Below are 56,506 nucleotides of genomic sequence, written 5' to 3' on the forward strand. Positions count from 1 at the left end.
CGGCAGTTTCCACGGGGCCACGAATCCTGAGACCAATTCCTTTCGAGAGTTTCCGGATTATGCGGCTCAGCAGTTAGATCCGACCCAACATAAAAAGGTAGCGATGTTTTGTACAGGGGGAATTCGTTGTGAAAAGGCGTCTTCTTATTTGCTAGAGCAGGGCTTTGAGCAGGTTTATCACCTCAAGGGCGGCATCCTTAAGTATTTAGAAGAAGTTCCAGCTGAAGACAGTCTCTGGGAAGGAGAATGTTTTGTTTTTGACGAACGGGTAACCGTGCAACATGGCCTAGAGCCCGGTAACTATGCCATGTGTCACGGCTGTGGGTATCCGGTTTCAGACGAGGATATGCAGTCGTTCCACTATGAGCCGGGGATTGCCTGTCCACATTGTTATGACAAACTCAGTGAGACTCAACGTGCCCGCTTTGCCGAAAGAGTAAAGCAGCGACAGTTAGAGAGTCAGCGGCAGTCCCTCGAAAATAAAGCCTGAATCATTAATGTGTTATGGCATCAACGATGGGGGTAAGTGAGTTTTCTCACCTACTTGGTATCCTTGCTGCTTGATGAGACGTTCAAGGTTACGCACGCGCTTTTGCGATGGTGGGTGGGTGGCTAGAATGGCTAGTCCAGGGCGTTCTTCCTGACTCAGTCGATCAAAAAAGTCAGTGGCCCCGGCAGCATGGCCATAGGTCTGGTTAAGCAGGGTGAGGCCGATTCGATCGGCCTGTTGTTCTTGCTGTTGGGAAAACTGAGCGTTGGCCAGGGCAGAAATGCTGGTGGTTGCGATCGCTCCGATGGAACCAAAGTCACCTACAATCCCTGAGAGGGAGAGTTGTAATAAGACCTGTCGGCTAAGAGCCCGTAAGTGATCCCGATTGGCAAAGTGGCCGAGTTCATGGCCCAGGACCATCATTAACTCGTTTTCGGATACAACCTCAGCCAGTAATCCCTGGTGGATGATGATGCGATCTCCCGGTATCGCTAACGCATTGACCGTCGCGTCAGGCACATACAGCACCTGATAATCTCGTCCAGTACGCTGCTCAGTAGGTAAGTGGGCTTCTAATCGATCTAACAGCTGGTTAAGTGTATTCTGTGTGGCCGATGGTTGAGCCTGCGCCTCATAAATGGGAACCATTGCTCTGCCTAGCTGTTGTTCGACGCTGGTAGGAATAAACCAAACCAAAGCCCCGGCTAACCAAAAGGTAAGTGCGATCGCAATACCGATACCCATAACAAACAGAGCCAACAGCGTCAGCAACTGACGATTACTCGGCGGCGGTGTGTTTTCGCTATAGGCGGCTGTACCAGGTGGAAGCTCAATGGGCATTTTGCGATTGCTTGCTCTAATTGTTGCTTTTAGTTGGGCGGAAAGGATTTAGAAAGTTAACCAACGAATAGACATTACGGGATTGAACCCACAATCTGCCTGTGCCACTAAAGCGAGCCACCAAGCCCTCTCCACCAAAAATACCGGTCCTTAAGCCTCTAAACGATAGGCCACTAATCATTTCAATGTTATAGCTGAGAGTATCTTCAAAGGCGACGATATAGCCGGTATCTACTACATAGTCGCCTTCTACAGGAATCTCTAAAATTGCACCAAACGAACTAAACCAAAAGTCGCCCTGGCCAGTCACCTTTAAAAGAAAAAGTGACTCTCCACTAAAAAAGCCTTTAAATCCTTGAAATTTACTATCAATAGCAACCTCTGGTCCAGCGGCGACAAAACCTGATGATTGCACCATCAGGTTTTGTCTGCCATCCAAAACATAGTGTTGAATATCACCAGGTACACCTGGTGATATGTACAAGTCTCCAGATTGCCCCTGAGCTGTAAACTCGCTGATAAATAGGGATTCACCGCCCAGCATGCGACCCAGGCCTTTTTTCCATCCGCCTTTAACTTTAGACTTCATCTCAATACAGCTGTCCATCGCTGCCATAGCACCTGCTTCTGCAGACACTGTTTGGTTAGGTTTTAGACTGAGCTTGAGCGACGCATAAGCTGGGTTATGGTCGATGGTGTATGCAATTTCAGTACTCATATAGCTTAGTTCCTGTTTGCTGGCTGATTTATAGCGGTTGGGTATCGGCTTCGCTCACCCCTCAGTTGTTTTTAACCTTAGCTAGGTGAGCGGAATCGAACCTAACGAGGGGGAAGCTTACTGCCGACTAAGCGCCCGAATGAGCCAGGATTGTGGGTTTGGCAAAAGACTTTACCGTGGCCTCTAAACTGACAGACAAAACCTTCTCCACCAAAAACCGCGCCGAGCCAGCTTTTATTGGCTTTAGCAATGCTGTAGTCGAGGGTACGTTCAAAGGCAACAATATGACCTGTATCTACCACGTAATCTCCGTCTACCTCCACTTCATAAATGCCTCCAAAAGCACTGAGTAGGACCAAGCCGGAGCCACTGGCTGTAAGCCAAAAAAGAGACTCTCCCGAAAAAAGACTTTTGAAACCGGTGAACCCTAAGTCAATATCGACACCTGGGGTACTGGCCATATAGCCTGTGGATTGGACGACGAGTTCTGTTTCGTCGAGGGTATAGGGGAGAATGTCACCAATGAGTTTGGGGGCCAGGTATAATTCTGCAGAACTATTGCCTGAGCGAAAAACGCTCATGAACAGGGATTCCCCGGCCAACATTCGCTTTAAACCGCCAAAGACACCGCCACCTTTGCCTTTACGGAGCGTGGTGCTGACGTTGACAAAGCCGCTCATGGCAACCATGGCTCCGGCTTCGACAATCAGCTCCTCTTGGGGATCCATTAAGATTTTTGCGATCGCGCTATCCGGCTGATGTAAAAGCTCAAGTTTCATATGCTTGTAGATTTATATAAGTGTTGTTAGGGCGTCTCAGCTTCTCTAACGCAGCTTTGTTCTGAGAAATCGCACCAACCCATCCATACTGCGAGACTGCAGATATATTTTGCCGCGCCCTTGCAGACGATTGATAAACCCTTCTCCAGAGGTAACGGAACTCACCATTCCCCCTGAGAGCCCAACATTCATTTTTATACCGGGTTCATAGGCCACCAAATGACCGTTATCCACAATGAATTCATCTTTGACATAGACTTCCGAAAGACCGCCATAGGCCCCAAAGAAGACCAAACCTCGTCCGCTCAGCTTGAGCTTAAACAGACCTTCACCCGCAAACCAACTAGCAAACCCAGCCCACTGCATACTTACTTTGATGCCAGCACTATGGGCAATATAGGCCCCAGGCTGTAAGCACAGCTCATTGCCATTGAGTTCCATTCGGGTGATGTCACCTACCGTAGATTGGGTGAGCACCAACTCTTGAGGACTATCGGTGCGATTGGCAAATTGATTCAAAAACAGAGATTCGCCACCGAAAAACGACTTGAGCAGCCCTGGAATTAACCCGCCAAAAAAGCCTGTGTTCATGGACAATTGCCCGTCCATGCTAGCCATTGCCCCTGCTTCTGCAAAAATACGCTCCCCTGGCTGCAGGGTAATGAATAAGGTGGCAAACGCTGGCTTATAGCGAATTTTATACTTCATCGCTAACACTCCCGTAGATAGGTCGGATGGGTGTCATCCTTCTCAGACTACCTAGATCGGGCAGGAAAGTAACAGCGGGAGTTGATAAAGCTCAACATAAACATCTGCCTAGATATACAACCTGGGCTAATGCAAAATTGGATAAAGTTTATATGGGCTGAGGGGTTTGGTTATTTCGTTGATCACATTTCATACGTACCCACTGCCGAAAATCAATTTCTGCGGCTACTTCGTCAAGTAGGGCCGCTTCGAGAAATTGATATAAATCTCTCTTCTCAACGATGGTAAATATTGGTGAACGTTCCTGCTCAATATAGTTGCCACTATCGAGACACAAAATCTGCCAGATTTGGCCGTTGAATCGCCAAAACTCGGGTACACCCATGCTGGCATAGAGGGCATTCTTATTAATATCTGTGTGGGTAATATCAACTTCAACGACCAAGTCCGGTGGCGGGTCAGCGCTCAAATCAATTTCATGATCCGCGACTAAATTGTAGTTCTGAATATAATATCCGTTGTCCGGTTCTGCACTTTTAAGTAAGTCTTCTCTATCCAGGGTGGTAGATCCCATTGTTTTGATTTTCAGACCCAGCTCTACTACCAAAATGCGTATAAATAGCTCAATCAGTCGAGCCAGACGCTCATGGCTCTCTAAGGGCATTGTGATTTCAAGAACTCCGGCATCGTAGGTAAACCTAGTGCGAGTACGCTCGGTCAATAGCTGCTGAATTTGCTTAAAGCCACCCCAGTCTAAATCGCGAAACGCCATCCGCTTTTCACCAACGGGTTTTGCCGGGGATTTCAAATACATAGTAGTGTGTGCGCCACCTCTCAGGCAGTTCCCCTTGATCGTACCTCAATCGTGCAGATGAGAGGGGGCTGGGGCATCACTGGTTAACCCTTGTGCAGCTGCATCCGTTTTTGCGGCCATAATAAAATCATTGCGATGCAGTCCATTGAGCGCATGGGTCCACCAGGTAACAGTGACCTTGCCCCACTCAGTTAGTAAGGCTGGATGATGTTGTTCTGCTTCGGCAATTTCACCTACCTTGTTGGTAAACTCTAGGGCGGTCTTAAAATTACTAAAGTTATAAACCCGTTGCAGCTGTTGAACGCCATCCACAGGGATAATATCCCAGTCTGGAATCTGAGGTTTTAACTCTGCAACTTCAGCATCACTAGCTGGCGGAACTTTACCACTGCAGGGAATACAGATTTGACTGGTTAACAAATTACTCATTTATGTCTTTTCTCCTAAGTGCAATTGGCAAGGACTTTTAGTTCGTAAGCCCTTGCCTAAAACTCTCTTTAACTAGCTGAGATTGCTTCTTTTTCGATTTTCTCTTCTTCATCTTTAGAGACTACACGTCCCTCATCTTCAAACCCTTTAATTTGGTCAAAGTTAAGATAGCGATAGAGATCATCGGCAAAGGGATCAATCTTCTTGGCAACAATCTCCAAATACTCATCCATATTGGGAATTCGACCCAGCAACGCACAGGCAGCTGCTAGTTCTGCAGAACCCAGATAGACCTGAGCACCTTTACCCATACGGTTGTTAAAGTTACGGGTGGATGTGGAGAAGACGGTGGCTCCATCTTCTACACGGGCCTGGTTACCCATGCAAAGAGAACAGCCAGGCATCTCTGTCCGCGCTCCAGCGGCGGCAAAGGTGCCGTAGTAACCTTCCTCGCGCAGCTGGTGTTCATCCATCCGGGTAGGTGGACAAATCCAAAGCCGTCCTTTGACGGTGCCTGCCCCTTCAAGCACTTTGGCTGATGCTCGATAGTGACCAATATTGGTCATACAGGAACCAATAAATACCTCATCAACTCTGTCGTCAACAACTTCTGAGAGAGCTTTGATATTGTCGGGATCGTTGGGAGCAGCGACTAAAGGCTCTTTGATTTCGTTGAGGTCAATCTCAATCACTTCGGCATACTCAGCATCTGCATCTGCTGACATTAAGCTGGGTTTTGCCAACCAGTCTTCCATGGCTGCAATCCGTCGAGCCAGAGTGCGAGCATCTGAATAGCCACGGGCAATCATGTTTTTCATCAATGCCACGTTGGACCGCAGATATTCGGCAACAGTCTCTTCGTTTAGTTTAATGGTGCAGCCTGCGGCAGAACGCTCGGCTGTTGCGTCGGTTAGTTCAAACGCCTGCTCTAACTTCAGATCGGGTAGACCTTCCATTTCGATGATGCGGCCAGAGAAGACATTCTTCTTGTTTTTCTTTTCGACGGTTAACAAACCTTTTTGAATCGCCACATAGGGAATGGCGTTGACGATATCGCGCAGGGTGATGCCTGGCTGGAGTTCGCCTTTGAATTTGACTAACACCGACTCGGGCATATCTAACGGCATGGCACCGATAGCGGCGGCAAATGCGACCAGACCAGATCCAGCTGGGAAGGAAATTCCTAAGGGGAAACGGGTGTGGGAGTCACCGCCTGTACCGACTGTATCTGGCATTAACATACGGTTTAACCAGGAGTGAATGATGCCATCCCCTGGCTCTAGGGCAACTCCACCGCGCGAGGCAAAGAAGTCGGGGAGAGTGGCGTGGGTTTCTACATCTACTGGTTTGGGATAGGCGGCTGTGTGACAGAAGGTTTGCAGCACCAGTCCTGCACTAAAGCCAAGACAGGCCAGCTCCTTCATTTCATCACGGGTCATAGGGCCAGTGGTGTCCTGGGAACCTACCGTGGTCATTAAAGGTTCGCAGGACATGCAGGGACGGACACCGGGTAAACCGCAGGCTTTACCTACCATTTTCTGGGCCAGAGTATAGCCTTTACCGGTCTCAGCTGGAGGAGCAGGTCTTACAAAGACGTTGCTGGGTTGGAGTCCTAACGCGGCCCGAGTTTTATCGGTGAGCGCCCGACCAATCATTAGGGGAATACGACCGCCCGCTCTCACCTCATCTAAAATTGTCTCGGGGGTGAGGCTAAAGGTGGAAATAACTTTGCCGTCTTTAGTGATTTCGCCTTTGCTCACATGGATGGTGATGACATCACCGGTTTCCATTTGGGAGACGTCACATTCAATGGGCAGCGCCCCAGAGTCCTCGGCTGTGTTGAAGAAAATTGGGGCGATTTTGCTACCCAAAATGTAACCGCCTGTGCGCTTGTTGGGGACGTGGGGAATATCTTCGCCCAAATGCCAGATCACTGAGTTCATGGCCGACTTGCGGGAGGAACCGGTGCCGACGACGTCACCGACGTAGGCCACAGGATTGCCCTTGGTTTTTAGTTCGGCAATGGTTTCTAAGGCATCGGGCATCCTTGATTCCAGCATAACCAGGCCGTGAAGAGGGATGTCTGGGCGACTGGTGGCGTGGGGAGCCGGAGAGAGATCGTCTGTATTGGTTTCGCCAGGGACTTTAAAAACTGTGATGTCGATGGTGTCGGGTACCTTGGGCTTGTTCGTAAACCACTCGGCTGTTGCCCAAGCCTCAACTACTTGCTGAGCATAATCGCTGCCTTTGTCACTGCTTTTGGCCATGGCTAAGACGTCATTAAAGGTGTCGTATACCAGCAGCGTCTTTTTGAGGGAATCAGTGGCGGCTTGGGCCAGTTCTGCCTGGTTAGATTTGAGTAGATCCACGAGGGCCTGAACGTTATAGCCACCTAACATGGTGCCAAGTAGCTGAACGGCCTCAAGGGGAGGAATTAATGGACTAGTCGCTTCGCCTTTGGCAATGGCAGTCAGGAAGGATGCTTTGACATAGGATGCTTGGTCAACGCCGGGGGGGATGCGATCGCAAAGCAAATGCATCAAAAACTCAGTTTCACCCTCAGGCGGATTTTTCAAAAGCTCACACAGATCAGCAGTTTGCTCAGCATTCAGTGGCAGTGGTGGGATTCCTAACGCTGCCCGTTCGTCGACATGTGCTCTATACTGCTTTAACATCACTTATCCCTGAGAGTGTAATAAAAACTTAAGCTTTTTTGAACGACAATATTAAACCAAAATCGCCATCTATCCCAATTCTAGCGCACAAAAGTCAATGCTTGAATTGCCTGTGTGACAAGGCTTTGACTATTTATATTCCCTATGCATTTCATAAATGTAGCCATACTAGATCAGCATAGCTAAACAGGCCTAGCGAAGTTCTCGGCTAGACCTGTTGCTTGCTATGACATCAATAGAAGGACGCGATGTATTGTTGCTCAAGTAAGTTCAGTGCATTTAAGCGGCCCGCTGATGGACGGTAAAGTGCTGTGCAGGTGCTGGGAATCCAGCCTGACCAAAGCCCTGGCGAATCACTTTGTTGGTATCAAAATATACCTGCCAGTAGTCATTGTTATTGCAGTAAGGTCGCACTGCCAAAACCGGTCCCATAGGATTAAATTCCAAAATCTCTACATCAGGAGCAGGCTCTGTCATCACATTGGGGATCTCTGCTAGCTTCTCTTTGAGTAGAGCAATAGCCTGGCTGGGCTCCACAGTGTTGTCCAGCTGAGCGACTAAATCAACCCGACGATAAGGATTGGTAGTGAAATTCTGAATTGTATCGGAGAAAATTGTATTGTTACCGACAATCGTCATCACATTGTCCATGGTGTTGATTTTAGTGACAAACAAACCAACTTCTTCAACTGTTCCCGTGACGCCGCCTGCTGTGACAAAATCACCAACCTTGAAAGGGCGCAAAATCACTAAGAAAGCTCCGGCTGCAAAGTGAGCTAACAAACCGCTCCAGGCTGCACCAATGGCAATGCCAGCGGCGGCTAGAAGCGCTGCGAAAGAAGTGGTCTCAATACCAAAGAAGCCAAGGATGGCAACAACTAAAACAACGTTTAGTAAAACACCAACAGTGGACTTGAGATAGATAACTAATGTTGGATCAACTGTGGTTTTCTTCAGGCTACGGGTCAAAAGACCAATAGCAAATTTAATTAACCAGCGACCAACAATCCAAAAAATGAGAGCCCCAACAAGTTTGAGCCCCACTCCAATCAAAATGCTGGTGGCATTGCTAGCTATATTTGTAAAAAATGCTTCATTCATTGGGATCCTTTCAGCCAAAAATTGCATCTAAGAGCGAGCGTATAATATTAGAAGCAAAGATCAAATTCTTCCGCTAAAATACTTAAACTTTTTTGGGGCTCTATGGGCTATTTTGTCCGTTATTGAGCCATTTCTCCATGAACGGGCTGTTTTCTTAGGTAAGGGATGGCTGTTGGCAACTGTCTGGTTCAGTGCTGGAGTCCGCAGCGAATTTTCATAACTGGCCACACTCTAATTTTGGATTGTGAATAGCTTCGTCGGTAGCGGTTATTTTCCGACGAATGGATGGCTAATGCTGCGAGTATCCCAAGGAAAATATGCCAGGTTACCAGGTATCAGTCAGCTAAGTCGCCGATTGCCTGATTAGTGTTGCATTTCGAAAAGATACGTCTTTTGAGAAAAATGCTGCTACCATGCTGCTAAAAATCAGGCTGTTTATCCCTGAGGGGCAGCAGTGTAACGATTGCTTTTTATTGCTACGGCGGCTGGATTAGTTAGCCAATTGTGGCAAATAGTCGTTACACTAACGGCTACATTTCTGTTTGTATAACCCTATTCTTAATACCATCCAGGCTTGAGGTCATTCTGTGTCCATTCCACATCGCAAAAAACAACCAGCTAAGCAGCCAATAAAGAAGAAGGTGCCAGCACCTCAACAACGTCAGCGCCGTGGTTGGCTGGGAATTCCCAAGTGGGCATGGATAACCCTATCACTGGCCAGTGTAGCCACTATTTCAGCCGGTACAGGGGCGCTGCTAGCTGTTTCTATGCATAGTCAGCCGCTTTTGCAGAGTCAACTTTCCCCAGAGGAGTCGGCTGTATTTAGTGAAGATGAACCGATTTTAGCCTCCAGCAGCTTACGCTTACCTAGGCTGACTCGTCCTGTTAATATCCTGGTGCTTGGGGTTAAGGTTTTAACCTCTGATCTGGATACGCCTGCTGAAGGTGCGGAAGATCTGGGCTATCACGCCCTTGTGAACTCTTTTGAAGGGCTATCGGACACTATGCTCCTGCTGCGGTTTAATCCACGCACGGGGCAGCTAGTAGTGATGTCTATTCCGCGAGATACGCGAGCGCTAGTGAGTGGTGTGTTGACTAAAATCAACGAGGCCAATTTGAATGGGGGACCAGCCCTAACAGCAGAATCTATCAGTGATTTACTGGGTGGGGTGGCGATTGATCGCTATGTTCGCATCAATGTGCAAGGGGTAGAAAAGCTGATTGATGCCTTGGGTGGCGTCACGGTTAATGTGCCGCAGGACATGAAATATCAGGACGATAGTCAGCATTTGTACATTAACCTCAAGGCTGGACGCCAGCAATTAGACGGCAATCAGTCGCTGCAGTTTCTACGATTCCGCTATGACGAGAATGGTGACATTGGCCGGGTTCAGCGGCAGCAGATGATGATGCGGGCGGTGATTGAGCAAACGTTAAACCCTGCAACTATTGCGCGATTGCCTAAGATTTTGTCGGTCATTCAATCTCATGTAGATACAAATTTGTCGGTTGAGGAATTGGTTGCCTTGGTGGGTTACGGCTCTCAGACAAGCCGATCTGATGTGCAAATGCTCATGCTGCCCGGCAACTTTAGCAGCCCCTCAGATTACAGGCTGAGCTACTGGCTGCCCAACTATGCCAGCATCGACGAAATGGTAGAGCAGTACTTTGGGCTAGAAGCTGCCCAGGTGACGGAAGCTACCAGCCCTTCATACTTGCGGGTAGTGATCCAAGACAGCACCGGAGATGACTTGGCTATCCAGACGTTGATCGATAATTTGTACGACAGCGGCTACCGTAATGTGATTGTTGGCAATGGTTTAAACGAGCTGCTGCCGGAAACGCGCATTGTGGCTCAACGGGGCGATCGCGCTAGCGCATTAACGCTAAAACAATTTTTACGGATCGGAGAGGTCCGAGTTGAAAGTACAGGCAACCTCGACTCAGATATTACAATTCAGTTGGGTGAGGATTGGCTAGGCGAACATGGAGCCGCTCTTTGATGGCCAATGATCGAATCTACCAAGTAAAGTTGACTCTGACTGATAGTGAACCGTCCATATGGCGACGATTGTTGGTGAGTGCTAATACGAGTTTGGAAGAGCTGCATCGTATTGTACAGATCGCCATGGGTTGGCAAAATCTGTCGAGCTATCACTATCGCATTGGTAAACAGCGGTCTGATACTGAGCCCTGTCTGCTGCAAATGCCCCTCAATGAGATTATTCGGGATGATCTAGTGCGGTTCTGCTATGTATATGACCTGCGTGATGGCTGGTTTCATACCATAGAGGTAGAAATGATTTTGCCTGCCGATCCACAGGGAAATTATCCTCACTGTGTGACTGGGGAGTTGCGCTGTCCTCCAGAAGGCTGTGGGGGGATTTGGGGTTATAACGAGCTACTGGAAATTTTGGATGACCCAGACGATCCTCAACATCTGGTTCGCTGGGATGAAGTAGGTGGTGACTTTGACCCTGAGTATTTTGATTTGGGTTTGGTGAATATGCAGCTCCATTCAGGCTAAAGGCAACCTGGGCAATACTACGTTAGAGCAGATCGACTCTAGATCAACAGAGTCGCAGAACCAGGGTTGGACTTATTATTCACTGGGCGTCGACATCTGTTGGAATCCCTGAGCAGCCTGTTGCCAACCTCGGCGGATTTGGGGGCCTTGGTAGCATGTAAACCACTGGACACGGGTAGCAAAAAGAGCTAGCTCCATTGGTAATGTGAACTGGATAAGACCTTGGCGACGCAGCGTATGGATGTAAGTATCAAATTGTTGTTTTAATTCGTTGAGCTCAGCTAAATACCAGTCCAGACTGGCATGCCGTAGGGATGCGGATTTTTTGATGCGGTTCAACTCAGTCCTAAATGTTGTCAAAGAGGCCATAAATACTTGATCACGCATCTGACCCTGCAGCATGTACTGAGTGAAAAGATGGGCATTAATTAATGACTGGTGTTGCGCTTCGGCAATTCGTTGGGATTGGCTAGAAATATGGTGCCGCATGATCAGGTAACCGATTCTGTGGGTGGCCAAATCTTAGCAAATTCATTGTTAAGGCAGCGATGCAGAATGTCTTGATGGTTAAAAGCTAAATCCATCGTCAATGCTTTTTCTAGAGAAAACCAGCCCACATCCGTAACTTCACCTTGACTGACTTGAGGATTTAAAGACGGTAAGTCAACCCCCTCGTGCAGAAACAACATCAGGGGATAGTGCATGGTGATGTTTTGTGAGCGGCGGGGCTCGCTAAAGACCAGGCTGGGCTGATCAAGGGAACCCACCAGGTGATGGTTAGCCTGCAGCTCTTGGAGATCAAGGCCAAGTTCTTCCCAGACTTCACGCATAACGGCACCGCCGATGGTTTCGTCGTAGTCCAAGTAGCCGCCAGCTAAACACCACTTGCCGATCTCAGAAGGTAGGTCGGGACCGCGCTTATTTAAGGGAACATAGGCGTTACCGTTGCAAATGACTACTAAAATAGCCAGCACAGTAACACTACGACTAACCCAAATTTCCTCGCCATTCACGATGACACAGCGATTTGGAGTACTGGTGAACTTAGCCATTGATTAACCCAGTCCAGGGCTTTAGTTGGTTTGGTGGTCGTTAAGATAAGCTGCGATCGCAGCTTCTGTAATCTGAGCCATGCTCATGCCCTTGGTGGCAGAGGCTTCCTTCAGTTGCTGGTATACTTCGCCAGAAACACCGATACGGTGTTTGCGCCGACCAGATGCTTGCTTAGCAGGCACATAGGATGCGGCAAAGGTGCGAAGTGCCTCAAAACCGACGCGATCGCAAAAGTCACCAAAACTCTCCTCTGACTGGCGACTCTTTTTAAAGAAGGCAAACATTGGCTCTAGCGTAGTTTCTAGATCGTCAATGTTCATCTTCTGCATGTAGGGCTCAGCGAGCCGGGTCTGATTAGGAGAACCCCCCAGCCACAGCTGATAAGAATTTGGAGCACTGCCCACAAACCCTAATTCAGCCATATAAGGACGAGCACAGCCATTTGGGCAACCGGTCATCCGAATCACAAAATGCTCCTTCTTCAGCCCTAGCTTATTCAGCAATGCTTGAATCCGGTCTAGCACCGTTGGAATGACTCTTTCTGATTCGGTAACCGCCAAGCCGCAGGTAGGCAGCGCCGGACAAGCCATCGCGTAGCGGTGAAGCAAATTAATTTGGTCTTCCGCGTCAATGCCGTTACTTTGCAAAATATGGTCAATTTCTGCCTTATCGGCTGGATCAATCTCAGTCAGCAGCAGACTTTGGTTTCCAGTCAGACGTATGGGCAGGCGATAGCGTAGCTCAATTTCTTTGAGGGCTGACTTAATCTTGAATGCGCCATTGTCATAAATGCGACCGTTCTCAATGTGAATACCAAGGAAGAGTTTGCCATCTCCTTGCTCATGCCAGCCCAGGTAGTCATAGAACTTCCATTCAGGCAAAGGCTTAAAGGGCTGGAGAGGCTTACCAAAGTATTCTTCAACCTGGGAGCGGAATTTTTCAACACCCCAATCATTGATCAAATATTTCATCCGAGCATGACGACGCTGGACGCGGTCACCATAATCCCGCTGGGTGGCCACAATCGCCTTCATCAGGTCATAGACATCGTCTTTATCGACGTAGCCAATTTCGTCGGCAATACGAGCAAAGGTTTCCTCTTTATTATGGGTGCGTCCCATGCCGCCACCGGCCAATACGTTAAAGCCCAGCAGCTCTTTGTGGTCATCGACAATCACCACCAGGGTGACATCCTGGGTGTAAGCATCTACGGAGTTGTCACCTGGAACGGTAACCGAGCACTTAAACTTCCGAGGCATGTAGTGAGTGCCGTAGATGGGCTCTACATTGTCATGGACGATCGTGCCATTGCCGTTACGCTGACGAGCAGCGACCACATCGGGGTGTTCTTCACCCGTAACAGCCTTTTCACCATCCAACCAAATTTCGTAGTAGGCCGGGGTTTGAGGTGTCAGTAAATCAGCAATTCGATTAGCGTAGTCCCGTGCATATACGTACTCAGGCTTATCTTTGAAGGGAGCTGGCACGGCCATCACGTTGCGGTTAAGGTCACCGCAAGCTCCCAATGTGGACCCCATACTCTTAATAATCGAAGCCATGGTGGCCTTCAAATTTTTCTTTAAGATGCCGTGGAGTTGAAACGCCTGGCGGGTAGTTGCGCGGATGTTGCTATAGCCATACTTATCTGACAGTTCGTCCAGGGTTAGGTATAGCTCTGGTGATACAAGTCCACCAGGATTTCGGGTCCGCAACATCATGCGGTAGTCCTTCTCCTGGCCTTTGATCCGGTTATCCCGATTATCCTGCTGATAAGATCCGTGGAATTTGAGGATCTGGATGCCATCTTCACTGAAATGGGTTGTGTCTTGAGCCAACTCAGTGGCAACCGGTTCACGAAGAAACTGACTACGCTCCTTAATGCCTTCAAGCCTAGATACCTTTTTTGTAGAACTAGCTGTAGAAACCGATGCCTGAGCGACTTGCTTGTTAGGAGAAATCGGGGTTTGAACCATGATGTAGCGGTCGATAGCAGAACAAGAAATGATACATCCGAAAAGCAATGCAAGCGTTGGCAAGAATGCCCCGCCCTGGTACGAGTGCTTCGGTCAGTGGACTAGCAAATCTAAATTTTAGTCAGGCAGCTAGCCAAATATCAGGATTACCAGATAAATCGTTAGGTTTTAATTTCCCGGTAATCCGCTCGGGATACTGGTGTATACCCAATGGTATCATTGCGAACCATTTTGTGTATGGTTATCCTCTGGGTAAATGTTAGCTAACGCTGAAAATCCAAGTGGTTAGGTTCTAGATGGTGCCAATCTTGCCTAGCCCACCCTTTAGGATTGAGTTGATATCTAGATCTGGCTAACGGAGGCTAAATCCATGGCAGATGCCACGATGTATAGCGAAGAGATGTTTGTGTTGCTAGTGCCAGGTAACGATGAGATTTTTTTGGAGCCTGACGAGCTACTGGCTAAGCTCAAGACTATGTTAGAGGACTATGCTGGCTTACTTCCTAGGGACTTACAAAAATTTGACTCCGTGGACCAACGGGCAAAGCACCTGCGCGATACTGCTTGTGAATTTGAGGTGACCCCAGGCGTCTCTTGGCAGTGGTATGCCGTGCGATTGGAGAAATAGGTGCCGATCTCTAAACCCCGTTTTCCTTGAGAACTATGTAAAATGAAGAGCAAATTATGCTGTCTCAAAGCGATTGGCTGATCTGTGGATGAACTCAGGACGGGGTTAGAGTTAGCAACCCAAGAAGAACTGGCCACCCTGGCTGAAGTGCTATTTCGACCAAAGTTTAATCCCTTAGATTATTGGTACACCCCGTCGCCGCAGATGGTGCAAAGTTGCGATCGCACCCAGCGGATCGATCAAATAGAAGCCCGACTGCGCTATTTAGCAGCCGATGGTTTAACCGTCCTCCGCCAAGATACCCACCAGCTTAGCTATCGTCAGATTCTGCTACAGCTCAATCATCATCTCAAGCTTGAGCTATCTGCGCGCTTATCCACCCTTGATCTAGAAGCTGAAATCTTTTTACAGCTGCTCGAAAAAACCTGGCATCGGCTGACCCCGCGTCAGCAAAAACAGTTTCAAAAGCGGCTCACTAGTGAGTTGGCCCAGGTAGAGCAGTTCCGACAGCTGTCACCACAGCTACAGCAAAATCCAATGGCTCTGGTGCTAACTGGGGGGAGTGCCGTCGCCGTTAGTTCGGTGGTTCGTCCTTGGTTGCTGCAGCAAATTGCTAAACAGTTTGCCCTCCAGTTTGCCCGCTATCAAGTGGCTCAGCAAACCCTGCGGGGATCTGCTACGGTAGGGGCCAAAGTTCAGGGTAGGACAGCGATTCAACTGGCTTCCCGTGGCATGGCGATGAATGCTGCCCGCTATGGTGCTGTCCGAGGGGCGCTAGCTTGCCTGGGTCCAGCTTTGTGGACCTGGTTTATAGTCGATTTGGGCTGGCGGGCAATTGCCTCTAACTACACTCGGGTGGTGCCTGTCGTGTTTACCTTGGCTCAGATTCGGCTGGTCCGTGATCCGGGCAATGAGCTATTTCCTAAAACGACATTAGAAGCAGTAGCCTAGTCTGACAAGAAAACCTATGACCAAGAGCGTCTCTGACGACAGTCCCAAAAATCACTATGAACTGCTGGGTGTCAAGCCGACTGCCTCTGCCCAGGAGATTCGTCGAGCCTATCGAGAGCTGAGTAAGCTCTATCATCCAGATACCACGGAGCTGTCGGGTGTGATCGCAACTCGCAAATTTCAAGCCCTCAATGAAGCCTATGGCACCTTGAGCAATCCCGAGCTGCGTTTGAGCTACGACAGTAAAATTGGCTATTCTCGGTTTTATGTCAGCCAGTCTCCGCGGGATATGAGAACCGGTGATGGCCCAAACGCCCCCTTTGAATCTCGCTACACCTATCTCGATCCCACAGATCGACCGCTATCGGCGGGGGAAATTTTTGCCCTGTTTATCTTGGGACTAACCTTTGCCGCCTGCTTGGCTCTAGTATTTATCTTGGGCATCGCCGATAGCGATTTCACCCTTTATTCCTTTAAGCCTTAACGACTCCAATAATCCGCCATGGCCCTTCCCTCTGCAGATACCCCTTTGTACAATCACACGTTGCCCGATATTGAGCTATGGCTGACCCAGCAAGGCTGTAAACAAGACAGTTCTGAGCTGAACCGTTGGCAAATTGCTAAAGCCGCCTGGCAGGCAGATCTGATTCTAGAAACTGATTCGCTGGTTGTACGTTATTTAAATGTGGGTGATGCTAGCGAAGATATTCAGCGTGGCTTTAAATATTCCCTGAGTCGTCAAGACTTAGAAGATGCGATTTTTGCGGGGCCCTAGTTTTTGCACAGCTGCTTTTCCTATCCTCTAATCGCCTTAAAGTATTGATTAAAAATATTGATCACATCGGTCTGACTTACAGACGCGGTAGGTTGATTTATAGGTGGAAGCACGACGTCCAAATAAGCGGTAGCGATTATCGCGCACAAATATATAGAGTCGATCCCCGGCGCGTTTTAACCCTGGCAAGCTGCGATAAGCAGCGACAAACAAATCTCCTGCTGGTAATAATGCTCCGATTTCCTCGGCTGCATCGCTACCTTGCCAGCGTCGTGTGGGATTTGCCTCGTCAATTAGCAGCATGCCCAACTCACAATCGCTGGCCGTAACGTTGAATGACTGCAGTATTTCGGTGTCCTGCATAGAGACATAGCGAAATTGTTGACCTCGATCGAAGAACTCTAACCACTGCACCAGAGTGGTGCAAAGATTACAATCACCGTCATAAATCACGCAGTGCATAGGCTTGAAATTAGATAAGACGTTATAAAACTAGATAAGACGTTACACAGGGGATAACCGCAAGTTCTAGCGTCGATATCTACAAGTAGATTGGGATGCGATCGCAGTAAATTTTTCCCACAGGGGGCTATCGCTGTAGCCCACTCATAACCGATATTTACCCCTTAAACTATAGCCACTAAAAGTCATTCAAGCTTGGAATTTAGCTTGGTATCAGGGCACTTCGAATGTAGTCCGTTATACATTAAGAACGTTGCTAAAAGCACAAAAACACGGAGTGAAGCATGTTAGCTTAAACACATTTTCAGAATTTTCTTAACCTGGCCTTTACCTTGACTCGGTAGTTTTCACCAAGAATGTCTTTAGACATTGTTGGTGAGGAGTTTAAGTCAAAGCAATCATGGAATTCAAAGCACGGAAAATGCGCTACGCATACTCAGCGACTCTGCTTGCTCTATTAACTAGCCTAGCTGCTTGCGGCGGTGGCTCTACAACTGATACCGCTGATGCGCCTGCTGCTGGTGGTACTGAAGTTGCGTCCGGTGGTATATCTGGTGACGTCCTAATTGATGGTTCTAGTACTGTATTTCCCATTGCAGAAGCCATGAGTGAGGAATTCAGTAATGTTAACCCTGATGTCAACGTAACTGTTGGTGTTTCTGGCTCTGGTGGTGGCTTTAAAAAGTTCTGCGCCGGTGAAACAGACATTTCCAACGCTTCTCGTCCGATTAAGGATGAAGAGATTGCCACTTGTGAGGAGGCAGGCATTGCGTTTATCGAAGTGCCTATTGCCTTTGACGGTCTGACAATTGTGACCAATCAAGCTAACGATTGGGCTCAGTGTCTGACTGTAGAACAGCTCAATACTATGTGGTCTCCTGATTCTGAAGGGACAATTACCAACTGGAATCAGGTTGATCCATCTTTTCCCGATCAAGAGCTAGGGCTGTATGGTCCTGGTACTGACTCTGGTACGTTCGACTACTTCACTGATGAAGTCAATGGTGAAGAGGGTGCAAGCCGTGGTGATTACACTGCTAGTGAAGACGATAACATTATCGTTAACGGTGTCACTAGTGATGAGGGTGCTCTAGGTTACTTTGGTTACGCTTACTTTGAAGAGAACTCTGGCTCTCTGAAAGCGGTTGAGATCCAAAACGAAGCTGGTGACTGTGTGGCTCCTTCCACCGAAACCATTGCTGATGGTTCCTACAACCCTATGTCTCGTCCTCTGTTCTTCTATGTGAAGCAGGAATCCTATGACACTAAGCCTCAGGTTAAGGCTTATGTTGACTTCATGCTTGGCGATAAGAATGGCGAACTTGTGGGTGATGCTGGTTACGTAGCATTACCTGATGAGATTTTGGCGGGTGCTAAGGCTCGTGTTGACGAAGCTAAGCTAGGTAGTGATCCTACTAACCTGTAACGTTTTCCCACCGATCAGGATCTCCGTCTGATTGGGAATTACAGCTGGGAGGGGTTGAGCTTCTCCCAGCTCTCTTTCATAAAAGCGTCTTGGATATCAGACTTGTGATGTCAATTAGGGCGTTTTTTCAAAATTTTTGCAGAATTTTAAGATCACTTTTTCCTGCATCCAACGGTCTTCCTTCTCTGTAGATAGCCGTTTTTAAGCCGACTGAATCCCTGGGCACACCAGCCTTGTGCAAGGTTCAGAGTGGCTTCACTTGGATGTGGCCTATCCCAACCCGCGCTGAGGACTTTGTGCATGACAGCTGAGCTTCCCCTGAACGATGATATTGCCCCTGGTGCCTGGCGTCCGAACCGTAGTCGTTCTCAAATCATTGAGTTGATCGTTAAGATCATTTGTGGAGCATTTGCTGCGATTTCGATTTTCACCACCATTGGTATTATTGCAACGCTTATTTTCGAAACGTTTTCTTTCTTTGGAGATCTCCCAAGGGAGCTGTCGAAGGATGGCGAGAATGTCTCCTATGTTCAAGGTGTTATTCACTTCTTAACCGCTGGACGCTGGACGCCTCTGTTTGCTAGTAAGCAGTTTGGGATTTTTGTGCTGATCAGCGCCACGCTGATGATTACCTTTATTTCTATCTTAGTGGCATTACCCTTGGGGCTGCTGGCCGCTATCTGTCTCAGTGAATATGCCAGTCCTAAGCTTCGTAGAACTCTTAAGCCTGTTCTGGAGATTCTAGCAGGGGTGCCAACGGTGGTTTATGGTTATTTCGCTCTGTTGACTGTAACCCCGTTCCTGCAATCGTTTTTGCCTCCTGTAGAGGGGTTTAATTCACTGAGTGCAGGTGTTGTTCTGGGAATTATGATTACGCCCATGGTGGCTTCCCTGAGTGAGGATGCTATCTATTCTGTACCTCAGTCCCTGCGTGATGGGTCCTATGCTCTGGGAGCAACGAGACGTGAAACTGTTTGGTCTGTTGTCTTGCCTGCGGCACTATCTGGAATTGTTTCGTCGTTGATTTTGGCGATGTCACGAGCTGTGGGTGAGACCATGATTGTGACACTGGCCGCAGGTTCAAACCCAACCTTGGGCTTTAATCCCTTTGTGCCTGTCATGACTATGACGGCGTATATCGTACAGGTGACTAAGGGAGATGCACCCCATGGCACGATTGCCTATGAGACTCTGTACGCGGTAGGAATGACACTGTTCTTAATTACCCTTGCGCTGAATATCTTTAGTTTTTGGTTTGTCCGTCGTTTTCGTCAAAAGTACGACTAATGATGTTTGTGAGATTTCCGCAGACTTAGCGTGGGTCGTTTGGTCCGTGATAGAGAAATTGTGCAAGTAGGAATATTAAGGATATGACGGCTCAAGGTATTAAAGGTAAGAGTGGAACGCCTGGCAACTTCAAACAGGATTTGTCGGGTCGTTATAACTTGGATAAGGTATTTGCGATCGCGGCCTGGACTGCCACTATTGTTTCGGTTTTGGTATTGGCCTGGCTGCTGTTGACGATTTTGATAGATGGCTTAGGGACGCTGAATTTTAATTTCCTCAGCGCCTTTCCCTCCCGGAAACCTGAACAGGCCGGTATTAAAGCTGCTTTATTTGGCACGTTATGGGTCATGATGATTGTGGCAGCGGTATCGTTTCCTATCGGTGTGGGTGCCGCCATTTACCTGGAGGAATTTGCCTCTGACAACTGGTTTACCCGTTTTGTAGAAATCAACATTGGTAATCTGGCGGGAGTACCCTCTATTATTTACGGCTTGCTTGGTCTAGCTGTTTTTGTGCGCATTTTTGAGCCCATAACAGGTGGCCGTAGCGTATTGTCAGGTGGTCTAACGCTAGCGTTGCTGATTTTGCCGGTCATTATTGTGGCAACGCGCGAAGCCCTGAGAGCGGTGCCAAACAGCATTCGACTGGCAGGCTTTGCGTTGGGTGCTAATAAGTGGCAGGTTGTTTGGAATCATGTGTTGCCCAGTGCTACTCCTGGTATTTTGACCGGTGTGATTTTAGCCCTGTCTCGAGCCATTGGAGAAACAGCTCCTTTGCTTGCCATTGGTGCGGTTGCGTTTATTCGTTCTACACCTGACAGCTTACAAAGCCCGTTTACGGCTATGCCGATTCAAATCTATAACTGGGTTGGACGTCCCCAGGAAGAATTTCATCATATTGCAGCCTCCGGGATTATCGTGCTGATGATCATGCTGTTGCTTATGAACACGATCGCTATCTACTTACGCAATCGTTTCCAACAAACACGGTAATTATTGCAGCTATTTTTCTAGACACTGGGTACTAGCAGGAACCTAAACTATGCAAGATACACGTCCCAAAACTATGACCGATAACGCTCTGAAGGCTGAAAAGATTTCAGTTTACTACGGCTCTAATCTAGCCGTTAAAGACGTTTTTCTGGATATTCCCCGCAATCAAATTGTTGCCTTTATTGGCCCTTCTGGATGTGGTAAGAGTACGGTTCTACGATGCTTTAATCGGATGAACGACCTGATCCCCAGTGCTCGTGTGGATGGGAATATCCTGTTTGATGGGGAAAATATCAGTCGGCTTGACCCGGTGGAACTGCGTCGTCGTGTGGGAATGGTTTTTCAGAAGCCTAACCCATTTCCCAAGTCTATCTACGAAAACATTGCTTTTGGTGCCCGCATCAATGGTTACCAAGGCGATATGGATGAGCTAGTTGAGAGTTCTCTGAAAGGGGCAGCTCTTTGGGATGAGGTGAAGGATAAGCTTAAGGAAAGTGGTCTTGGTCTGTCGGGTGGACAGCAGCAGCGTTTGTGCATCGCCCGTGCGATCGCGATCGAACCTGAAGTCATCCTGATGGACGAGCCCTGTTCTGCCCTGGACCCCATCTCCACTCTGAAAGTGGAAGAACTGATGCATGATTTGAAGACACGCTACACCATTGTAATTGTGACCCATAACATGCAGCAGGCATCCCGCGTTTCCGATAAGACTGCCTTCTTTAATGCTCAGGCAACTGAGGCAGGTGGCAAGATGGGCTATCTAGTTGAGTATGACGAAACTCAGGTGATTTTTAGTAACCCTCGCGAAGAGTACACCCGTGACTATGTGTCTGGCCGGTTTGGTTAATTAAGCGGTCGTTGCTCAACAGTATTATCACGATATTTCAAGATATCTCCGTAAGGGCTCCCCTGGTGGGTGCCCTGTTTTTTGGGGTGCCAGGTAACAAGGGTGCTGTCCCTACTGAAATAACAACAAACCAGCTTGCATGAGGCCGATGGTGAAACCCAAAATACCACCCAGATTAACAATGGCTTGTAGCTCATTGCGAACAATACCTTGAATAGCCGTCTCTAGATTGCGAGGTGAGGTGGCATTGACTCGGTCCATAATCACCTGGTCAATATCTAAAATCGGAATTGCCTTAGCAACAATCGTTTCTAAGTCTTCTTCTAGATAGCGTTCTAAAATTAAGGCGAGTTCCTGGCTAGCTGTGTCTAGAGATTCAACCACCACAGAAGATGTCTGTAAGCGCTTCAATAGCCGCTGGGCCACCTCCTGCCAATCGATTGAATCACTCAGTCCCTTCAGTAGTGGCACGCCGTCAGTTTGTAGATATTTTCGAATGGTTTGGCGCAGGGTGATCCGCAGCTGTTGAACCGTAGAGATGGGGAAATCTTGTAACGAAAAATTTTGTAACCATTCTTGAAATCGATTCTCCACCCGAAGTTCAGTAATAAGTTCGGCAATCCGATTGTTGCATTTGGAAGGCTCATCCAGACAATAAGTACGCAGGCGGGTGAGGGCATTGCGGACGCCGAAAATGTTGGCCACTACCCAGTAGGTGCCACTCGTCTTTTCCCGTAGGGTTTCATCAATGACTTTGATATTGCGATCGGTAAGAAAATCAATAATCAACCGTCGCAGTCGATCGGGGGGTAAAATCCCCTGGCGTACCCAGGTGGATATTTGTTGGGCCTGGCCTTCACTCAGGCGAAATTCCAGGAGGATCTGATCAAAAATCTGGTCGATTTGATCGGCAAGAAAATTCTCATCTCTCGCCCACACCTTCAGCATTTTGGGTAACGATTGGCCCAACATATCCTGGAGAATATTGCCGAGAATATGGGCTGTTTTATCCTGGTTAGTGGTTTGGGTTTGAGTCAGTGCCAGCTTTAAAAGCCAGCGGATAGCTCCCTCCATCCGTTCGGTTTTAAGCAGTCGTTTAGCCAGTCGTTGCAGTTCTTCTGGGGTCAGGAGCGAGCCCATGATGGTGTCGGCAATGCGTTTGGCCAGGCGACTTTGATTGCTGGGGATAAGACCTGGGGTAAACGGCAACTGCCGCCCAAATAGATAAATAGGGCGATAGGGACGAAATAGCATTTTGATGGCTAAATCGTTGGTGAAATAGCCAATAATGCCACCGGCAATAGGTGGCACGATTAATACGATCGGAGAAAACTGGCTCATTTTTGTGCCACAAGGACACCCATCATTCCTCCAAGCAGAGGGTAATGAACAGCCTTACGAAAACCTACCTTTTTTGCGAGGGCAATTTGCTCACTGCCAATGGGGAATCGCTCTACGCTGGGGCCGATGTAAGCATATTCCTCGGTGAGACCGCAGCGCTTGGCTGTAGGGACGACAATGGTGTTGAGGTACCATTGTTGAAACTGTTGTGCTAAAGCGGAGCTGGGTTGGTGAAAGTCCAAGATAGCGGCTCTAGCACCGGGCTTTAAGACTCGCTGCAGTTCTTTAAGGCCTTGAGAGATATCAATCAGATTACGTAACCCGTAGCCCATGGTTAGGGCATCAAACTGCTCTGCATCAAAGGGCAAACTGAGGGCATCGGCCTCAATCCAGTTAGTGCAGTTGGTGTAGCCTTTCGCTGCAGCCCGCTGGCTGGCGATCGCCAGCTGCTCTACAGCAAAGTCTGCTCCTGTTACCTGGCCTTGAGGACCTACCTGACGGGCTAACAGCAACGCCAAATCCCCACTGCCGCAACACACGTCTAGCACATTCATCCCAGGCTGGGCCCCACTCCAATCCACAGCCATTTGTTTCCAAACCTTATGCAGACCAAAGCTCAGCGCTTGGTTGAAGTCATCATAGACCGGGGCAATCCGGTCAAATAAATCACGAATATAGTTGGCGTCGGGGATAGCCTGAGCCATCAGTATTTTCCTACGGACACGTTTACTCAGCCACCGTTACATATGGCAACTGAGCCCGCCTCCTATCATACTGCTGCCAGGGCCTATCGACAGCGGACTGCAATCAGAGCCTGGGCCATCTGATTGATGGCAATTGTGAGAATATCGCTGACGTCAGCTAAAGTGCGATAGCTATGGGACCAGTGTAAGGAAACGATAGCTAAGAGCCGATCTTGAAAAACGATGGGAGCCACTAAGTGGGCCTTTGTTGCGGTTGTTTGATAAAGAGGATCGCTGACATTACTGGCGCTAACATCGGGTAGCGTCTGCAGGGTACGGGTGGCGAGTACGGCCTGCACAAGAGGGTTTATGGTGAGGCTCTGACCGCCCAGATTACCAAAGATTGCAGTGGGTCCATTTTCCACGCACTGAATCACACATAGCTGGGCCGATAGCGTTTGGCCCCATCCGTCAGCAATAAGTTGCAGCGCCTCGCTTTCGGATAAATCCATTTGTGATAGCTGAGCTACTCGACTCATGAGTTGAGATTGTCGGTCAGCTACATAAAGGGCATGATGGCTTTCCTTGAGCAGTTCATAGGTGTCTGCGGCTTTTTGTACCAACTGCTTGAGCTGGGTGGGTTCCCAGGGTTTTGTAATGTAGCGATGGACTTGACCATTATTAATGGCTTGTACCAAATCCGTTACGTCGGTAAATCCTGTCAGAATGATCCGAACCGTGTCCGGAAAGTCAGGTACTGTCTTACTCAGAAATTCGGTCCCACTCATATCAGGCATACGCTGATCGGAGATGATAACGGCAACCTCGCCATCGTCTTCTAACACTTCTAGGGCTTTGCGTCCGCTTTCAGCTCTGAGCACCTGATATTCGCGACGAAACGTGCGGTAAAGCAAGTCTAGATTGTCTGGCTCATCATCGACTACTAAAAGACGAGGCTTTTGCCTAGTCAAAACGTGTGCTGCATTCAAGGGACTGACTGTATTCATTTAGATTTGCAGGAATCCACAGTAAGCAATGTTTATGGATGAGCGATATCCATGGATATCACATCAGACTGTGTTTGACTGATGCTATTAGTAAACCCAGGTGGACCAGAGTTTAACGCCGAACAGCAAGTCTCTGACTGGCGATGTAATATCCCTGAACGCATGTGTTTGATATAGATGCAATATACCTGAATTACTAAGGTTGGTTGAACCCAGGCCCGATACAATAAGATAGCTGAGTCAAAAAAATAAGGGATGTTACAGTCAGTACTTCACACTGCTATCAATGTTTCCAATTTGACGGCAGCAGAGCATTTTTATGGAGAAATCCTCGGACTGACCAAGGTCGATCGGACCTTGAAGTTTGCAGGGGCCTGGTATCAGCTGGGCTCGTTCCAAATTCACCTAATTGTAGCTGAGCGTGATTATGCTCAGCCAGAGTCCGATGAAAAATGGGGGCGTCTGACTCATTTAGCCTTTGCGATCGCAGATCTAGAAGCCGCCAAACAAAAACTGACAGTCGCTAACGTACCCATGCAAGCGAGTTCATCGGGGCGGGCCGCCATCTTCATCCAAGATCCAGACGGTCATGTGATTGAATTAAGCCAACTCTAGGAATGCTGGGAGCCAGTCGATCTATACATAAACTTGGCAGCGTGTTCATACGGGGCATGGTAGCGTAAGGTTTAACGTTGACTATTGATATATTCTTTCTCGCTGGGGGCTATCCGTGAAAGTTGTTATTTTAGGATTGCTTCTTTCTGTAACCGGATTTCTCTTAATAGAGCTAGCATTGAGGCTATTATTCGGGTTTGGTAATCCCCCCCTCTACATAGGGGATGATGATATTGGGTATCTGCTGGCACCTAATCAACGGGTCAGACGATTGGGGAATCTGATTACGATCAACCAGTACTCAATGCGCTCAGATGAGATTGAGAAAACTCGACCAGAAAATACTCTGCGGGTGTTTCTGATTGGCGACTCCATTGTCAATGGCAATTGGTGGACCGATCAGTCTGCAATCTTGTCGGCACTACTTAAGCAGTCCCTGGCCAGGTCCGAACAGCAGCAGGCCGTCGATGTCCTCAATGCTTCGGCGAATTCTTGGGGGCCTCGTAATGAGCTGGCTTATCTACAACGGTTTGGTACCTTTGAATCACAAATTGTCATGTTGGTCATCAATACCGATGATTTATTTGGGGTGCAGCCCAATCCACTGCAGGTCGGTAAAGATCGCAGCTATCCCGATAAAAAGCCACTGTTAGCTGTTTTAGAACTGGCTGGCCGGTTCAGAAAACAACCGCCCATTCCAGGACTCAAAGAGATTCAAAATGAAAAAGGCGATCGCATCGGTAAAAATCTCACCGCGATTGCTGAGATTAAGCAATATGTCGATCATCATAATGGCATTTTGTTGTTAGCGATGACTCCTCTCAAACGAGAAGTGCTCAACGGGCCGAGAGACTACGAAATTGTTGCACGTCAGCGAGTTGATGAATTTGTTACACAACAACACATTCCCTATGTGGATTTCTTAAGACATTTTCAAGATACTGCTAATCCTGTGGGCCTCTATCGCGATCACATTCACCTCAGCCCCAGTGGCAATGCGCTAGTTACACAATCCTTAACTGAGCTAATTCTGCAGGTGCTGCCTGACTCAGAGCGATAGCTATGTTCTCTCGCGTCCGCTCTTCGGTATGGCTGTGTTGCCCCCGCCTGCTAACGGCTCCTTCCTGTGGTAATATCAACAACAAAGCTAGGGGTGCCCGCCATGACGGGCTGAGATTATACCCTCGGAACCTGAGTCTGGGTAATGCCAGCGTAGGGAAGCAGCCGATTTAGTGGACTGTTACTGCCGAAAGCATCCGTGGGAAAGTCAGGGGAGAACGTCTGTAATTTGCAGACAGTGCTCATCGCTCCTAGTGATTTGCCCAACGAGATGAGGAAGGCCTGTGTCCATCGGAGCGATTGCGTTACTGGTAACCCTAGTAACAGCAGCGGCATTTACCTTATTTGGTGTGTTGTATGCCGGACGTCAACACATTGATTTAGAAGGCTATATGGTCAACCGCAACCAGGTGGGTGGGTGGTCAGCCTTAGCGACGGTAACAGCTTCAGCTTTAGGTGCCTGGATTTTATTTAGCCCCCAGGAGGCTGGGTCTGCATTTGGTGGAGTCTCAGCGATTCTAGGCTACTGTCTCGGCTCGGCAGGAGCCGTGGCCTTATTTTTTGTGGTGGGGCCACGATTGCGTCACCTGATGCCTCAGGGGCATTCACTTAATGAGTACGTCAAATATCGTTTTGGTGGCCCCATGTACTGGCTGGTCGAGGCGGTCATTGTCTTCTACATGTTTATTTACCTAAGTGCAGAGCTGACGGCTATTGCTAAGGCGCTTCAACTAGTGGCCGATGTGCCATTGGGGGTAACAGCTTTGGTGGTGATTACAGCGGTGTTTATTTACACCACAGTCGGTGGCTTGGGCACCACAATTTTGACTGACGTGGTGCAGTTTGTTGTGATTGTGCCTTTATTGTTGATCTGTGCAGGGGTGATTGTGGTTGCCCTGGGGGGGAGTGATGCCTTTGGCGCTGTTGTTGCTCAACAACCTGAGCTGTTGTCCCTGGGCAATATTAGCGGTATTCGATTTGGGGCCACACTGATGATTGCCATTGTGGCCGCAGAAGTGTTTAACCAGGGTAACTGGCAGCGGGTCTACGCCTGTCGTGATAGTCAAACGGTCCGTCGGGCATTTTTGGGCTCGGCAGTAATTATTCTGCCACTGATCTTTATTGCTGGTTTGCTGGGAGTGTTAGCTGTGCCTTTGGCTGAGGTGCAGCCTGACATTATTGGTGAGACAGCTTTGTTTGGGTTGTTGAATCAACTGGCTATGCCTGGCTGGGTTGTAGTGAGTGTGATTGTGCTGGCCTTAGCTCTGGTGATGAGTAGTCTTGACACCATGCTCAACGGGATTGCCAGTGTGTTTACGCTGGATCTCATACGAGTGTTGCCCGATCCGTCTGCTAATAATGTGCTGCGAGTGTCACGGATTTTGACGGTATTGGTCGGGGTGCCTGCGATCGCAATTGCAGCTCAAGGTTACAGTGTCCTCTATCTGTTTTTTGTGGCCGATTTGATCTGCGCAGCCGTACTCTTTCCTATGCTTTATGGACTTTATAGCCGTCACCTAACCGGTGTTAACGCCTTTGTTAGTTCTGTAGTTGGTATGGTGGTGGGATTGTTGTTTTTCCAGAAGCCAGATTTTGCACCCTTGTTTTCAGCAGTGCCAGGCAGTGCCGACTTACTGCACAGTTTTACTGCAGCACTGATCACTTCAACAGTAGTCACCCTGGTTTGGACCACATTGGCTAAACAACAAGGCACGGCTCAAGTCTTTAACTACGACGAGTTAAAGACTCAGGCGTATTCAAGCTCCACGGACGAGAGCCTGCCTGCCTAAGGTTGCCTGAGTAAATTGTCACGTTTTTGTTAACTTGCCCACTTCATTACTTTTGGATATGAGAACGAATTGGATTACTTCCCGCCGCGGACAAGCAAATGTTACCCAGATGCACTATGCGCGTCAGGGCATTATCACCGAGGAAATGGCGTATGTTGCCAAGCGAGAGAACCTAGCCGCAGACCTGGTTAAAGACGAAGTGGCTCGGGGACGGATGATTATTCCCGCTAATATTAACCATCCCAATTTAGAGCCCATGGCCATTGGCATTGCCAGTCAGTGTAAAGTCAATGCCAACATTGGAGCCTCGCCCAATTCTTCTGACATCAGCGAGGAACTGGAAAAACTCAATCTCGCTGTTAAATATGGGGCTGATACGGTCATGGATCTCTCTACGGGAGGAGGGAATTTAGACAAAATTCGCACGGCTATTATCAATGCCTCCCCAGTCCCCATTGGCACTGTTCCCATCTATCAAGCTCTGGAAAGTGTCCATGGCAGCATTGAAAATCTATCTGAAGATGATTTTCTTCACATTATTGAAAAGCATGCCCAGCAAGGGGTGGACTATATGACCATCCATGCCGGTCTGCTGATTGAATATTTGCCGTTGGTCAAAAATCGTATTACCGGTATTGTGTCTCGGGGTGGCGGTATCATTGCTCAATGGATGTTGCATCACCACAAGCAAAATCCCCTTTACAGCCGATTTGACGACATCATCGAAATTTTCAAGCAGTATGATGTTTCCTTTAGTCTAGGGGATTCTCTGCGTCCAGGTTGTCTTCATGACGCCTCTGACGAAGCGCAGCTGTCTGAGTTGAAAACTCTGGGGCAACTGACTCGCCGAGCCTGGGAGCATGATGTCCAAGTGATGGTGGAAGGCCCTGGCCATGTGCCGATGGATCAAATTGAGTTCAATGTACGTAAGCAAATGGAGGAGTGTTCAGAAGCGCCCTTCTATGTGCTGGGGCCATTAGTAACTGATATCGCTCCCGGCTATGATCACATTACTTCTGCGATTGGAGCGGCCATGGCTGGCTGGTATGGGACGTCTATGCTTTGCTATGTGACTCCCAAGGAACATCTAGGACTACCCAATGCGGAAGATGTGCGCAGTGGTCTGATTGCCTATAAGATTGCGGCCCATGCGGCTGATATTGCCCGTCATCGTTCGGGGGCCCGCGATCGCGATGATGAACTCTCCCATGCTCGCTACAACTTTGACTGGAATAAACAGTTTGATCTATCCCTAGATCCTGAGCGAGCCCGTGAGTATCATGACGAAACCTTGCCGGCTGATATTTATAAAACAGCCGAGTTTTGCTCGATGTGTGGGCCTAAGTTCTGTCCGATGCAGACCAAGGTGGATGCTGATAAGCTCACGGAATTGGAAAAGTTTCTAGCTCAGGAGACTCCTGTTAAGGTATAGACCTGTCTATCTAGTGCCAAACCGTTTCAATATCATCAGCCACACGTTCAACAGACCCATTGTGGTCGAACGTGTGGCTTTTATACGCTTCGTTGTTGAGTGTAGCCTCCGTGGAACACTGGACACCTGAGGATGCTAGATACTGCAAGAAACAGTGGTTAAGACTACAGCAGTTGATTTAACAGCAATAAACTACCGACAATCAGGGCGAGCACGATTAGCCATGGCCAAGACTGCTTCAAGGTTTGAATCAGGCTGATCAGGTACCGATAAACCCTCAACAAGTCGGCATAGCGGTTTTTTCTCTTGGGTGGAGGGCAAGGTGGCGTTACTGGAGGAGAGAGAGCAGGCGGTTCTGGGCAAGAAGAGGGAGCTGACTGATAGAGAGGAGACCCATAGGGCCTCTGGGGATATCGCACAGAGGCAATGGGAGCAAACTCTCCACGATAGTTTTTAGTGGCTGCCCGCCCCCGCAGGGGCGGCTTTACCCTCAATGGCTGACGGGGTAAACGAGTCATCGGTTACCAATCCTCACAACATCGCCATCAAACGTGGGTACAGAGAGTACAAACGGATCGGTGGAGTAGGTTAATGCCTGCTCTTCAAGAATGCCCAGGGCAATCTCTTCACCCATGCGGAGACTGTCATAGTAGTCACTAAAGTAATGGACACCTGCCATATCACGGCCGATGGAGATATTGGCTGCTAGCTTGTTTAATTCACCTTCTAAGGTGAGAAAATCACCACAAGTAGATTCAACTAAGGCACCTTCAGGAGCCCCTTCACCCGTCGATGGATGGGACAGTGTGGGAGCACGGAAGACAACAGGAGTATCACCATCTTCTACCCGCTTGAACGCGACTGTCCCCTCTTGAGTCTTCGCGAGTACGGTGCTGGTATCAAAGAATGCCTTGAGAATGGTCACACAGGCACCTGCCACTGTAGCATGGCCTGCACCGTAGGCTGGGTGCATGGGGGAACCTTCAGGGAATGCCATTGGCAGGAAGTGGGTGCCTTTACCGGGGCCAATTTCGATTGCACTCAGAGTACTGGCTAATGCTGCTTTGAGGGCACCGATATCAGAGGCCAGTCGGGCAGGCACATGAGCACCGCATCGCAGTAGCTCAAGCTTGGCCGCCAGGGCTTCAGGACGCAGGCGAATGTGGTTGTTGAACTTCTGAAAACGAACTGCTTTGAGTCCTCGGGTAGCTACTTCGGTAACCAGATTGAGAATGTGTGGTCCACCATAGAGTGCAAACCCACCGGCATTACGACGAGTTTTCTGATTACCAACAAATGTAGTTCCGCCGGACAGTTGGTCAAATCCTGGGTCAAAGGGAGTGCCCATTCCCAACAGGATGATACAGGCGTTTAGATATGCCTCATAGAGAGCGTCATAGTGAACATAGGTGGCCAGATCGCGGGGGGTGGAGATGAACCGACGGGGGGCGCGATCCGGTGCTGAAACCGGTTCTTCTTTCTTGGCACCATAAGTTTCTCTGGAGGGTCTGATGCCACGCTGTACGTTTACGTACTCGGGCATAGTCACCATGTAGTTTCGACAAGGTTCGGCGATGGGCACTTTCTGGTCAATGTGTAGTACACCATAGGTGATTTGACCGTCTGCGATGCTACCGCCGCCATTGACGTCTGTATTGCCAATTAGCAAAAACTGAGAAAGGTATGGCCCGACTTCAACGCCAGGAGAAGAACCGCGAAAAACTGTCTGAGGGTCAAATTCCCCTGTGGCATCGACCTTCCGAGGTCGACCGGTTTGATTACTGACGTAGCTCAGGGAGTTCAGACGTGCGATCGCACTATCAATTTCTCCAGTAGACTGACCATTCTCGAAGGCATTCAGCGGTTGATCCCTTAAAATAGCCAGCTCATAAACCTCAGCCATTTCCAACACCAGCTCCGGATTAACCTGGCCAGTGGCATCTAGTAACGGCGGTGCCGGAGGCATAGTGACGGCCTGTGCATCGGGCCCTTGCAATTCATAGACTACACCAGCTGTCGGCGCTTCCCACTGTCTTAAGCTCCCGATAATGTTCGGATCGGTTTCGGGTGCAACTGCACCGGTGCCGCCATCTACCTTGAACTTGGCCCCGTGACGCACTCGATCCGTAAAGGGATCGATAAACCCATCATCAATGGCCCGACGAAATTCTACAAAATCTTGAGGATCTTGCAGCAAACCTGTATTTGGGTTGTGGGGTAAGCCTTTGGTGAATGACATAAAGTACTGGTCGCCAGCATAGCGTTGCTCATCCCCATTGGCTTCATGGGTGGGATACTCCCGGCTTCTAGCTAGCTCCGCTGCTTCTAAGCGAACAGCGTAGGACTCTTGGCGACGATCTGACATAAGAATCTCCCTACAAAAAGAATTGGCAACCTCGTAACAGAAGTGCGTATTTCAACTGTAGGATCTGCAACTCGAATCGCCAGTACCCATTTGGGTGCTTTTCAGCGCATTTGAAAGACTGTTGCCTGACGTAAAAATGAACAGAGATGATTAAGAAGAGAGAGTTTGGAGTTCTTGCCAACGAGCTTGGATCGCGCTGATGGTATAGACTGCCTTAAAGTCAATATTCTCATGGGCATAGTGTTCAGCTCCTCCTTGTTGCCGGTCAACTAAGGAAATAACCTGATTTACGGCATAGCCAGCCTCCCGTAAGCGAATGATGGCTGTCATGGCAGACTGTCCAGTAGTAACAACATCTTCCAAAATCACTACATTGCTTTGGTCCGGCAAGCTGGGACCCTCGATATAAGCACGAGTTCCATGGCCTTTTGCTTCTTTGCGAACAATTAAAGGCGTGACCGATCTACCTTCGTAAGCAGCCACAACACTGACTGCCGTAACAATTGGATCAGCACCTAATGTCAGGCCACCTACGCCAACAACGCTGTTGTCTAAATAGTCAAGCATTACCCGTCCTACCATCTGACCACCCTGGGGGTGAAGCGTGACTAGCTTGCCGTTGATGTAATAGTTGCTGCGCTGTCCCGATGACAGGACGAAATCGCCTTCTTTATAGGCGTCGGTGCAGATTAAATCGAGGAGCTGTTGTTTAACGGAGGTCAAGTCAGTTGAGATAGGGGGCGTGGCAACCATAGTGGTCAATATGAATGAATCGGTGGGCACTTTGGAAGAGGCGTTAGCCATTGGCTTGAATTATGTAGCTGAGAGACGTTGCAAAAGTTAGTAAAACAGATAAGATAGAGGCCAACTTTTGTTAGTAGCTCGGCTTTTAATTTTTGGCAGCTTTATTATTGACTGCTGGATAACGCTTAGCTAGTTTATCGATTTTTATGGACCGGGGTACTATATGCCCCAAAATGTGAGGTAGAAATCCGTCATGAAACTTAAGGGACTAGTACTCGGCACAGCGGTTGCGATCGCAACCCTCTCTGCCTTAGCGACCCGTGCTCATGCTCAAAACGCGACGTTTACCGAGCCCACGGTACTCGAAACATTAGACGATATTGCTACTCGCCACAGCGGCACTTACTCCACGGACCGCAGCAATTTTCGTCAGTTAGCCCACTTTTTTGGTATAGGTCTCCCCGGCGGTAGTCCCTACCCTGAGCTAGAGTTGGACCGCAATAGCGATGGTCTGCTCGAAGCCTACAACGAGTTAATGTTTCTGCAGACTCGTAATACTCCCGCGATTCGAGTCCCTGATTTAACCAATCCCTACAATACATCGTTGCAAATGATGCCTGGGGCACAATCAGCTGGGCGAGCAGTGGGCACTGAACTCAATTTTGAGCCGTTGCCAAGACGTTAGTATTAAGTCCCCGGAGCCTCAAAGGCTCCGGGGACTTAAGGAATCCAGGGTGCAGGAATCGAACCTGCCTGAGGCGAATTATGAGTTCGCTGCCTAATCCGCTCGGCCAACCCTGGGTGTGAGCACCTGTATTAGGCCCTTTATATCACAGTCAACTACTCAAAGTAGAGACGTAATAGTTTTTGATATATTTAAGTTAGCCTTACCTTTCTAAAGGTACACTGCTTCTATTGATAGTTGTGGTAAGTCTTTGCCCGCTCATCCTGGTAGAGTGACACCCTGACCCTATGAGAGTTAATCCAGCAATTGCGTTTACACTGATACTGCTTGCGGCCATGTTTGGCTCCGGGATTGTTAGCGCCTCTTGGGGATATTCATTAGGTAGGCAGGCTCTCACCGGTATTCGTCAACCAGAAACTCGGCCCGCTAGCGCATCCACGGCTAGCCGAGGTACCACCCAAACAAGCGACTTTGTCTTACTCAAAGAGGACGATGTCCTCAAAAACGTCAAAGCCCGCATTGAAGGTGGTTTGGATACTGCTGAGTAGTCGAATAATGCACCAAGTACATAAACCTAACCCCTCAGGGGTCTGGCAATGGCTGTGCAGGATTTAGTCAGTGATAGTGAGTTACCTATCAGTGCAGCAGGTGTCATGGTTCGTCTGTTGACGATTGGCGCGTTGATTATCCTCAACGCTTTCTTTGTAGCAGCAGAGTTCTCGATTGTATCGGTCAGACGTTCTCGGATTAATCAGCTTGCCTCTGTTGGTGATATTCAGGCGCAAACTGTGCAAAGTCTGCAACGCAGCATTGACCGGCTGCTGCCTACGACTCAAATTGGCATCACATTAGCTAGCCTGGCCTTGGGCTGGATTGGGGAAGATACCCTGGCGTTACTGCTGCACGGTTGGTTACGTCAGCTGCCCATTCCTACCAGCGTTGTTTCTCACGGCATAGCGCTAATGATCGCTTTTTGGAGTTTAGCCTATCTGCAAATTGTCCTAGGAGAACTGGTACCAAAATCCCTGGCTCTAAGTTACTCAGAGCAAACATCTCGGCTATTGGGGCCTGTTAGTCTCACCGTAGCCCGCCTATTTTCGCCAGTTGTATGGGTTTTGAATTGTTCCACCCAAGGATTGCTCAAACTTGTAGGTTTACAAGAGCAACGTCAAGCAGATGGCCAGCTCACGTCAGACGAGCTGCAGATGATTATTAGTACACCAACAGCGGTGCTCGATCTTGATCAAGAAGAACGAGAAATTCTCAATAATGTCTTTGAGACAAGAGATTTCACCGTGGAAGACATTATGGTTCCACGGACGCAAATTGTGGCCTTAGACGACACTGCTACCTGGCAAGACCTGCTCAACATCGTAGTCGAGACGGGCTATTCTCAGTTCCCGTTGATTGGCGACTCTCTGGATAACATCAGTGGCATTCTCGACTTTAAATCGATGGCTCAGCCCATGGCCCAAGGTCAGCTGACGTTTACCACCCCAGTCAGTACATGGATGAAGGCGGCTCGAGTCGTGCCGACGGACTTACCGCTGAGTGATTTGCTGAGTCGGATGCAGCAGTTAAACCATTCCATGATGATTGTGGTCGATGACTATGGTGGCACGGCTGGGTTGGTGACTTGGGCGGATGTAACGGCGGAACTCATTGGTGATGAGGATGGCATTGCACCGGGGGACATCGTCTACTTAGACGACCAATCAGTGCTGCTACCTGCCCAGATGGAAATAGACATCGTCAACAAGCAGTTTGCCCTGTCGCTCCCCACTACTGAGGATTATCAGACTCTGGCAGGATTTGTCATTCACGCCCTACAAAAAATTCCTGAAGCCGGTGAGCAGCTGCACTATAGCGATGATCTGATGTTTACGGTCAAGACTGTCAAAGGGCCTAAACTGGAGCAGATTCAAATTACTCGCCACCATGGTCCTCTACGGCGTCGTATCCCTCGCAGACAGCCAGGAAATTGACACAGCGGTATGGTTAGTAGGGTTGAACACGGTCACAATGCTGACAGAAAAAGCTTGCAGAATTAACGCTATAAGTAGAGCATTACAGCGACATGTAACTAAAGAACTAAGGAGTGCTGTGGTAATATCTGGTTGACTTTGAGGAAAGTAAAGTCATTCTGAGAGCAATGAGCTCTCTGGTGTGAGGGACCCTGGCGTGCAACAACGAGATTCTAAACTTGTAAGTGACCATCACGAAGATTTGATCCGAATCGGTGTGATTGGTGTTGGCAACATGGGTCAACATCATACTCGTGTACTCAGTCGGATCAAAGAAGTCCAGCTCGTCGGTATAGCTGATACTAATGTTGAACGTGGCTTAGCGACAGCAGGTAAGTACGGTGTCCGGTTTTTTGAAGACTACGACGAGCTGCTAAAGCACGTGGATGCTGTTTGTATCGCAGTGCCCACTCGGTTTCATCACCAGGTGGGGATGGCCTGCTTGCAGGCAGGCGTACACATGCTGATCGAAAAACCGATTGCTGCCAGTATCACTGAGGCAGAATCGCTGGTTAATGCGGCTGCAGAGGCAAATTGTATTTTACAGGTCGGCCATATTGAGCGCTTTAACCCGGCTTTTCAAGAATTACATAAGGTGCTCAAAACAGAGAAGTTGTTGGCCCTTGAAGCCAGGCGTATGAGCCCTTATTCTCAGCGGGCGAATGATGTGTCGGTGGTATTGGATCTGATGATCCACGACATTGATCTTCTGCTGGAACTGGCAGAAGCTCCGGTAGTTAAGCTGACTGCTAGCGGTAGTCGGGCTGGGGATTCCCCCTATTTGGACTATGTGACAGCAACGCTGGGCTTTGCCAATGGTATTGTGGCTACGCTGACTGCCAGCAAGGTCACTCATCGTAAGATTCGTAGTATTGCTGCCCACTGTCGTAATTCGCTGACGGAGGCTGATTTTCTCAATAATGAAATTTTGATTCATCGTCAGACGACAGCTAACACCATGACCGACTATGGTCAGGTGCTATATCGACAGGATGGATTGATTGAAAAGGTCTACACTAGCAATATTGAGCCACTTCATGCTGAGCTAGAGCACTTTGTGAACTGTGCACGAGGTGGTGGCAAACCTTCTGTCGGCGGTGAGCAGGCGCTGAAAGCTCTGCGTCTGGCTAGTCTAATTGAGCAAATGGCTCTAGATGGTCAAGCCTGGAAGACGGATGATGAGATGGCAGGGGTGTTACAGGCGGTTACTGTATAGCTGTAATTACGGTGGGTTCAATGGCGATCGCAACCAGTCCGTTCTCCTGGGAGGCGACGCCAAAAATAACTTCGCCCGCATGGGCAGTAAAGAAACAGTGACGGATGCCATCAACAACTCGACACAGGGCAATGGTACCTGAGCGCACTTGCCAAGCCTGTTCAGGGACATTGAGTTCCAGGACTTCATCTTGTTGAATATGGCACGCCGTTTGAGATGTTTGCTGAGGCGGAGTGCGCAAGGTAGACATAGGAATATGGGAGGTAGACTAAAGCTAGTCTTCTAGCATAGACAAGCAAGCCTGCAGATTAGGGCATTTCCTTATGTATCTTAGGAATGTTGAAATAAACTTTATGGAAATCTAATAGATAAGGATGTGGTCCTTGAGGGGCTGGGATCGCGCTCACTGGCTTGCTCAACCAAATTAGCGACTATGGTCAACCGCATCTGGAAACAAGCACTGTACATACTCATTTGGTTGAGTGTGAGTTGTGCAGCGGCAGCAAGCCACATCTATGGTTTTATGGTGTCTTTTGACTGTGATGATGGCATGCGTACTGGTGCAATTTGCACCTATGCCTATGGGGCATTTCTTTTAGGCGGTGTTACCTTTATTGGGCTAATACTGTTTGGTAGTTTCCAGGTGCTGTCTTGGTTGAGACAGCGGCTGTAGATGAGAGATTTGAGGGTTTAATGCCGTTAGGGCAATGCCTGCTCGCTGGCTTGCGATCGCACCAACAGCCTCCAAATATGACTGCACTGTTACGACGGGCAAATTTAGGGCCATCGCATCAACGGCCAGAGCCGTAGTATTATCCTGCACCGCAATAATTTGAGTTTTAGTCCCACTCAAACTAAGGACGGCACTGCCACCCAGGGTACTGGCTGGCATAATTAGCGCATCAACATCACTGGCGCTGATGCTATGGGTAGTGGCCGTGGCGCTAAACTGAGGAGCTTTACTCAACCCTGCCAGGACACAGGGCAAAAATGTATAGCCAATTTCCTCAGCGGCAGACCGAGGCGAAATTGTTGGATCGAGGGGCAGCGGCTGCAGGGCTGGAGCATGGGCGCACGGCACTTGAAATTCCCGCACGACTAGATGGCTGATCACCGCTTCAGCTCCGGCTAGGGGATCGACTCCTGTGCCCTGGCGATAGTCAGTCAGAGCAGCACTTCCCAGGTCATCTGGAAAGCGAGCAATGACGGCAATGGCAGTGCATCCTGCCTGCAGCAACTTCGCCACCGCCCGCAGCAGACTATCAGGGCGTTCTAATGTACCCCAGGTGGCTGCTTGGGCTTGTTTAAGCCGGACTCCCAAGGGAGCATCTGTTGTGACATAGCCATGGATAGTTAGACCTAGTGTGGCTCGGGCCGCATCGGCTGCTTGTAGATGTCGCCAGCGCAGCTCGTCTTCAATGGCCTGATCGAGCACGAGACCAATGGTGTTTTGGTGAACTGGCTGCAGCTGCCAGTGACCGGCAGCAAACTGATCAAGGCCATAGCCTTCGACGTAGTAGGCATTCGGGAGAGGCCAATAGAGCTGGGCCCCATTGAGTACATTTGGATGGGTGATCAAACGGTCGGTGACGGCTGCGATCGCCCGAGCAACCGGTAAGGCATCTCCCGCATAGCCCCCAATAGCTGCCCCTACTCCCGTTGGGACAATCATCATGGTGGTATGCGGACGGGTATTTTGAAATCCACTCATAGCTGAGTCAGGTCACCTACTGTTACCACAGCTTCCACTTGGGCCATGGTGCCATCCACTGAGGTGATTGCCCATCGCAGCGGCTCACCATAGAAACGCAGCTGTGTTTCTATGTGGTTTCGTAGAGCAATACCATCTGCCTGCAGCTCAATGGTCATCAAGACAAATTCTGTTGTCAGCGATGTGCTGCGATCTAATGCGTTATTGTGCAATCCCGTCATGCGATTGTGGGGTGGGCAGCGCCCACCGTTGACATGTCTGCGTAGCCCTAATTTTGAAACTGACCGAATTGCGCTTGATAAACTTCGTCTTCTTTTTCAGTTTCCAACTTGATATCAGACGTGGGATAAGCCACACAAAGCAGAGCATAGCCCTTGTCTTGAAGCTCCTGGCTAACGCCCATGCCGTCTTCCTGGGAGACACTACCCTCGGTGATCAACGCAGCGCAGGTGGTACAGACTCCCGCACTACAGGAGGTGGGCAGATCCAACCCAGTTGCCTGGGCTGCCGCTAAGATTGTTTCCTGTTCATCTACGGTGATGGTGTGAACAGTACCTTGGTGTTTAATTTCGACAGAATATGTAGCCATTTGACTGATGATTAAACAAAAAAATAAAAACGGTATTGAATGATTAGCTGCAGGGAAAACCGATTCCGGTTGTCTAATTCGGCGTTCTAGCCTGACCTATCGGTAAGGCGCAACTTAGCCTTGAGATTTTTCCTTAAAGACGCGCTCAAATTCCTCTAACAAATCATCCATTTCTTCTAAGGCCTGATTGACATCAATGCGTAATGTGCCCAGGTTAGGTTGCTCTAGCAGTTGTACTAAAGAATTTCGCTTTTCCCTGATTTGTTCAATTTGAGCTTTAAGTGTCTCTAAAGGCATAGTGTTATTTGCTCTCACCGTCTACAGACTCCAGAATAAGCAACTTTGGGTGATTAATGCTACGGGTGTGCTGGGTTCCCACAAACTGATGGAAATATCCGTAAATCCAGAGTTTACGGTCAAATCCCTTTACTATGAGATTAGAGGCAGTGCTTAGTTTGAGCTAATTAGCGTCGATATGTAGCAAAGGACAGCAGAATGAGGCTGAAAAAACGAGAAAAATGCTTAAAGTAGCCTATTTCCAGAACTCTAAACTGCTCTAACCAGTCCTCTAGCTGCTATACCTGAGATTCACTGAGCTAACCACGTCATCCTAAACACCTCCCATCCCATAAGTATGTACGTTTTTACGTACTGCATCTTCACTATTCACCACTCGCTGTTTAAACTCACCCTCCTTTTTGATTTAACGTCTGCATATGCTACGCAAAATTCCCCTTGGTGGTGTCCTACTATCCGTCGGTTCTATTCTGACTATTATTGGTTTTGTGGCCTATTTCAGAGATATGGCCACCTTAAACCTGGCAGGATTTTTCTATGGAATTCCAATTTTATTGGGGGGAGCCGCGCTGCGAGCTGCTGAACTAGAGCCTGTTCCCTACACCCAGCCTTCGAGCGATACTGTCATTGAGCTCCGGGACAAAACGGCGACCCAAACCCAAAACCAGGTACGTAAGGATGTGACCCGCTATCGCTATGGTCAAGAAGCTCATCTGGACCTGGCACTAGAGCGTTTGGGGCTGAGTCCGAACGACAAGCAGCGCCCTATTCTCAGTGGCCTACGAGAAGAGCTGAGGGATGGTGCCTATGCGCTAGTTTTAGAGTTTGACTCGCCCTATATGCCGTTGGAAACCTGGCAGGAAAAACATGCCAAGATTGAAACCTTTTTTGGGCCTAATATTCGGGCTGAAATCGACGCCCTCCCTGATGATCAGCTGGAGCTAGCGTTGATTACCGCTTCAGCAGCTTAGTGTTGCTAGAAACTTGTTTCTAGTTTCTCTAGGTACTGACAATGCCAGACCATTGCACCTGTTTGAGTTTGGTGCGTCGATATGAGAAAAATCGATCGGGCTCCTGGTAGGTGCAATGGGGGGCTGTGGCTACTTGTTCAGGGGCTAGGCCCATTTGCTCCAGCTGTATTTCATTGATGCGGCGCACATCTAGACGGACATGGCCTGGTTTACTATCTGGCAGCAGCGGCGGCTTCTCTAGATTGAGCAAGTGAGTAATGATATCTGCCTCCCTGGCAAATTGCTTGGTATCGACCACACTCAGGCCAATTTGAGTGGCCACATCAATGCCAACTTGGTAAACTTCACCTGCGATCGCAGGTCCTAATAGCACTCGCAGATCCTGCAGTCGAGAGCCTTGGCTTTGTAGCTTAGTAATCGCTATGGGTACAATCTGCTGAGCTGTACCACGCCAGCCAGCATGGGCAGCGGCGACTTGACCTGTGCGTTGATCGGCAATCAGAGCAGGGGTGCAGTCGGCTGTGCAAACCCAGGCGGCTTGACTAGAGTAGTTACTAAAGCAACCATCAGCGTGGGGACGCTCGATCTCCTCTGCTGTAGGCTGACTAGCCATGCTGGTGACCAATGATTTGGTCCCGGCTTTGATTTCTTCCGGGGCGAGGACAGCATTGCCGTGGACTTGTTGGGTTCTTAAAACCTCGGCTTCTACTCCCAAGGCTGATGTCAGGGTTTCAGGTGTTTGGGGGGCAAATGCCGATGTAAAAAAACCGTGGGGTTGAGAAATCAGATCGCAAGTTAAATAGGGTTTACCCTGCCAGGTTTGCCAGGTCCAATTATGCATGGTACAGAAGATCGATATAGGGTGAGTAGAGTCAAGACTGACACGCTACCAGCTTAGCTTCTACTTGCGATCGCAACTTCAGCAGACCGTATTCCAGACCTTCAACGACTGCCTGATAGGAGGCTTCTAAGATGTTGGGCGATAGCCCCACTGTCGTCCAACGGTGCTCTCCATCGCCAAATTCCACCAACACACGAGTTTTAGCCGCTGTGCCAGCCTTACTGTCAAGAATCCGTACCTTATAATCCGTCAAATAAAACCGCTCTAGTTCTGGATAAAACCGCTCTAACGCTTTACGTAGCGCATGATCGAGGGCCTCGACAGGTCCGTTACCCTCAGCAGCATGGAGCAAATTTTTACCATCCACCGACACTTTGACTGTCGCTAATGAAGAACTGCCAGCCTCAGGCGAACAAACCATGCTGCCGACATAGGGCATACGTTCACAATGAACTTGAAACCCCTGCACTTCAAACATAGTGGGTCGTTGTCCCAGAGCCTCGCGCATCAGCAGTTCAAAACTAGCCTCTGCCGCCTCAAACTGATAGCCCTCATCCTCCAGAGTTTTCAGTTGCTGCAGCAACTGGCGGGAAGTGGGGTTAGTGCGGTCTAGCTGGAGGCCAAAGCTACGGGCCTTAGCCATAATGTTGCTCAGCCCGGCTTGATCAGAAATTACGATTCGTCGGAGATTACCAATGGCTGTTGGATCAACATGCTCATAGGTCTTAGGATTACGCTCCACCGCGCTGACATGAATGCCACCCTTGTGGGCAAAAGCCGATAGGCCCACATAGGGAGCATGATCGTCTGGGGCTAGATTAACTACCTCGCTGATGTATCGACTAGTTTCAGCCAGGGTGGCTAGCTTGTCAGCAGGTAAGCAGTCATACCCAAGTTTGAGCTGTAAATTGGGAATTAGCGAACAAAGATTTGCATTGCCACAGCGCTCTCCGTAGCCATTGATAGTGCCTTGAATCATGGTGGCTCCTTCCAAAGCCGCCGTCAGCGCATTCGCCACTGCCAGCTCGCCATCATTATGGGTATGAATGCCTATCTGGGGAGGATTTCCTAAATTCAACGTTGTCAACCACTGGCTGACCGTGCGTACAATCTCAGTCACCTGATGGGGCAGCATACCACCGTTGGTATCGCAAAGGACTAGCCACTCAGCCTCAGCCTGGATAGCTGCTTCCAAAGTCTGCACCGCGTAGGATGGATTACTCAAGTAGCCATCAAACCAGTGTTCAGCATCATAAATGACTCGCCGTCCCTGCTGTCGCAGATAGGCGATGGAGTCATAGATCATCGACAGGTTTTCATCGAGATCCGTTTTGAGGCCCTCGGTAACGTGGAGATCCCAGGACTTGCCAAATAGTGTTACCCATTTAGTTCTAGCAGCTAGGGCAGCCGCCAAGGTCACATCTTCTGCCGCTGGAAGATGGGGGCGTCGAGTTGAACAAAAGGCGACTACTTCAGCCTGGCGAAGAGGCTGCATCTGTAGCTGGGTAAAAAACTGCCCATCCTTGGGATTTGCACCGGGCCAGCCCCCTTCAATAAAGGGAACTCCTAAATCGTCTAAACGACGAGCAATATTTAGTTTGTCTTCAACGGAAAGAGATAGCCCTTCACGTTGGGCACCGTCTCGCAGGGTCGTATCGTAAATCCAAAGCTGGGTGTGGGGAGACATAGCAACAGAAAACACAACGTAGGAAGTGAAGCTGGAAAATCTGGATAGATTGAGATGCTACCTGTGGTAATTGCCTAGTCGTAAATTTTGAACTTTATTTACTTTTTGTCTTTTGGATAGACGCAATTAATTTTTTAAAGACCCTGTGTACAGAGTTTAGACCTTTTATGAAGATTTCCACAAGCTAACATAGCAGATAAGTATGAATGAGGAAGCCCCTAACCACAGGTGTTTGGCAGCATTTTATACGCTGATTGCATCAGATGTTCGTGACTTAATTTGAGTGTTATTGTGGCCTATCCTCTGTTGAGGCCCAGAAAACTCTATGACATCTTTGGGATGTGGCTAGAATGCGACTGCATAAACTGAATTAACGATCCGATGTATTCGAAAAATGTCTGAAGCAAAATATTTAGGTGTTTTACGCATTGAGGTCATATTTGATCAAACTACTCAGTCAGCCTGTACAGGCTGGTATCCCAAAAAACTTGGCTTTAGTTTGAAGTTCTTAATAAAGATGACTACGTACCTAGCATTCACCTCAACTTTTGAGTTTGCTACATTGCAAGCTTGATTGATAGTTACAGTCATTAGCAAGTTTCAGGCTTGAACCCAGTCAGCTCATAAAATCTCGTGCGAGGGCATGATGTCAGGGATTGAGTGGGCTCAAATCTTCTCTTTGGCTAATCTTGGCTGTTGCGATCGCAACTCTTTCTAAGCCAGTCCAAAACCTCTATCTATTAGCGGTTAAGTATCCTCCGTAGAACCCTTGAGTGGTTCGTTTAAAATGCTGAGTCTGCTGTGCAGCTGATCGCTCAAATTGTTGTTTCCTTAAAATATGGGCGTTGCTGCTCCTTCGTTTGGTGTCATCTGAAAGCTCCTGCTCTGTAGCTTCTCTATACGGATCGGTTCATTCTCTTAAGTCAGCAGCGGTAAATTAGGAGTGCCCAACCAATTATTCATTTTCCATCAGGCCCATGAAATCATTTTCAGCAACTACAACCATTGCCCGTCCTCCAGATGCAATTTGGTCGGTGCTGACCGATGCGGCAGGCTATGCAGAATGGGCGGTTGGGATTCATCGACTAGAAGGACAGATTACAGAGGGTGGCACCTTAAAACTTTTTACGGCCTCTCAACCTAAACAGTCTATGACGCTTAAAGTTAGCGGCTTTGATGCCCCTAAAAGCTTGACCTTCAGTGGGGGCTTGCCGTTTGGATTATTTCGGGGCGATCGCACCTTTACTCTGGCATCCCAGTCAAATGGTAAGACGCAATTTACCGTTTGCGAAGTTTTTAGCGGTCCGCTGGAGCCCTGGTTAGGACGTATGATTCCTGACCTCACCTCATCTTTTGAAGCCTTTGCAGCTGGTCTTAAGGAAAGATGTGAACGTTAGGGTAAGCAATTGTCTGTTGGCTACGCATTAATTGTGGCCAGTGCTGCAATGGCTGGGCACAATTTTGGCTAACGGCTGATAGATTCTGTGCTCAGCCTTCTAACATTCATGGGGCAAAGATTTGTTAGTTGCCTGGTTTAATTAATTCAGGATTCTTAACCAAACACCTCCTATGCCAAAAGTTACTGCTCAAGGAAAAACCTTTGAATGTGAGCCGGGGGCCAACCTGAGGCGGGTGCTGTTAGGCAATGATGTTGCTTTGTATAACGGCAATGCCAAGTTGATTAATTGTCGTGGAATCGGCAGCTGTGGTACCTGTGCTGTGATGATTGAGGGTGAAGTGTCCGCTTTAAATTGGAAGGATCGAGGACGACGGTCATTGCCTCCCCATAACCCTGACCGTCCTTTAAGATTGGCCTGCCAAACCTGTGTGCTCGGGGATATCAAAGTCACCAAATACAATCAATTTTGGGGGCAGGGACAAGCATTAGTGTGGTAAAGCATTAACGGTTGGGGTCAAAGTTTTCAGATTTACTGTCTCTACAGTCCGAAAACGATGTCCCATTTTTCAAGAACTGGGTGATGATAAAGGGCAGTGTTAGTGAGGAGGGGATAGGGTCATGAATAAGTTTATCTTGGGCAGCATCTTGGCGGCTATTTCACTGATGGCAATCTACGGTACCAGTGCTGCTAATCGGGTGGCTTCCTGGGTTGATGGCACCACGGGGCGCACCTCTAGCCAGGACAACTTTGGGACAGCTGAGAATGGGGATAGTGACATGTTAGTCGCTGTCAATGGCACCAATGATTCCATCGGTAGTATTGGGAATCGCACGCCTTTAGAAAGGGCAGGTGAGATTCCCCAGCGCCAAACTGTTTCTCCTCAGAGTGCACCGGCGTTTGGCACCAATGTGCAGACGACGGATGATACCGATGGTGAGGTGATTGAGCCAAGTCCCCCGGCGCAGCAGACCCCCGCTGCATCAGAACCGGGAACAACCGCAGGCACAAACCAAGCAAACCAGAACGAAACGCAGCAGCCGATTAGAGCACTTTGGTAGGATACGCTATCATCAAGTGCCTGATATGCAGGCGTGTCTATTATTAAAGAGGTGATTGATAAAACCCATGGGTCAGGCAGATGTACTGGTGGTTGGCGGTGGCATTATCGGACTTGCGATCGCAACCGAACTTCGTCAACAAGGCGCGACAGTAACCGTACTCAGCCGTGATTTTAACGCCGCTGCGGGACATGCCGCTGCTGGGATGTTAGCTCCTAGTGCTGAAGGACTTACCGGTTCATTGTGGGAATTGAGCCAGCGTAGCCTCGCTCTCTATCCAGACTGGAGCCGTAAGCTAGAAGAGCTGACAGGTGAAGATGCGGGCTTTTGGCCCTGTGGCATTCTGACTCCGCTTTTTACATTGCCAGCCGTTCCTGCGGCCAACAATCTACTCAGTCGAGAGGCGATTCATAGCTATCAGCCTGATCTCAATCCTCAGGTTGTGGGTGGTTACTGGTATCCCGACGAAGGCCAGACCGATAGCCGGGCGCTGCTCAAAACCCTACGCGTCGCTGCCCAGGAGCTGGGGGTGGAGATTCAGGAGGGGGTGAGTGCTGAGGCCTTTTTACAGCACAATCACCGTATCACTGGTCTATTGACTACTAACGGGCAGCAGCAGGCGGGGCATTACGTATTAGCCGCTGGTGCCTGGTCCAGTGAGCTGTTACCGCTCCCAGTGAAACCCCGCAAGGGGCAAATGGCTGCTTTACTGACGCCACCGGGCTCTCCCTACCAACTCAATCGTGTTTTGTATGGTGAGCATACTTACATTGTGCCGCGTCGAGATGGACGGATTGTGTTGGGGGCGACCAGTGAAGACGTGGGGTTTACGCCCCATAACACGGCAGCTGGTGTCGCCCAGTTGTTAAATGAAGCGATGCGGCTATACGCCCCTTTAGCAAACTTTCCACTACAAGAATGTTGGTGGGGATATCGTCCCAAAACCACCGATGAGGCTCCCATCCTAGGACCCAGTCAGTGTGACAATCTCACGCTAGCAACCGGTCATCATCGTAATGGTGTGCTACTGGCACCGATTACGGCCAAACTGATTGCTGAATCGATTCAGGGGAAACCTGAGCCGCTGCTAGAGGCATTTCATTGGGATCGGTTTATGGGAGCATCGGCTGCGGCCTCTTCTACTTCCTCCTCCTCTATTGCGTCGGGTTTCGATGACTCAACCCGACCTACGTCTTTTCAACTTGCTACACCAATGCACACTCTTTCTGCTCCTCCGGTTACGACTGCTGAAGATTCCCTGGTTATTGCTGGACGGACTTTCTCGTCTCGGTTGATGACGGGGACGGGTAAATTTGACAACTTTGATACGATGCGGGCTAGTCTGGCCGCTAGCGGTAGCCAAATTGTGACGGTAGCTGTGCGTCGGGTGCAGACCAATGCTCCTGGACATGAAGGGCTGGCCCAGGCAATTGACTGGAACAAAATTTGGATGTTGCCCAATACGGCTGGATGTACCAGTGCCGATGAAGCAATTCGGGTAGCCCGTTTAGGCAGAGAGATGGCAAAGCTGTTGGGGCAAGAAGACAACAACTTTGTGAAATTAGAGGTGATTCCAGATTCAAAATATTTGTTGCCTGATCCCATTGGCACACTACAGGCGGCAGAACAACTTGTAAAAGAAGGGTTTGCTGTACTTCCCTATATCAATGCCGATCCGATTTTGGCCAAGCATCTTGAGGAAGCCGGGTGTGCGACAGTGATGCCGTTGGGCTCTCCCATCGGGTCAGGTCAGGGGGTGCGCAACGCGGCTAACATTGGCATTATTGTTGAGCAAGCTAAGATACCGGTGGTGGTAGATGCAGGGATTGGGAGTCCCAGTGAAGCGGCGGAGTCTATGGAACTGGGGGCAGATGCGTTGTTGATTAATACTGCGATCGCAAAAGCTCAAGACCCTGTGAAAATGGGTCGAGCCATGGGATTGGCGACTGAGGCAGGACGCTTAGCCTATTTAGCCGGTCGTATTCCAGTGAAAGCCTATGCCAGTGCTAGTTCTCCGATCACAGGTACGATTACGGGCTAGGCAACTATGTTCATAGAATCAGACAAGTCTGGAATGGTTCACTCTCAGCTCTTCAGAATGCAATCTGCTGAAAGCAGCGTTTTCCCATGATCACTGACTACGGTACAGGTCGGTGTGAGTTGCTGTAAGGCAGAGGGTTGTTGCTGTAGTTGTTCTATGGCTGATGATAGTTCTGATTCAAACTGTTTTAGCCACTGGTGTGGCATATTATCGGGATTGAAAGAGTTCTCATCGATCAGCCAAAAGTCAATATCATAGTCAGTAATAACTGATTGGAGTTTGGATATGTCTGGGCTGTATTGGGCGGCCATCAAATCTAAAATTCGAGGTCGAATTTGGCTGTAATAGCCTTGGTGGTAGGCCAAACTATGACCTGGGCTGACAAGCACTGAACGACCTGTAAAGGCTGGAATATTCTCAGCTTCCTTTGTTAAAGAAGCGATCCGAATATCGCGGGGCTGTTGTTGTAAATACTCATAGAGTGCAGTGCGATTCGAGTTCACATACACCACATTTAGAAAACTATTGAGTAATCCCGGATAGCCTACGGTAATTACAGTAAAGCCAACCACCAAGCTGAGGGCTACTCCCTGCCGCCATAGATGAGACTGATGCAAACGTCGGAGAGCTGCGTCTAATAGCGCTACTAATACTATGGCGGCGGCTATAGAGAAAATGATTTTAATGCTGTGGCGGCTGTAGCGGCTAGGTAAGTGCAGACGAAATAAGAGAGCGTGGGAAACAAAAAACATGATGACTGCCGCAAGCCACAGCTGATGAAGGATAGCACCGTTGCGGGTGATTGTTTTTAGCAGGGGTAGCCGCAGTCGATAGAGCAGCGGCAATAATAATGCAGCGCAAATGGTGGTCGGAATAACGGGCGGTAGCAGACCGCTGCGGGCGGCAAATAACCAGTATTTCAGCGGGTTGTTATAGAAAAAAGCGTTACGACCACCGGGGTAAAACTCTGCCATGCCCCTGGCTTGTTCTAGGGTGACCACAGGGCCATAGGTCGACGTGCCAATGGCGTAGGGGAACAGCACAATACTAGCCACTCCCAGACCCACAACCAAAAACTTCCAAGCATCCGGTTTTCGTGGCGGCCAGATCACCTGTATCCCTAACAGCGTCAGTGAGACAAACATAGTCTGAGGGTAAAACAACCCCTGGAGACCTAGCACTATCACACAAGGGATGAGTTGTCGCCGCACTACATAAAGTAAAAAGGCCACAATCAATAAAATGTTGAAGGCCTTAGGGGTGGCGGAGGCTAGTTCATCCCACATCCACAGGGATTGATTGAGAATAATGGTGCTGGTAAATGCGACTAGTGGCGTAGGGATAATGGCGATGGTCAGGTAAAAGGCATAGGCTGTGCCGATGACGCCCAAAACGGGAGGCAGTAGTTTACTCAATAGAAACGGATGCAGGCCTACTTTGGCACCCACCCAATAGAGAGCCTTGTAACCACCGGGAGCGACTGATTGAAAATAGTCGGCGATAATATCGTCTGGGAATAGGCCAGGATCAACATAACGCAGCATCCAAAATAGGTGCTGCCGACCGTCGTCTGGAATGGTGTATGGCCCCGCAAACGCAATACGCCAGAACAAAAGGCCATAAATTATGGCAATAATCAGGCTTGCTGCTAGCCAGATGCGCTGATTTTTTGGGGTGGAACGTAGGCCGTATTGGTCAATCCAGGCCGTAAGAGTTTTCAAGGCATCACCAGAAAATCCATCAGGCCTATCTTACTAGTGTTGCGCCCAGCTTAGGTGGCTTTCACCAAGACCAAATCGCCATCGATAATCGCCTCATAGGAGGCTAAGGGGTCGGTAGCAGGACCAGTAGCAACGCTGCCGTCAGTGTTGAACTTTGAGCCATGACAGGGACAGGCAAACGCGTCATCTTTCCACTCGACGCTACAGCCCTGGTGAGTGCACATGGAGTTAAGAGCGATGACGCTATCGGCAGCGGCTGGATCGCGAATGACAATCACAGGGCCAGCAATAAAGCCTTTTTTGGCTAGATAACCATCGCTGTCTAAATCGGTGACGGTACCGAGAGCGGCAAATCCATCTTCTCTCGGTGTTTCATCGATCGTGGCAGCTGGAGCATCATCAGGTTCTGGGGCTTCAGAGGTAGTTTCTGTGGGATTGCAGGCTGCGATCGCAACTGGCAAAGATGTTGCCAATAGTCCCAACCCAAACAGGTTGCCAAACTCACGACGATTCATATGAAAGTCCTCTCTCTTTTGTTTTTTGAAGTCTGACCTTGTACCTATGGATACCTTGAGAGATACCTTTATTAGGTACTGGTCTCAGCCGCATGCAAGCCACCCAGCCAACCTTGGTGCCGAATGACAGTAATTAATACAAACAGTAAATCTAAACCGACTACCCCAGCAATCATCAACTCGGAACCACCAGTGCCAAAACCATAGCTGTGTAGCCCAGTCCCCAAAACAAAGTTAACGCCATACCAAGCCATCAATACTGCATTAAAGGCGACTACGCTGGCGACGCTGATGCCAAAGTTGCCAATCCAACCGACCAGGCGACCATGGAGTGGAACCAGGTAGCAGAGCAAAGCAATCAACGCCCAAGTTTCTTTCGGGTCCCAGCCCCAGAAGCGACCCCAGGAGAAGTGCGCCCAGATGCCGCCCAGGATAATCCCTGCAGTTAACAACAGTACGCCCACCTGCAGCACTCGATAGTTCAGCTGGGAGAGCAGCTTAATCCGCGATTTAGCATCGGGGGTAAACAGATAGCTACCCAAGGCCACATGGCCCAGCCCTAAGGCCAGGGCAAAACTGGCATAGCTCAGGGCAATGGTAGGTACGTGAATACTTAGCCAAAAGTTGTCCCTCAGCACTGGCACCAGCGGCGAAATGCTAGGGTCTAGCACCGCTGGCAGGCTGTCTGCCAGAATCAAACACACTACAGACAAGGGAGCTGCGGCTAGCAAATAGTATTTAGAGCGATGCAAAAGCTCGAACATTAGAGCGATGGCCGCAATGCCAAAGCCAACCCAAACCACTGATTCATACATATTGGTCACAGGAGGGCGACCGGCAATTTGCATCCGAAGCCAAAAGCCGAAGCTTTGCACAGCTACACCGGCCACAAAGGTGCCAATGGCGGTCCAGTACAGATTAAAGGGCTGTACCCACAGGGCTACAAGCATTAAGACAAAAGCAATGCCGTAGAGTTGCCAGGCCTTGGCAAAGGGATGGAAGTGGTTGAAAAATACCTCGCGTCGCATCACACCATCTGCGGGATAAACGTCAGGGCTAAGAGCGGCTAGGCCATCTTTGAGAGACTGGGTCATGGGAGCAAGCATAGGCAGATGATCGGTGCCCGACAGAATTGTCTGCTTAACAATTGCAAAGTTGGCTAGCAGTGGCGCGATTGATTCGGCGTCATACAGGCTCTGGGCTGCGGTAATACCTACCCACTTGCCTTTGATGTCGCTGGGATGGGGGACAATTGCGATCGCATCATCATCTACCGTATTGAGCATCAACTGCAGCCGTTCCTCAATGGTCAGAGCCTCGCGTTCGTCACGAGTCAAATCCTCTTCATCCATCTGCTTCTGATGAGCGGATCTGACCACATCCCCCAATGGCTGATTTCTCATCAGTGTTTCAAACGAGAAATGTTTTTGTTCTACATCCAAACCCGCTAGCTCTTTTAACGGACGATAGCTGACTAACACAAATGGTTCTGTATTCCAGTTGCGATTGTTTAGCCATAGAGACATAAACGTCTCCATTGCACTTTCCTGAATGCCATCGTGTTTATAAGTCGTTGCTCCATAAATCTTGGCAACAGTTTCCTGAGCCACAGTGTCCAGAGGCTTTTTACGCCCTCCCTGCTGCACAGTCATGGTCTCTAAACTGTCTAAAGCAGAGGGTTGAAACTGGCTGAAGGGCATCGCGATTAGCAATAGCCCAAGACATAAACCAATCGCAAATTTGAGAAGTTTCATGGGTGTACTTTGGCTGCAGTGAATAGCAATTAGCGGAAAAGGGCAACTAAATCGATTATCTCAAAGATTCAAAACTGCCTCAGCGGCTAGAAAAAAAACTAAAGATGGGAATTGGGGTAACCGTCTCTTCTTCGGTAGGTTCAGCGTCAGACGAACCCAAGATGTCGCCGATGAATTTAAGCTTTTTAGCCACGGAACGACCATAAAACATGACGGCTACACCTATTGTTACCATCATCGATCCTAACCAGGTCAATCCTGTCACCCACCAGGGCTCGCGCTTAACCTGCAAAGTCGACTGGGCCAAATCACCTGGATTCCAAGAAGCCTGAGCAATTTTCCAACCTTGAAACCAAGTTGGATGATTCATCCATACCCGTCGTTCAGCCAGTTCTCCGGTTTGGGGTTCCATCAGGGTGACTAAACTGGTCCACATTGCCACAGACTCACTCCCCTCGTTGCGCTCCACAATAAAATCATTGAGCTTAAGGGCAAAGGGCAACTTCATCAGCTTGGGACTAAAGGCGACATACCAGTCTCCCGTTGTTGTTGCTAGGGTTGTGGGCTCAACCCAGGGAATCCATTGGGCGTGACCATCCTTTGTCGCCACATTAAGGGCAGGCTCTCCACCGGAGCTCCCTTCAGGTAAGGGCACAACAGCTCGTTCAATCCGTGCTTTTGGCACATATTTTTCCAACGTGATTTCAAAGTCTGCCCAACCTGGTGTTACTGGCTGGCCCACGGTTAGAGGCCCAGACTTAAATCCCTGGGAGGACTTAGCGGCATAGTGCAGTTCACCAGCAGTATCGACAACAACCTTAAAGAATGCTGCTGGCTGCGTATCAGTCGAGATCTCATAGCTAATATTGACTGACAGGGGAGTCTCCCCATTTAGCTGGGAGCGGACAGGAGCAAAGTCTGGATTACTGAAAACAAACCAGCGCTCAACCGTATCTCCCTGCGATAACTCTAGTTCCACAGCTGGATTGAGCAACTGCTGAGTGACAGTCTCTGGTTGTCCATCGCCATTGAGACGAAAATCTGGCCAGAAGTCTTTGATAGTGAGCTGAATATTTTCGAGAACAATCGGCTGATTCAAACTGGATTTCACATCTACAGTCTGGGCTTTTCCGGTGGTTTCAAGCTGTAACGTTCCCCAAACGGCAGTATTTGCTTGAACGACCTCTGTTAACACCTGCCTGAGCTCCTGTTCAGAATTCACCGTTGCAATTTGGAGTTCGGCAGGACCAATATCCATCCGATCGTAAGCGGCTGGTGCCACTGCTAACCAGCGTTCTAATGCCTGGCCCATTCGGGCACTGTGCAGAGAAAGTTTGACGGCGGGGTTGTTAACAGCCCCGCCATCTTCGAAGTGAACTGTCTTGATGGCATGGTTGGTGTAGCCGAGTAAGGACAAGTCACCTAGATGGTCAGGAACAACGCTACCATCATCCTTAATAAATAGAGATGTTTGTTGCGTCTCCTGCCCAGGCGCAGCTATCTCTAAAAGATCACCCTGCACACGGAGTGTACTCACAGGACCACTGTCAGTCCTCGCTAATAGCATGCCTTCAACACTCAGGTGAATAACCGCAGCTGAACCTGCAATGATCACCACTAAACCCCAGTGAGCGATCGCAAATCCTACCTTACGGGCACCTTTCCAGGGATAACGCAGCAGTGTAGACAGGCTCAGATTAACTGCCAATAAAAACATTAAAGCGCCAAACCAAGGGCTTTTATAAATCTCCTGTTGGACAACAGAGCTGCCCACTTCTGATTCGTAAAAAGTTGCACCGATGAGGATAGAGCCGATAACCACCAGCAGAGGGACGGCCAGTCTAATGGAACCTACAAATTGAATTACTGCAGAGGTCATAGGCGAAAAATCAAAGCACTCGCTGAATGGTTGAAGCTATCAGCTAAGCAACAACATTTGACAATCTTTACCGTGATCTGAGGTCTTTTTTGTATACATAGACACAGAAGACATCTGTATCTTAATCGTTTTGCTTGGGATTATTCAAAAAATGAATTGATCTGTATCGATATGTGCAAGTGATTGCTAATTTATTAATTATTTAGGGTTCTGAAAATATATTGATTATCTAAATAATTCCGTGCCTGAAGTCCTTTTCAATTAGGCATTCTAGTTCTATTTTGTTGCATTCAAAAATATCCAAGAATCAATATTTCTCAGGTAAAGAAAGGTTGATTCGGTTTTTGCAAATTTTCAATGCATGAAGTGAATATAGGCTTGTTTTTGGTATCTGAGGTCACAAAAAAATAGTGGCGATCGCAATACGGTGATATTCGTATACGTAGATACCGACCCATCCCATGTAATTCTTTGCCACCGTCAAAGTGATTGAGCGATAGTCGGTTTTACAGTATTGTTCCGTCTCTTATTCTGTTGATGTCCTGGCAGGGATGTCGTGGATGCTGAGTTGCCAATCATCACTCAATTTGTTTCAGTGCGTCAGTTAGTTGATTGGAGTTCCCTGGGTGCTTCAGATATCTACGCACATGTTTTTGGTTTCTTGAAACAAAGCTTGTGACAAAAACTTGTTGACGTGAGACTAATAGGAATGTCTTTAAACGTAGAGTTGTTAGAGAAAAGTTTCGAACTCGTAAAGCCTAAGGCTGATGAGTTTGTAGGTAGCTTCTACAACAACCTTTTTACCGATTATCCGGCGGCCAAACCCCTGTTTGAACACTCAGACATGGCGAAGCAGAAGCAAATGCTCAAAGGTGCGCTGGTTATGGTTATTGATAACCTGAGAAAACCAGAGGTGCTGAGTAATGCGCTGAAAGGGTTGGGCGCTCGCCACGTAAAGTATGGAGCTTTACCAGAGCACTACCCTTTGGTGGGCAACAGTTTGATAAAAACGCTGGAGCAATATGCAGGTAATGCCTGGAGCCCTGAGCTTAAGGAGGCTTGGGCCGGTGCCTACGGAGCTATCACTGAACTAATGTTGGAAGGGGCTGACTATAGTGAGGAAGAAGTGGCGCTAGAAAGCTCTCCTGCTCCGGCAGAGGAAAGTGGTCTTAAGGTTGAACTATTAGAGCAAAGTTTTGCTCTGGTTGCTCCTCAAGCTGATGCCTTGGTGTCGACGTTTTACGACAATCTGTTCACAGATTATCCAGATGCTCGTCCCCTGTTTGAGCACACTGACATGGTGAAGCAAAAACAGATGCTGAAGGGCGGTCTGGTAATGGTAGTTGAAAATCTACGTAAGCCAGATGTTCTAAGCAAAGCACTAAAAGGATTGGGGGCTCGTCACGTGAAGTATGGTGCTCTTCCTGCTCACTACCCTTTAGTTGGCAACAGCTTGCTTAAGACCCTTGAACAGTATGCTGGCGATGCCTGGACCGCTGACGTCAAGGATGCCTGGGTTGGTGCCTATGATGCAATCACTCAGCTGATGTTGACAGGGGCTGACTATGATCACCAAGATATTCAGTTAGATTCTCCTGCGGCGACTGTCTCAACTGAGGTGCCAGAAGGCATTGGTATGGGAACAACAGCAGGCATCATCGGTGGTAGCGCAGCCGCGTTCATCGTTTTACTGATGGTGTTGCTCTAGTGTTGGTTGCTTAGAGATTTTGATGGTACGCTCTTTGAGGCAAAAACTAGGTAAGGTGTTCTCGCTCAAGACAGGTATCATTCTGGCTTTGGTGATTCTACTTGTGTGGGTTTCAGCGGCTTTTGCCTTAGACAAAAAGGAGGTTTTTCTACCTGGGGAAACTTCTGAGGGGCATCACTTGTTTGAAGCCTCCTGTGCCTCTTGTCATGAGGGGTTTAAACCTGTTAGTAATGACAACTGCACACGTTGTCACCAAGCTGAATTAACGGATGATTTGCATGGGGTGAAAAAATTCCGCGATCCGCGTTGGGCAGAATATCGTGAGCGTGTGGATGTCTTGACTTGTACCGCTTGTCATAATGAACACGTTCATATGTTTGGTCGAGGTGTACATCTACAGCCAGATCTGTGTATGGCTTGTCATGAAGAACTGACCCTGACCCAGCTTAAGAGCCATGAAGGGTTTGACCCCGATGGTTGCTGGACGGCTGGCTGTCACAACTACCATGACCATCGCACCATATCCACAGGATTTTTACGGCAGAACATGGGGGCTCCGGAGATGTTGCCTGTGCAGGAGCTACCTGATCGGGTGATAACTACGTCGCTGGAAGTTGCGCCTAAACCGAATCTCCAGCAGGAGTTTTTGGGAGGTAGCTCATGATTGGTCGTCAATTGACGGGGTGGCTACGCTCTCTTTTAGTAATTGGTTTATCTGTCTTACTGATGTTTATTGTAACTCCAATGGCGAGTGCAACTACACAGCAGGAGTTGGATGATATTACAGAGCTGTGGCAAACCAGTGCTCATGCTCTCAACGATATCAACTGTGCTAGCTGCCATCAAAATAATGAGACCAAGGAGTTTGTTGCCGTCCCTGATCACGAAACCTGTCGGTCATGCCACGAGCAAGCTGTAGACACATTCTTATTAAGCAAACACGGTATTCGCTTGTTGGAAGGGGACTCTCCCCTGACACCAGCTATGGCCAGACTACCCATGCAACATGAGGCCATGCAGAAGCAAATGAACTGTAATGCCTGTCATAACGTTCATTCCGCTAACACGACAGAAGCATCAGTAGATGCTTGCCTGACTTGCCACAACGATAATCACTCTTTGAATTATCAGAATTCAAGGCATGCCGAACTGTTTGCTGCAAGTCAAGAATTGCCACGACCTGGGCCAGGGGCTGTCAGTTGTTCAACCTGTCACTTACCTCGTGTAGTTCATGGTCAAGGCGATAACGCTGTGGTCAAGGTCAATCATAACAACACCTACAACCTCAAGCCGCAAGATCGCATGGTGGGTGATGTGTGTATGAGCTGTCACGGTATTGAGTATAGCTACAACAGTATTTTCGATCCTGAGCTGGTCGAAGCCAATTTTGACCGACCTCCTAACCTTGAGATGGAGACCTTTGAGCTTATGAAGGCTGCTGAGGCCAGGAGGACGGGCAATACCTCTGAATAGCGCACTGTTGTTATTCAGAATCCTCTGTGTGGAAAAGCTGCGTTCAGGTTGAAATCTGTAGTTTCTTCTACAGAAAAAACCAATCCTGGACGTGGACAAGATTGCAATATCCGGATGTACCAGGAGATAGTTTAAATGTTGATAAGTTGGATTCAGCGTATTCGCGCTAGAACAATAGCATTGCTAGGTTTGGCAGCTGCCGTTTGTTTTACTGCTGTTGCTTGCAGCGGTGGTGGCTCTACGGTAGCGACGGCTACAGGTCCTAGCATTTCCCCTGACCTCGTTGCTGATTACATTCATACTGTGCTAGCAGCTGACCGTACTGCTTATACTAAGCACGTTGTTAACCGTGTTAAAACTCTTGAGGGTAAGGCTAAGGACGCAGGTGTCCTTGATGTTGAGTCCACTGAGGGTTGGCAACAAAC

General features: G+C 48.8%; 58 protein-coding genes, 1 tRNA gene and 1 riboswitch (2 of these 60 only partly in view). Of the genes, 29 read left to right on the top strand and 30 right to left on the bottom strand.

Going from position 1 to position 56,506, the window contains the following annotated elements; genetic code table 11:
- Positions 1-490, top strand: the 3' portion of a protein-coding gene (gene trhO / locus N836_RS59810) for an oxygen-dependent tRNA uridine(34) hydroxylase TrhO (protein ID WP_023074414.1). The gene continues 416 nt to the left of window position 1, outside the view; 490 of the gene's 906 nt are visible here — the last part of the coding sequence; its start codon lies off the left edge, out of view; its stop codon occupies positions 488-490.
- A 12-nt stretch (positions 491-502) separates the two neighbouring features.
- Here trhO and N836_RS59815 read toward each other — a convergent pair whose 3' ends face one another.
- The 8 genes from N836_RS59815 to N836_RS59850 form a co-directional block, all read right to left on the bottom strand.
- On the bottom strand, positions 503-1,330 hold the full coding sequence (locus N836_RS59815; RefSeq protein ID WP_023074415.1) for a M48 family metallopeptidase: 828 nt from the start codon (positions 1,328-1,330) through the stop codon (positions 503-505).
- A gap of 16 nt (positions 1,331-1,346) precedes the next feature.
- Positions 1,347-2,048 carry a TIGR00266 family protein gene (locus tag N836_RS59820; protein WP_023074416.1) on the bottom strand — a complete coding sequence of 234 codons (702 nt, stop codon included), beginning with the start codon at positions 2,046-2,048 and terminating at the stop codon, positions 1,347-1,349.
- 101 nt (positions 2,049-2,149) lie between these two features.
- The gene (locus N836_RS59825) at positions 2,150-2,827 is read right to left on the bottom strand and encodes a TIGR00266 family protein (protein ID WP_023074417.1); all 678 of its coding nucleotides are present in this window, start codon (positions 2,825-2,827) and stop codon (positions 2,150-2,152) included.
- 45 nt (positions 2,828-2,872) lie between these two features.
- The gene (locus N836_RS59830; protein ID WP_023074418.1) at positions 2,873-3,535 is read right to left on the bottom strand and encodes a TIGR00266 family protein; all 663 of its coding nucleotides are present in this window, start codon (positions 3,533-3,535) and stop codon (positions 2,873-2,875) included.
- 148 nt (positions 3,536-3,683) lie between these two features.
- Positions 3,684-4,349: a Uma2 family endonuclease gene (locus N836_RS59835; protein ID WP_023074419.1), complete on the bottom strand. Its 666-nt coding sequence runs from the start codon at positions 4,347-4,349 to the stop codon at positions 3,684-3,686.
- Between the two features lie 45 nt (positions 4,350-4,394).
- Positions 4,395-4,778 carry a 4a-hydroxytetrahydrobiopterin dehydratase gene (locus N836_RS59840; protein ID WP_023074420.1) on the bottom strand — a complete coding sequence of 128 codons (384 nt, stop codon included), beginning with the start codon at positions 4,776-4,778 and terminating at the stop codon, positions 4,395-4,397.
- Positions 4,779-4,846: 68 nt separating this feature from the next.
- Positions 4,847-7,453, bottom strand: coding sequence for a bifunctional aconitate hydratase 2/2-methylisocitrate dehydratase (gene acnB / locus N836_RS59845; RefSeq protein WP_023074421.1), 2,607 nt, complete (start codon positions 7,451-7,453; stop codon positions 4,847-4,849).
- A 279-nt stretch (positions 7,454-7,732) separates the two neighbouring features.
- The gene (locus N836_RS59850; RefSeq protein ID WP_031293408.1) at positions 7,733-8,554 is read right to left on the bottom strand and encodes a mechanosensitive ion channel family protein; all 822 of its coding nucleotides are present in this window, start codon (positions 8,552-8,554) and stop codon (positions 7,733-7,735) included.
- 587 nt (positions 8,555-9,141) lie between these two features.
- Here N836_RS59850 and N836_RS59855 point away from each other — a divergent pair.
- Positions 9,142-10,557 carry an LCP family protein gene (locus N836_RS59855; protein WP_031293409.1) on the top strand — a complete coding sequence of 472 codons (1,416 nt, stop codon included), beginning with the start codon at positions 9,142-9,144 and terminating at the stop codon, positions 10,555-10,557.
- Positions 10,557-11,081 carry a plasmid pRiA4b ORF-3 family protein gene (locus N836_RS59860; protein WP_023074424.1) on the top strand — a complete coding sequence of 175 codons (525 nt, stop codon included), beginning with the start codon at positions 10,557-10,559 and terminating at the stop codon, positions 11,079-11,081. The genes N836_RS59855 and N836_RS59860 overlap by 1 nt, the downstream gene beginning before the upstream one ends.
- A gap of 75 nt (positions 11,082-11,156) precedes the next feature.
- On the opposite strand, the gene N836_RS59865 is transcribed toward N836_RS59860, so the two are convergent.
- The 3 genes from N836_RS59865 to sir are packed head-to-tail and all read right to left on the bottom strand — an operon-like array spanning position 11,157 to position 14,107.
- A complete protein-coding gene (locus N836_RS59865) occupies positions 11,157-11,570 on the bottom strand; it encodes a hypothetical protein (RefSeq protein WP_023074425.1) in 414 nt (137 codons plus the stop codon).
- A gap of 2 nt (positions 11,571-11,572) precedes the next feature.
- Entirely contained in the window at positions 11,573-12,133 is a 561-nt protein-coding gene (locus N836_RS59870) for an NUDIX domain-containing protein (RefSeq protein WP_023074426.1), read from the bottom strand.
- A gap of 21 nt (positions 12,134-12,154) precedes the next feature.
- On the bottom strand, positions 12,155-14,107 hold the full coding sequence (sir, locus tag N836_RS59875) for a sulfite reductase, ferredoxin dependent (RefSeq protein WP_023074427.1): 1,953 nt from the start codon (positions 14,105-14,107) through the stop codon (positions 12,155-12,157).
- A 370-nt stretch (positions 14,108-14,477) separates the two neighbouring features.
- Here sir and N836_RS59880 point away from each other — a divergent pair, with 370 nt between their 5' ends.
- The 4 genes from N836_RS59880 to N836_RS59895 all read left to right on the top strand — a co-directional run bounded on the left by N836_RS59880 (position 14,478) and on the right by N836_RS59895 (position 16,461).
- Positions 14,478-14,735, top strand: coding sequence for a chlororespiratory reduction protein 7 (locus tag N836_RS59880; protein WP_023074428.1), 258 nt, complete (start codon positions 14,478-14,480; stop codon positions 14,733-14,735).
- An 84-nt stretch (positions 14,736-14,819) separates the two neighbouring features.
- A complete protein-coding gene (locus N836_RS59885; protein WP_023074429.1) occupies positions 14,820-15,686 on the top strand; it encodes a YaaW family protein in 867 nt (288 codons plus the stop codon).
- A gap of 16 nt (positions 15,687-15,702) precedes the next feature.
- Positions 15,703-16,170: a J domain-containing protein gene (locus tag N836_RS59890; RefSeq protein ID WP_023074430.1), complete on the top strand. Its 468-nt coding sequence runs from the start codon at positions 15,703-15,705 to the stop codon at positions 16,168-16,170.
- 18 nt (positions 16,171-16,188) lie between these two features.
- Positions 16,189-16,461 (top strand): DUF3143 domain-containing protein, encoded by a 273-nt coding sequence (locus tag N836_RS59895; RefSeq protein WP_023074431.1) that lies wholly within the window; start codon positions 16,189-16,191, stop codon positions 16,459-16,461.
- 48 nt (positions 16,462-16,509) lie between these two features.
- Here the strand turns inward: N836_RS59895 and N836_RS59900 are convergent, their stop codons facing one another.
- On the bottom strand, positions 16,510-16,923 hold the full coding sequence (locus N836_RS59900; RefSeq protein ID WP_023074432.1) for a thiol-disulfide oxidoreductase DCC family protein: 414 nt from the start codon (positions 16,921-16,923) through the stop codon (positions 16,510-16,512).
- Between the two features lie 400 nt (positions 16,924-17,323).
- Between N836_RS59900 and N836_RS59905 the strand changes: the two genes are divergently transcribed.
- The 4 genes from N836_RS59905 to pstB all read left to right on the top strand — a co-directional run bounded on the left by N836_RS59905 (position 17,324) and on the right by pstB (position 21,475).
- Entirely contained in the window at positions 17,324-18,349 is a 1,026-nt protein-coding gene (locus N836_RS59905; RefSeq protein WP_023074433.1) for a PstS family phosphate ABC transporter substrate-binding protein, read from the top strand.
- A gap of 300 nt (positions 18,350-18,649) precedes the next feature.
- A complete protein-coding gene (gene pstC, locus N836_RS59910; protein WP_023074434.1) occupies positions 18,650-19,636 on the top strand; it encodes a phosphate ABC transporter permease subunit PstC in 987 nt (328 codons plus the stop codon).
- 83 nt (positions 19,637-19,719) lie between these two features.
- Positions 19,720-20,628, top strand: a complete 909-nt coding sequence (gene pstA, locus N836_RS59915; protein WP_023074435.1) for a phosphate ABC transporter permease PstA — start codon at positions 19,720-19,722, stop codon at positions 20,626-20,628.
- A 49-nt stretch (positions 20,629-20,677) separates the two neighbouring features.
- Positions 20,678-21,475, top strand: coding sequence for a phosphate ABC transporter ATP-binding protein PstB (gene pstB, locus N836_RS59920; protein WP_023074436.1), 798 nt, complete (start codon positions 20,678-20,680; stop codon positions 21,473-21,475).
- A gap of 111 nt (positions 21,476-21,586) precedes the next feature.
- On the opposite strand, the gene N836_RS59925 is transcribed toward pstB, so the two are convergent.
- From N836_RS59925 to N836_RS59935, 3 genes are all read right to left on the bottom strand, one after another.
- Positions 21,587-22,816: a DUF445 domain-containing protein gene (locus N836_RS59925; protein WP_023074437.1), complete on the bottom strand. Its 1,230-nt coding sequence runs from the start codon at positions 22,814-22,816 to the stop codon at positions 21,587-21,589.
- Positions 22,813-23,520, bottom strand: coding sequence for a bifunctional demethylmenaquinone methyltransferase/2-methoxy-6-polyprenyl-1,4-benzoquinol methylase UbiE (gene ubiE / locus N836_RS59930; protein WP_023074438.1), 708 nt, complete (start codon positions 23,518-23,520; stop codon positions 22,813-22,815). Before ubiE ends, N836_RS59925 begins: the two co-directional genes overlap by 4 nt.
- Before the next feature lie 83 nt (positions 23,521-23,603).
- Positions 23,604-24,470: a response regulator gene (locus N836_RS59935; protein ID WP_235071129.1), complete on the bottom strand. Its 867-nt coding sequence runs from the start codon at positions 24,468-24,470 to the stop codon at positions 23,604-23,606.
- A gap of 291 nt (positions 24,471-24,761) precedes the next feature.
- Between N836_RS59935 and N836_RS59940 the strand changes: the two genes are divergently transcribed.
- From N836_RS59940 to thiC, 4 genes are all read left to right on the top strand, one after another.
- The gene (locus N836_RS59940) at positions 24,762-25,121 is read left to right on the top strand and encodes a VOC family protein (RefSeq protein ID WP_023074440.1); all 360 of its coding nucleotides are present in this window, start codon (positions 24,762-24,764) and stop codon (positions 25,119-25,121) included.
- A gap of 115 nt (positions 25,122-25,236) precedes the next feature.
- Entirely contained in the window at positions 25,237-26,181 is a 945-nt protein-coding gene (locus N836_RS59945; RefSeq protein ID WP_023074441.1) for an SGNH/GDSL hydrolase family protein, read from the top strand.
- A 79-nt stretch (positions 26,182-26,260) separates the two neighbouring features.
- Positions 26,261-26,357, top strand: a riboswitch (TPP riboswitch).
- 107 nt (positions 26,358-26,464) lie between these two features.
- Positions 26,465-27,970 (top strand): sodium:solute symporter family transporter, encoded by a 1,506-nt coding sequence (locus N836_RS59950; RefSeq protein ID WP_023074442.1) that lies wholly within the window; start codon positions 26,465-26,467, stop codon positions 27,968-27,970.
- 58 nt (positions 27,971-28,028) lie between these two features.
- Positions 28,029-29,402, top strand: coding sequence for a phosphomethylpyrimidine synthase (gene thiC / locus N836_RS59955; RefSeq protein ID WP_031293412.1), 1,374 nt, complete (start codon positions 28,029-28,031; stop codon positions 29,400-29,402).
- Between the two features lie 164 nt (positions 29,403-29,566).
- Here thiC and N836_RS59960 read toward each other — a convergent pair whose 3' ends face one another.
- The 3 genes from N836_RS59960 to pyrE all read right to left on the bottom strand — a co-directional run bounded on the left by N836_RS59960 (position 29,567) and on the right by pyrE (position 32,571).
- Positions 29,567-29,920 (bottom strand): hypothetical protein, encoded by a 354-nt coding sequence (locus tag N836_RS59960; RefSeq protein WP_023074444.1) that lies wholly within the window; start codon positions 29,918-29,920, stop codon positions 29,567-29,569.
- Positions 29,917-31,767, bottom strand: coding sequence for a vanadium-dependent bromoperoxidase (locus N836_RS59965; protein WP_023074445.1), 1,851 nt, complete (start codon positions 31,765-31,767; stop codon positions 29,917-29,919). Before N836_RS59965 ends, N836_RS59960 begins: the two co-directional genes overlap by 4 nt.
- A gap of 150 nt (positions 31,768-31,917) precedes the next feature.
- The gene (gene pyrE / locus N836_RS59970; RefSeq protein WP_023074446.1) at positions 31,918-32,571 is read right to left on the bottom strand and encodes an orotate phosphoribosyltransferase; all 654 of its coding nucleotides are present in this window, start codon (positions 32,569-32,571) and stop codon (positions 31,918-31,920) included.
- Between the two features lie 193 nt (positions 32,572-32,764).
- Here pyrE and N836_RS73625 point away from each other — a divergent pair, with 193 nt between their 5' ends.
- A complete protein-coding gene (locus N836_RS73625) occupies positions 32,765-33,196 on the top strand; it encodes a hypothetical protein (RefSeq protein WP_023074447.1) in 432 nt (143 codons plus the stop codon).
- 43 nt (positions 33,197-33,239) lie between these two features.
- Here the strand turns inward: N836_RS73625 and N836_RS59975 are convergent.
- A tRNA-Ile gene (locus N836_RS59975) sits at positions 33,240-33,312 on the bottom strand.
- Positions 33,313-33,483: 171 nt separating this feature from the next.
- On the opposite strand from N836_RS59975, the gene N836_RS59980 reads away from it, so the two are divergent.
- From N836_RS59980 to N836_RS59990, 3 genes are all read left to right on the top strand, one after another.
- Positions 33,484-33,744, top strand: coding sequence for a hypothetical protein (locus tag N836_RS59980; protein ID WP_023074448.1), 261 nt, complete (start codon positions 33,484-33,486; stop codon positions 33,742-33,744).
- Between the two features lie 48 nt (positions 33,745-33,792).
- On the top strand, positions 33,793-35,181 hold the full coding sequence (locus N836_RS59985) for a hemolysin family protein (RefSeq protein ID WP_023074449.1): 1,389 nt from the start codon (positions 33,793-33,795) through the stop codon (positions 35,179-35,181).
- A 196-nt stretch (positions 35,182-35,377) separates the two neighbouring features.
- The gene (locus tag N836_RS59990) at positions 35,378-36,436 is read left to right on the top strand and encodes a Gfo/Idh/MocA family protein (RefSeq protein ID WP_023074450.1); all 1,059 of its coding nucleotides are present in this window, start codon (positions 35,378-35,380) and stop codon (positions 36,434-36,436) included.
- Here N836_RS59990 and N836_RS59995 read toward each other — a convergent pair.
- Positions 36,426-36,686: a hypothetical protein gene (locus N836_RS59995; RefSeq protein WP_023074451.1), complete on the bottom strand. Its 261-nt coding sequence runs from the start codon at positions 36,684-36,686 to the stop codon at positions 36,426-36,428. The two genes, N836_RS59990 and N836_RS59995, sit on opposite strands and share 11 nt — an antisense overlap.
- Positions 36,687-36,869: 183 nt before the next feature.
- Here N836_RS59995 and N836_RS76015 point away from each other — a divergent pair, with 183 nt between their 5' ends.
- Complete coding sequence (locus N836_RS76015) at positions 36,870-37,109, top strand: hypothetical protein (protein ID WP_152532214.1); 240 nt, start codon at positions 36,870-36,872, stop codon at positions 37,107-37,109.
- On the opposite strand, the gene N836_RS60000 is transcribed toward N836_RS76015, so the two are convergent.
- The 4 genes from N836_RS60000 to N836_RS60015 form a co-directional block, all read right to left on the bottom strand.
- Positions 37,056-38,111: a DUF3326 domain-containing protein gene (locus tag N836_RS60000; protein ID WP_235071130.1), complete on the bottom strand. Its 1,056-nt coding sequence runs from the start codon at positions 38,109-38,111 to the stop codon at positions 37,056-37,058. The two genes, N836_RS76015 and N836_RS60000, sit on opposite strands and share 54 nt — an antisense overlap.
- Positions 38,112-38,143: 32 nt before the next feature.
- Positions 38,144-38,368, bottom strand: a complete 225-nt coding sequence (locus N836_RS60005) for a hypothetical protein (protein WP_023074453.1) — start codon at positions 38,366-38,368, stop codon at positions 38,144-38,146.
- Between the two features lie 47 nt (positions 38,369-38,415).
- Entirely contained in the window at positions 38,416-38,736 is a 321-nt protein-coding gene (locus N836_RS60010) for a 2Fe-2S iron-sulfur cluster-binding protein (RefSeq protein WP_023074454.1), read from the bottom strand.
- Positions 38,737-38,850: 114 nt separating this feature from the next.
- Positions 38,851-39,033 carry a hypothetical protein gene (locus tag N836_RS60015; protein WP_023074455.1) on the bottom strand — a complete coding sequence of 61 codons (183 nt, stop codon included), beginning with the start codon at positions 39,031-39,033 and terminating at the stop codon, positions 38,851-38,853.
- A 419-nt stretch (positions 39,034-39,452) separates the two neighbouring features.
- Between N836_RS60015 and N836_RS60020 the strand changes: the two genes are divergently transcribed.
- Positions 39,453-40,004, top strand: coding sequence for a DUF2854 domain-containing protein (locus N836_RS60020; RefSeq protein ID WP_023074456.1), 552 nt, complete (start codon positions 39,453-39,455; stop codon positions 40,002-40,004).
- Between the two features lie 28 nt (positions 40,005-40,032).
- On the opposite strand, the gene pgeF is transcribed toward N836_RS60020, so the two are convergent.
- On the bottom strand, positions 40,033-40,845 hold the full coding sequence (gene pgeF / locus N836_RS60025) for a peptidoglycan editing factor PgeF (RefSeq protein WP_023074457.1): 813 nt from the start codon (positions 40,843-40,845) through the stop codon (positions 40,033-40,035).
- A gap of 31 nt (positions 40,846-40,876) precedes the next feature.
- A complete protein-coding gene (gene cimA / locus N836_RS60030) occupies positions 40,877-42,532 on the bottom strand; it encodes a citramalate synthase (RefSeq protein WP_023074458.1) in 1,656 nt (551 codons plus the stop codon).
- Positions 42,533-43,509: 977 nt separating this feature from the next.
- Between cimA and N836_RS60040 the strand changes: the two genes are divergently transcribed.
- From N836_RS60040 to thiO, 4 genes are all read left to right on the top strand, one after another.
- Entirely contained in the window at positions 43,510-43,929 is a 420-nt protein-coding gene (locus N836_RS60040; RefSeq protein ID WP_023074460.1) for an SRPBCC domain-containing protein, read from the top strand.
- A 172-nt stretch (positions 43,930-44,101) separates the two neighbouring features.
- A complete protein-coding gene (locus tag N836_RS60045) occupies positions 44,102-44,428 on the top strand; it encodes a 2Fe-2S iron-sulfur cluster-binding protein (RefSeq protein ID WP_023074461.1) in 327 nt (108 codons plus the stop codon).
- Positions 44,429-44,549: 121 nt separating this feature from the next.
- On the top strand, positions 44,550-44,990 hold the full coding sequence (locus N836_RS60050; protein ID WP_023074462.1) for a hypothetical protein: 441 nt from the start codon (positions 44,550-44,552) through the stop codon (positions 44,988-44,990).
- 67 nt (positions 44,991-45,057) lie between these two features.
- Positions 45,058-47,031, top strand: a complete 1,974-nt coding sequence (gene thiO, locus N836_RS78065) for a glycine oxidase ThiO (protein ID WP_023074463.1) — start codon at positions 45,058-45,060, stop codon at positions 47,029-47,031.
- Between the two features lie 44 nt (positions 47,032-47,075).
- Here thiO and N836_RS60060 read toward each other — a convergent pair whose 3' ends face one another.
- The 4 genes from N836_RS60060 to N836_RS60075 all read right to left on the bottom strand — a co-directional run bounded on the left by N836_RS60060 (position 47,076) and on the right by N836_RS60075 (position 52,900).
- Positions 47,076-48,752, bottom strand: a complete 1,677-nt coding sequence (locus N836_RS60060) for a hypothetical protein (RefSeq protein ID WP_023074464.1) — start codon at positions 48,750-48,752, stop codon at positions 47,076-47,078.
- 50 nt (positions 48,753-48,802) lie between these two features.
- Positions 48,803-49,267 (bottom strand): QcrA and Rieske domain-containing protein, encoded by a 465-nt coding sequence (locus N836_RS60065; protein WP_023074465.1) that lies wholly within the window; start codon positions 49,265-49,267, stop codon positions 48,803-48,805.
- 71 nt (positions 49,268-49,338) lie between these two features.
- Positions 49,339-51,021: a cytochrome c biogenesis protein gene (locus N836_RS60070; protein ID WP_023074466.1), complete on the bottom strand. Its 1,683-nt coding sequence runs from the start codon at positions 51,019-51,021 to the stop codon at positions 49,339-49,341.
- 79 nt (positions 51,022-51,100) lie between these two features.
- Positions 51,101-52,900, bottom strand: a complete 1,800-nt coding sequence (locus tag N836_RS60075) for a cytochrome c biogenesis protein ResB (protein ID WP_023074467.1) — start codon at positions 52,898-52,900, stop codon at positions 51,101-51,103.
- Positions 52,901-53,609: 709 nt separating this feature from the next.
- Between N836_RS60075 and N836_RS60080 the strand changes: the two genes are divergently transcribed.
- The 4 genes from N836_RS60080 to N836_RS60095 form a co-directional block, all read left to right on the top strand.
- Positions 53,610-54,608 (top strand): globin family protein, encoded by a 999-nt coding sequence (locus tag N836_RS60080; RefSeq protein ID WP_023074468.1) that lies wholly within the window; start codon positions 53,610-53,612, stop codon positions 54,606-54,608.
- Positions 54,609-54,630: 22 nt separating this feature from the next.
- The gene (locus N836_RS60085) at positions 54,631-55,272 is read left to right on the top strand and encodes a cytochrome c3 family protein (RefSeq protein WP_023074469.1); all 642 of its coding nucleotides are present in this window, start codon (positions 54,631-54,633) and stop codon (positions 55,270-55,272) included.
- On the top strand, positions 55,269-56,081 hold the full coding sequence (locus N836_RS60090; protein ID WP_023074470.1) for a cytochrome c3 family protein: 813 nt from the start codon (positions 55,269-55,271) through the stop codon (positions 56,079-56,081). The genes N836_RS60085 and N836_RS60090 overlap by 4 nt, the downstream gene beginning before the upstream one ends.
- A gap of 135 nt (positions 56,082-56,216) precedes the next feature.
- On the top strand, positions 56,217-56,506 hold the start of the coding sequence (locus tag N836_RS60095; RefSeq protein WP_023074471.1) for a Tll0287-like domain-containing protein. The gene runs 373 nt beyond the window's last position; the window shows 290 of its 663 coding nt (coding positions 1-290); the start codon lies at positions 56,217-56,219; the stop codon falls past the right edge of the window.

It is taken from the genome of Leptolyngbya sp. Heron Island J (genome assembly GCF_000482245.1).
GTDB lineage: Bacteria > Cyanobacteriota > Cyanobacteriia > Phormidesmidales > Phormidesmidaceae > Leptothoe.

What these genes read in the sequence shown, in the direction of transcription:
- N836_RS59815 (WP_023074415.1), bottom strand. Translation starts at nt 1,330, where the DNA reads ATGCCCATTGAGCTTCCACCTGGTACAGCCGCCTATAGCGAAAACACA.
- N836_RS59820 (WP_023074416.1), bottom strand. Translation starts at nt 2,048, where the DNA reads ATGAGTACTGAAATTGCATACACCATCGACCATAACCCAGCTTATGCG.
- N836_RS59825 (WP_023074417.1), bottom strand. Translation starts at nt 2,827, where the DNA reads ATGAAACTTGAGCTTTTACATCAGCCGGATAGCGCGATCGCAAAAATC.
- N836_RS59830 (WP_023074418.1), bottom strand. Translation starts at nt 3,535, where the DNA reads ATGAAGTATAAAATTCGCTATAAGCCAGCGTTTGCCACCTTATTCATT.
- N836_RS59835 (WP_023074419.1), bottom strand. Translation starts at nt 4,349, where the DNA reads ATGTATTTGAAATCCCCGGCAAAACCCGTTGGTGAAAAGCGGATGGCG.
- N836_RS59840 (WP_023074420.1), bottom strand. Translation starts at nt 4,778, where the DNA reads ATGAGTAATTTGTTAACCAGTCAAATCTGTATTCCCTGCAGTGGTAAA.
- acnB (WP_023074421.1), bottom strand. Translation starts at nt 7,453, where the DNA reads ATGTTAAAGCAGTATAGAGCACATGTCGACGAACGGGCAGCGTTAGGA.
- N836_RS59850 (WP_031293408.1), bottom strand. Translation starts at nt 8,554, where the DNA reads ATGAATGAAGCATTTTTTACAAATATAGCTAGCAATGCCACCAGCATT.
- N836_RS59860 (WP_023074424.1), top strand. Translation starts at nt 10,557, where the DNA reads ATGGCCAATGATCGAATCTACCAAGTAAAGTTGACTCTGACTGATAGT.
- N836_RS59865 (WP_023074425.1), bottom strand. Translation starts at nt 11,570, where the DNA reads ATGCGGCACCATATTTCTAGCCAATCCCAACGAATTGCCGAAGCGCAA.
- N836_RS59870 (WP_023074426.1), bottom strand. Translation starts at nt 12,133, where the DNA reads ATGGCTAAGTTCACCAGTACTCCAAATCGCTGTGTCATCGTGAATGGC.
- sir (WP_023074427.1), bottom strand. Translation starts at nt 14,107, where the DNA reads ATGGTTCAAACCCCGATTTCTCCTAACAAGCAAGTCGCTCAGGCATCG.
- N836_RS59880 (WP_023074428.1), top strand. Translation starts at nt 14,478, where the DNA reads ATGGCAGATGCCACGATGTATAGCGAAGAGATGTTTGTGTTGCTAGTG.
- N836_RS59890 (WP_023074430.1), top strand. Translation starts at nt 15,703, where the DNA reads ATGACCAAGAGCGTCTCTGACGACAGTCCCAAAAATCACTATGAACTG.
- N836_RS59895 (WP_023074431.1), top strand. Translation starts at nt 16,189, where the DNA reads ATGGCCCTTCCCTCTGCAGATACCCCTTTGTACAATCACACGTTGCCC.
- N836_RS59900 (WP_023074432.1), bottom strand. Translation starts at nt 16,923, where the DNA reads ATGCACTGCGTGATTTATGACGGTGATTGTAATCTTTGCACCACTCTG.
- N836_RS59905 (WP_023074433.1), top strand. Translation starts at nt 17,324, where the DNA reads ATGGAATTCAAAGCACGGAAAATGCGCTACGCATACTCAGCGACTCTG.
- pstC (WP_023074434.1), top strand. Translation starts at nt 18,650, where the DNA reads ATGACAGCTGAGCTTCCCCTGAACGATGATATTGCCCCTGGTGCCTGG.
- pstA (WP_023074435.1), top strand. Translation starts at nt 19,720, where the DNA reads ATGACGGCTCAAGGTATTAAAGGTAAGAGTGGAACGCCTGGCAACTTC.
- pstB (WP_023074436.1), top strand. Translation starts at nt 20,678, where the DNA reads ATGCAAGATACACGTCCCAAAACTATGACCGATAACGCTCTGAAGGCT.
- N836_RS59925 (WP_023074437.1), bottom strand. Translation starts at nt 22,816, where the DNA reads ATGAGCCAGTTTTCTCCGATCGTATTAATCGTGCCACCTATTGCCGGT.
- ubiE (WP_023074438.1), bottom strand. Translation starts at nt 23,520, where the DNA reads ATGGCTCAGGCTATCCCCGACGCCAACTATATTCGTGATTTATTTGAC.
- N836_RS59940 (WP_023074440.1), top strand. Translation starts at nt 24,762, where the DNA reads ATGTTACAGTCAGTACTTCACACTGCTATCAATGTTTCCAATTTGACG.
- thiC (WP_031293412.1), top strand. Translation starts at nt 28,029, where the DNA reads ATGAGAACGAATTGGATTACTTCCCGCCGCGGACAAGCAAATGTTACC.
- N836_RS59960 (WP_023074444.1), bottom strand. Translation starts at nt 29,920, where the DNA reads ATGACTCGTTTACCCCGTCAGCCATTGAGGGTAAAGCCGCCCCTGCGG.
- N836_RS59965 (WP_023074445.1), bottom strand. Translation starts at nt 31,767, where the DNA reads ATGTCAGATCGTCGCCAAGAGTCCTACGCTGTTCGCTTAGAAGCAGCG.
- pyrE (WP_023074446.1), bottom strand. Translation starts at nt 32,571, where the DNA reads ATGGCTAACGCCTCTTCCAAAGTGCCCACCGATTCATTCATATTGACC.
- N836_RS73625 (WP_023074447.1), top strand. Translation starts at nt 32,765, where the DNA reads ATGAAACTTAAGGGACTAGTACTCGGCACAGCGGTTGCGATCGCAACC.
- N836_RS59980 (WP_023074448.1), top strand. Translation starts at nt 33,484, where the DNA reads ATGAGAGTTAATCCAGCAATTGCGTTTACACTGATACTGCTTGCGGCC.
- N836_RS59985 (WP_023074449.1), top strand. Translation starts at nt 33,793, where the DNA reads ATGGCTGTGCAGGATTTAGTCAGTGATAGTGAGTTACCTATCAGTGCA.
- N836_RS59995 (WP_023074451.1), bottom strand. Translation starts at nt 36,686, where the DNA reads ATGTCTACCTTGCGCACTCCGCCTCAGCAAACATCTCAAACGGCGTGC.
- N836_RS76015 (WP_152532214.1), top strand. Translation starts at nt 36,870, where the DNA reads ATGGTCAACCGCATCTGGAAACAAGCACTGTACATACTCATTTGGTTG.
- N836_RS60000 (WP_235071130.1), bottom strand. Translation starts at nt 38,111, where the DNA reads ATGATGATTGTCCCAACGGGAGTAGGGGCAGCTATTGGGGGCTATGCG.
- N836_RS60005 (WP_023074453.1), bottom strand. Translation starts at nt 38,368, where the DNA reads ATGACGGGATTGCACAATAACGCATTAGATCGCAGCACATCGCTGACA.
- N836_RS60010 (WP_023074454.1), bottom strand. Translation starts at nt 38,736, where the DNA reads ATGGCTACATATTCTGTCGAAATTAAACACCAAGGTACTGTTCACACC.
- N836_RS60015 (WP_023074455.1), bottom strand. Translation starts at nt 39,033, where the DNA reads ATGCCTTTAGAGACACTTAAAGCTCAAATTGAACAAATCAGGGAAAAG.
- N836_RS60020 (WP_023074456.1), top strand. Translation starts at nt 39,453, where the DNA reads ATGCTACGCAAAATTCCCCTTGGTGGTGTCCTACTATCCGTCGGTTCT.
- pgeF (WP_023074457.1), bottom strand. Translation starts at nt 40,845, where the DNA reads ATGCATAATTGGACCTGGCAAACCTGGCAGGGTAAACCCTATTTAACT.
- cimA (WP_023074458.1), bottom strand. Translation starts at nt 42,532, where the DNA reads ATGTCTCCCCACACCCAGCTTTGGATTTACGATACGACCCTGCGAGAC.
- N836_RS60040 (WP_023074460.1), top strand. Translation starts at nt 43,510, where the DNA reads ATGAAATCATTTTCAGCAACTACAACCATTGCCCGTCCTCCAGATGCA.
- N836_RS60045 (WP_023074461.1), top strand. Translation starts at nt 44,102, where the DNA reads ATGCCAAAAGTTACTGCTCAAGGAAAAACCTTTGAATGTGAGCCGGGG.
- N836_RS60050 (WP_023074462.1), top strand. Translation starts at nt 44,550, where the DNA reads ATGAATAAGTTTATCTTGGGCAGCATCTTGGCGGCTATTTCACTGATG.
- thiO (WP_023074463.1), top strand. Translation starts at nt 45,058, where the DNA reads ATGGGTCAGGCAGATGTACTGGTGGTTGGCGGTGGCATTATCGGACTT.
- N836_RS60065 (WP_023074465.1), bottom strand. Translation starts at nt 49,267, where the DNA reads ATGAATCGTCGTGAGTTTGGCAACCTGTTTGGGTTGGGACTATTGGCA.
- N836_RS60070 (WP_023074466.1), bottom strand. Translation starts at nt 51,021, where the DNA reads ATGAAACTTCTCAAATTTGCGATTGGTTTATGTCTTGGGCTATTGCTA.
- N836_RS60075 (WP_023074467.1), bottom strand. Translation starts at nt 52,900, where the DNA reads ATGACCTCTGCAGTAATTCAATTTGTAGGTTCCATTAGACTGGCCGTC.
- N836_RS60080 (WP_023074468.1), top strand. Translation starts at nt 53,610, where the DNA reads ATGTCTTTAAACGTAGAGTTGTTAGAGAAAAGTTTCGAACTCGTAAAG.
- N836_RS60085 (WP_023074469.1), top strand. Translation starts at nt 54,631, where the DNA reads ATGGTACGCTCTTTGAGGCAAAAACTAGGTAAGGTGTTCTCGCTCAAG.
- N836_RS60090 (WP_023074470.1), top strand. Translation starts at nt 55,269, where the DNA reads ATGATTGGTCGTCAATTGACGGGGTGGCTACGCTCTCTTTTAGTAATT.